Annotated in this window: 41 protein-coding genes and 1 pseudogene; 25 read left to right on the forward strand and 17 right to left on the reverse strand. The window is 64.3% G+C overall.

Annotation, left to right across the window (positions count from 1 at the left end; all coding sequences use genetic code 11):
• Positions 1–70: 70 nt before the first annotated feature.
• The 7 genes from GWG67_RS36165 to GWG67_RS36195 all read right to left on the reverse strand — a co-directional run bounded on the left by GWG67_RS36165 (position 71) and on the right by GWG67_RS36195 (position 5,363).
• On the reverse strand, positions 71–739 hold the full coding sequence (locus GWG67_RS36165; protein ID WP_275174459.1) for a hypothetical protein: 669 nt from the start codon (positions 737–739) through the stop codon (positions 71–73).
• Positions 740–817: 78 nt separating this feature from the next.
• Positions 818–1,072, reverse strand: coding sequence for a hypothetical protein (locus GWG67_RS36170; protein ID WP_275174460.1), 255 nt, complete (start codon positions 1,070–1,072; stop codon positions 818–820).
• Between the two features lie 176 nt (positions 1,073–1,248).
• Complete coding sequence (locus GWG67_RS36175; RefSeq protein ID WP_275174461.1) at positions 1,249–1,500, reverse strand: hypothetical protein; 252 nt, start codon at positions 1,498–1,500, stop codon at positions 1,249–1,251.
• A 64-nt stretch (positions 1,501–1,564) separates the two neighbouring features.
• Positions 1,565–3,673, reverse strand: coding sequence for an AAA family ATPase (locus GWG67_RS36180; RefSeq protein ID WP_275174462.1), 2,109 nt, complete (start codon positions 3,671–3,673; stop codon positions 1,565–1,567).
• Positions 3,670–4,275 carry a hypothetical protein gene (locus GWG67_RS36185; protein ID WP_275174463.1) on the reverse strand — a complete coding sequence of 202 codons (606 nt, stop codon included), beginning with the start codon at positions 4,273–4,275 and terminating at the stop codon, positions 3,670–3,672. Before GWG67_RS36185 ends, GWG67_RS36180 begins: the two co-directional genes overlap by 4 nt.
• Positions 4,276–4,278: 3 nt before the next feature.
• Positions 4,279–4,821, reverse strand: coding sequence for a hypothetical protein (locus GWG67_RS36190; RefSeq protein ID WP_275174464.1), 543 nt, complete (start codon positions 4,819–4,821; stop codon positions 4,279–4,281).
• 2 nt (positions 4,822–4,823) lie between these two features.
• On the reverse strand, positions 4,824–5,363 hold the full coding sequence (locus tag GWG67_RS36195) for a hypothetical protein (protein WP_275174465.1): 540 nt from the start codon (positions 5,361–5,363) through the stop codon (positions 4,824–4,826).
• 270 nt (positions 5,364–5,633) lie between these two features.
• On the opposite strand from GWG67_RS36195, the gene GWG67_RS36200 reads away from it, so the two are divergent.
• From GWG67_RS36200 to GWG67_RS36270, 15 genes are all read left to right on the forward strand, one after another.
• A complete protein-coding gene (locus tag GWG67_RS36200; RefSeq protein ID WP_275174466.1) occupies positions 5,634–5,834 on the forward strand; it encodes a hypothetical protein in 201 nt (66 codons plus the stop codon).
• A 296-nt stretch (positions 5,835–6,130) separates the two neighbouring features.
• Complete coding sequence (locus tag GWG67_RS36205) at positions 6,131–7,291, forward strand: DNA cytosine methyltransferase (RefSeq protein WP_275174467.1); 1,161 nt, start codon at positions 6,131–6,133, stop codon at positions 7,289–7,291.
• Positions 7,292–7,470: 179 nt separating this feature from the next.
• Complete coding sequence (locus GWG67_RS36210) at positions 7,471–11,475, forward strand: hypothetical protein (RefSeq protein WP_275174468.1); 4,005 nt, start codon at positions 7,471–7,473, stop codon at positions 11,473–11,475.
• Positions 11,427–12,341, forward strand: a complete 915-nt coding sequence (locus tag GWG67_RS36215) for a hypothetical protein (RefSeq protein ID WP_275174469.1) — start codon at positions 11,427–11,429, stop codon at positions 12,339–12,341. The genes GWG67_RS36210 and GWG67_RS36215 overlap by 49 nt, the downstream gene beginning before the upstream one ends.
• A complete protein-coding gene (locus GWG67_RS36220; RefSeq protein ID WP_275174470.1) occupies positions 12,338–17,947 on the forward strand; it encodes a DEAD/DEAH box helicase in 5,610 nt (1,869 codons plus the stop codon). The genes GWG67_RS36215 and GWG67_RS36220 overlap by 4 nt, the downstream gene beginning before the upstream one ends.
• Before the next feature lie 2 nt (positions 17,948–17,949).
• Positions 17,950–19,107: a PD-(D/E)XK nuclease family protein gene (locus GWG67_RS36225; protein ID WP_275174471.1), complete on the forward strand. Its 1,158-nt coding sequence runs from the start codon at positions 17,950–17,952 to the stop codon at positions 19,105–19,107.
• Positions 19,100–19,570 (forward strand): very short patch repair endonuclease, encoded by a 471-nt coding sequence (locus GWG67_RS36230; RefSeq protein ID WP_275174472.1) that lies wholly within the window; start codon positions 19,100–19,102, stop codon positions 19,568–19,570. The genes GWG67_RS36225 and GWG67_RS36230 overlap by 8 nt, the downstream gene beginning before the upstream one ends.
• A gap of 3 nt (positions 19,571–19,573) precedes the next feature.
• On the forward strand, positions 19,574–20,461 hold the full coding sequence (locus GWG67_RS36235) for a DUF5677 domain-containing protein (protein ID WP_275174473.1): 888 nt from the start codon (positions 19,574–19,576) through the stop codon (positions 20,459–20,461).
• 329 nt (positions 20,462–20,790) lie between these two features.
• Positions 20,791–21,150: a hypothetical protein gene (locus GWG67_RS36240; protein ID WP_275174474.1), complete on the forward strand. Its 360-nt coding sequence runs from the start codon at positions 20,791–20,793 to the stop codon at positions 21,148–21,150.
• Positions 21,151–21,159: 9 nt separating this feature from the next.
• Positions 21,160–21,609: a hypothetical protein gene (locus tag GWG67_RS36245; RefSeq protein ID WP_275174475.1), complete on the forward strand. Its 450-nt coding sequence runs from the start codon at positions 21,160–21,162 to the stop codon at positions 21,607–21,609.
• 13 nt (positions 21,610–21,622) lie between these two features.
• On the forward strand, positions 21,623–22,534 hold the full coding sequence (locus tag GWG67_RS36250) for a tetratricopeptide repeat protein (protein ID WP_275174476.1): 912 nt from the start codon (positions 21,623–21,625) through the stop codon (positions 22,532–22,534).
• A gap of 11 nt (positions 22,535–22,545) precedes the next feature.
• A complete protein-coding gene (locus GWG67_RS36255; RefSeq protein ID WP_275174477.1) occupies positions 22,546–23,265 on the forward strand; it encodes an SOS response-associated peptidase in 720 nt (239 codons plus the stop codon).
• Positions 23,266–23,341: 76 nt separating this feature from the next.
• Positions 23,342–23,641 (forward strand): hypothetical protein, encoded by a 300-nt coding sequence (locus tag GWG67_RS36260; RefSeq protein WP_275174478.1) that lies wholly within the window; start codon positions 23,342–23,344, stop codon positions 23,639–23,641.
• Between the two features lie 137 nt (positions 23,642–23,778).
• A complete protein-coding gene (locus GWG67_RS36265) occupies positions 23,779–24,039 on the forward strand; it encodes a hypothetical protein (RefSeq protein WP_275174479.1) in 261 nt (86 codons plus the stop codon).
• A 147-nt stretch (positions 24,040–24,186) separates the two neighbouring features.
• Positions 24,187–25,701 carry a helix-turn-helix domain-containing protein gene (locus GWG67_RS36270; protein WP_275174480.1) on the forward strand — a complete coding sequence of 505 codons (1,515 nt, stop codon included), beginning with the start codon at positions 24,187–24,189 and terminating at the stop codon, positions 25,699–25,701.
• A gap of 6 nt (positions 25,702–25,707) precedes the next feature.
• Here the strand turns inward: GWG67_RS36270 and GWG67_RS36275 are convergent, their stop codons facing one another.
• Positions 25,708–26,634: a Ku protein gene (locus GWG67_RS36275; RefSeq protein ID WP_275174481.1), complete on the reverse strand. Its 927-nt coding sequence runs from the start codon at positions 26,632–26,634 to the stop codon at positions 25,708–25,710.
• Positions 26,635–26,886: 252 nt separating this feature from the next.
• On the opposite strand from GWG67_RS36275, the gene GWG67_RS36280 reads away from it, so the two are divergent.
• The 3 genes from GWG67_RS36280 to GWG67_RS36290 all read left to right on the forward strand — a co-directional run bounded on the left by GWG67_RS36280 (position 26,887) and on the right by GWG67_RS36290 (position 29,269).
• Complete coding sequence (locus GWG67_RS36280) at positions 26,887–27,750, forward strand: 3'-5' exonuclease (protein ID WP_275174482.1); 864 nt, start codon at positions 26,887–26,889, stop codon at positions 27,748–27,750.
• A 196-nt stretch (positions 27,751–27,946) separates the two neighbouring features.
• Positions 27,947–28,675 carry a hypothetical protein gene (locus GWG67_RS36285; protein WP_275174483.1) on the forward strand — a complete coding sequence of 243 codons (729 nt, stop codon included), beginning with the start codon at positions 27,947–27,949 and terminating at the stop codon, positions 28,673–28,675.
• Positions 28,676–28,930: 255 nt separating this feature from the next.
• Positions 28,931–29,269, forward strand: coding sequence for a hypothetical protein (locus GWG67_RS36290; protein WP_275174484.1), 339 nt, complete (start codon positions 28,931–28,933; stop codon positions 29,267–29,269).
• A 1,056-nt stretch (positions 29,270–30,325) separates the two neighbouring features.
• On the opposite strand, the gene GWG67_RS36295 is transcribed toward GWG67_RS36290, so the two are convergent.
• The 3 genes from GWG67_RS36295 to GWG67_RS36305 all read right to left on the reverse strand — a co-directional run bounded on the left by GWG67_RS36295 (position 30,326) and on the right by GWG67_RS36305 (position 33,844).
• Complete coding sequence (locus GWG67_RS36295; RefSeq protein ID WP_275174485.1) at positions 30,326–31,204, reverse strand: abortive infection family protein; 879 nt, start codon at positions 31,202–31,204, stop codon at positions 30,326–30,328.
• A gap of 106 nt (positions 31,205–31,310) precedes the next feature.
• The gene (locus tag GWG67_RS36300) at positions 31,311–32,495 is read right to left on the reverse strand and encodes a DUF2235 domain-containing protein (RefSeq protein WP_275174486.1); all 1,185 of its coding nucleotides are present in this window, start codon (positions 32,493–32,495) and stop codon (positions 31,311–31,313) included.
• Between the two features lie 437 nt (positions 32,496–32,932).
• Positions 32,933–33,844: a LysR family transcriptional regulator gene (locus GWG67_RS36305; protein WP_275174487.1), complete on the reverse strand. Its 912-nt coding sequence runs from the start codon at positions 33,842–33,844 to the stop codon at positions 32,933–32,935.
• Between the two features lie 113 nt (positions 33,845–33,957).
• On the opposite strand from GWG67_RS36305, the gene GWG67_RS36310 reads away from it, so the two are divergent.
• The 3 genes from GWG67_RS36310 to GWG67_RS36320 all read left to right on the forward strand — a co-directional run bounded on the left by GWG67_RS36310 (position 33,958) and on the right by GWG67_RS36320 (position 37,801).
• Positions 33,958–35,598 carry an FAD-dependent oxidoreductase gene (locus tag GWG67_RS36310; protein WP_275174488.1) on the forward strand — a complete coding sequence of 547 codons (1,641 nt, stop codon included), beginning with the start codon at positions 33,958–33,960 and terminating at the stop codon, positions 35,596–35,598.
• A 109-nt stretch (positions 35,599–35,707) separates the two neighbouring features.
• Positions 35,708–36,688, forward strand: coding sequence for a tripartite tricarboxylate transporter substrate binding protein (locus GWG67_RS36315; protein WP_275174489.1), 981 nt, complete (start codon positions 35,708–35,710; stop codon positions 36,686–36,688).
• 252 nt (positions 36,689–36,940) lie between these two features.
• The gene (locus tag GWG67_RS36320) at positions 36,941–37,801 is read left to right on the forward strand and encodes a DMT family transporter (RefSeq protein ID WP_275174490.1); all 861 of its coding nucleotides are present in this window, start codon (positions 36,941–36,943) and stop codon (positions 37,799–37,801) included.
• Between the two features lie 18 nt (positions 37,802–37,819).
• Here GWG67_RS36320 and GWG67_RS36325 read toward each other — a convergent pair whose 3' ends face one another.
• Entirely contained in the window at positions 37,820–38,755 is a 936-nt protein-coding gene (locus tag GWG67_RS36325; RefSeq protein WP_275174491.1) for a LysR family transcriptional regulator, read from the reverse strand.
• 92 nt (positions 38,756–38,847) lie between these two features.
• Here GWG67_RS36325 and GWG67_RS36330 point away from each other — a divergent pair, with 92 nt between their 5' ends.
• Complete coding sequence (locus GWG67_RS36330) at positions 38,848–39,702, forward strand: NAD(P)H-dependent oxidoreductase (protein ID WP_275174492.1); 855 nt, start codon at positions 38,848–38,850, stop codon at positions 39,700–39,702.
• A 20-nt stretch (positions 39,703–39,722) separates the two neighbouring features.
• Here the strand turns inward: GWG67_RS36330 and GWG67_RS36335 are convergent, their stop codons facing one another.
• Entirely contained in the window at positions 39,723–40,931 is a 1,209-nt protein-coding gene (locus GWG67_RS36335; protein ID WP_275174493.1) for an EAL domain-containing protein, read from the reverse strand.
• 545 nt (positions 40,932–41,476) lie between these two features.
• Positions 41,477–42,640 (reverse strand): hypothetical protein, encoded by a 1,164-nt coding sequence (locus GWG67_RS36340; protein WP_275174494.1) that lies wholly within the window; start codon positions 42,638–42,640, stop codon positions 41,477–41,479.
• A gap of 340 nt (positions 42,641–42,980) precedes the next feature.
• Here GWG67_RS36340 and GWG67_RS36345 point away from each other — a divergent pair, with 340 nt between their 5' ends.
• Positions 42,981–43,607, forward strand: a complete 627-nt coding sequence (locus tag GWG67_RS36345) for a LuxR family transcriptional regulator (protein ID WP_275174495.1) — start codon at positions 42,981–42,983, stop codon at positions 43,605–43,607.
• Between the two features lie 38 nt (positions 43,608–43,645).
• Here the strand turns inward: GWG67_RS36345 and GWG67_RS36350 are convergent, their stop codons facing one another.
• From GWG67_RS36350 to GWG67_RS36360, 3 genes are all read right to left on the reverse strand, one after another.
• Positions 43,646–43,894: a hypothetical protein gene (locus GWG67_RS36350; RefSeq protein WP_275174496.1), complete on the reverse strand. Its 249-nt coding sequence runs from the start codon at positions 43,892–43,894 to the stop codon at positions 43,646–43,648.
• A gap of 161 nt (positions 43,895–44,055) precedes the next feature.
• Positions 44,056–44,433 carry an Hpt domain-containing protein gene (locus tag GWG67_RS36355; protein ID WP_275174497.1) on the reverse strand — a complete coding sequence of 126 codons (378 nt, stop codon included), beginning with the start codon at positions 44,431–44,433 and terminating at the stop codon, positions 44,056–44,058.
• 157 nt (positions 44,434–44,590) lie between these two features.
• On the reverse strand, positions 44,591–45,289 hold the full coding sequence (locus tag GWG67_RS36360; protein WP_275174499.1) for a Crp/Fnr family transcriptional regulator: 699 nt from the start codon (positions 45,287–45,289) through the stop codon (positions 44,591–44,593).
• Between the two features lie 634 nt (positions 45,290–45,923).
• Here GWG67_RS36360 and GWG67_RS36365 point away from each other — a divergent pair.
• Both GWG67_RS36365 and GWG67_RS36370 read left to right on the forward strand, forming a co-directional pair.
• Positions 45,924–46,345, forward strand: a pseudogene (locus tag GWG67_RS36365) (response regulator).
• 426 nt (positions 46,346–46,771) lie between these two features.
• Positions 46,772–47,370 (forward strand): Hpt domain-containing protein (locus GWG67_RS36370; protein ID WP_275174498.1); only part of this gene is annotated, 599 nt, incomplete at its 3' end.

Consider the following 47,370-nt stretch of genomic DNA (forward strand, 5'->3'; position numbering starts at 1 on the left):
CGTTCAGGCACATCTGGACCGTCTTGAGATCGGCATAGCGCGACGTCGCCGGCCGGCCGGACCGCAGTTCCTACTGCCGGGGAAGCCAGTCGCCCTTGAGATCGCCGATCTCCAGTTCGGCAAAGACCCGCTGGAAGACGCGCACCGCCTGGTCGTAGGTCTCGCGCGTCTTCTTCTTCCTGTTGGCGTCCTCCTTGCCGTCCGGCCGGGGGCCGAGATTCTCCAGCCGGTAGCTCTCCAGCAGATCCTTGCAGGAGAGTCCCTCGATGCGTTCGATCGGCCAGTGCGACATCCGGATGCGCCGGCCCGACCTGCGCGCGAGGAAGACGAGGGCCTCGAGCCGCGCAGCGTCGGGCTCCTTGGCTTCCAGCACGTAGACCCGCGGCGCCACCGCCACGCCGCCTCCGGCCTCGGGTCCGGCCATCTGCGGCGCCTTGACCGCGAGCACGTAGCGGTCCTGCTTCCGGTCCTTGCCGCCGGACTTCTTCGGCGCCGCCTCGAAGCGGACGTACCAGGTGCATCCGCGCGGCGCGCGTTCGAGGAAGCGGCCCGGATGGACCAGCGGGACCTCCTCCAGGTCCGCGACGGCGAACGTCCGCCTGAACAGTTCGCCCGACATCGCCCTCGCCTCGGCGAGCGTCAGGTCGAGGCCGTCCGGATTGGTCGAGGGCGCGATCCGCAGGAGGCGGGCGTCGTCCGTCGTCGGCATCGGCTCGTTCTCCTTTCCGCTTGCGGACATGCGTCCTCGGGGCGACGGACCGGCGCACTTCGCGCCCCCGCCAGAAACGACGTTCTAAATCCAAATGTCCGGTCGGCCTTAGCCGCCTCGGCCGCCCCTGCCGGGCAGCAGCGAGGCGAGATGGGCCTCCCAGTCCGCTTCCGAAGGAGGGCCGCCTTCCGGGGCGGAGATCCTTCGGCATTCCGACATCGCCGCGAGCGCGGCGCGGGTCGTGTAGATCCGGCCGGCGATCCGGGCGTGGCCGAGATCGCCGTTCGCGATCGCGGTCCGCAGGCTCGACAGCGTCAGCGGCCCGCGCGGCCACAGCAGCGCCACGGCCTCGTGCAGGCCCATCAGCTCGTGCTCGTCCCACCGGGCCGGATCGGGCCGCCGCGCCACGCGTTCGGGCGCGGCGCGGCGGCCCCCGCCAATTTCTCCATTTTTCCTGCGGGTACAAGGGGGTGAGCGGGCGTCCGCGGCCCGCCCCCCGCCGGCGCCGGCGCCGCCGTTCCGCCGGTCGCGGCGCCCGCTCACGCCCGCTGCCGCGCCGGCCGGCGCGCCGATTCCGCCATCTGCCGCAGCGCGCGCTTGCAGGTCATCAACTTCCGCGCGAGCAGGACGGTCTCGAGCAGACCGGCCCGGTAGGCGGTGCGCAGCGTGCTCGCCGTGAGCGGGCCGTGCGGCCACAGCAGCGCGGCCGCCTCCGCGAAGGTCAGCAGTTCCTCGTCCGCCCAATCCTTGGGATCGGGGCGGGCCGCGATGCGTCGGGGCAGCGGTGCCATGCAGATTGCTCCATCCGTCTGTTCAAGGATTCGCGCCTGGTCGCGCGCTCGGCGGTCCGCGGGCTCACCGCTTCGCCCGCCCGTGCCCGACGGTCCGGCGGCCGGGCCGGCCGGCCGGTCCGGCGTGCGTCGCGCGCGCCGCTCCGCGGTCCGGGGCGAGCAGGCCGCGCGCGATCGCGGCGACCTCGTCCCCGGACAGAAAACGCCTGTCGGCGAGCCGCCGGGCCACGGCGAGGACGGCGGCCCGGTTGGCCTCGACCAGCCTCTCGGCCCGTCCCTCGAGCTCGCGCATGTGGCGCGCGACACGGCCGCGCAGGTCCGCATTGAACGCGATGTCGCGCAGCAGGTCGTCGCCGGCGCCGAGATAGACCAGGTCCTCGCCCATGCCGAAGCTGCCGTGGACGGAGGCGATCATCGCGGTCGAGGCGCCGATGTCGCTGGACCGCGCCCCGCCGCTCGACGTCGAGATCGCGCCGCAGAAGATCCGCTCCGCGGCGCGGGCGGCGAGCCCGACCACGACGCGGTCCTCGATCCCGCGCCGGGTCGACAGCGGGTCGTCGCCGTAGTCGACGACGGTCCGCCCACCCGACTCGCCGCTCGTCCGCAGCACGACGTGCCGCACGGTGCCGACCGGGATGGCCAGCGCCGCGATGGCGTGCGCAGCTTCGTGGACGCTCATCCTGAACAGGCGCCCGGCCGGGATCTCCTGCACCGGCAGCACCGCACGCCTGAGGTCGTCGACCGAAAGCGGGCGGCCGGCGTTCCTCGCCGTGCGGCGCGCAGCCCGCACCGCATACATGACCTCGGCCCCGGTGGAGCCTTCGAGCAGCACGCCGAGTTCGCTCAGATCGTCCTCGCGCAAATCGCTCTCGAGATGGAATCGCAGAATGTTGAGCGCGCCGGCGGCGTCCGGGCGGGGGATCTCGATGATCTTCTCGAGCCGCCCGGGCCGCAGCAACGCGGGGTCGACGCGGTCGATCATGTTGGTGCTGCCGATCACCACCACCCGGGCCCTGCCCGCCAGAGCGGAATCCAGCAGCAGAAGCGCCTCGGAGACCAAGACATTCCACCACTCGCGCGAGCGGTCTGACATCGTTTCGCGGTTGGGCAGCGCGTCGACCTCGTCGAGGTGAAGGATCGCGCAAGGACTCGCCAATGCCGCAGCGCGCTGGAACGCGCTTCTCATGGATCCCAAGACGGCGTCGAGATACCCTGATCCTCCGAACCATCCGCCCACCGAGGTCGACACCAGCGGGATGCCGCCGCAGGCCGCCGCGAGCATCGACGGGAAGATCGACTTCCCCATGCCGGGCGGCGAGTGCAGGCAGATCCCGCGGTCGATGTCGCGCCAGGAAATCGGGTTACCCGAAGCCTCTTTTCCCGCGCCTTCCTGCGCCCGGTACGCGGCGACATCCAGAGCGAGATCCAATCCCCAACGGCGCGCAGGTCCGTACTCGACTGCGGTCTCGAGCACCGGCACGCGGGCCGCCGTTCCGCGCCCGGCGTCGGCCGCCGCCTGAAGCCGCCGGACGATGTCGCGCGCTCCCGTGCCGGGCCTGAAGGCGGCAACGATGTCGTGGAGATCGAGGCCGGCGGCGAGTCCGTCCGGCAGCTCCCCGGGCGAGCGCCGCGCGAAGCGGCCGATCGCGCGCTTCAGCACGGCGGCGTCCGGCGCGGCGATGCGGATCGTCACGTCGGCGCCGGCGCTCAGGGCGGTCGGAAGCAGCGCCGCGTCGGCGGCGACGCCCATGACGCACATCCCGCGGGACAGGTCGCGGGCCACGTCGTCGGAGCCCACGGCCGCGTTGCGCCTGCGGTCCGCCCCCTCGCGCGTATGCACGCACCAGCGCGAGCCGAGCACGGACCTGGCGTGGGCGGCGACCGGCACGACCCAGGCCAGGGTCGGGACGACGATCACCGCCGCCAGCGCCTGGTTGTGCCGCAGCCGGCGACGGAGATCGGAAGGCACCGCCGCTTCGAAGGCGGCACCGACCACCGCCGTCACGGCGCTCACCCGCCGACGGGCCGGACGCGGCTGCGGCTCGTCCTCCTTCTCGATGTCGAAGTCGGCGTCGGCATCCTCCGCCGCGTCCTGCCCGTGCAGGTCGGAGAGCTTCTTCCGCACCATGCGGAAGGTGATCCTGGGCGACTTCTTTTTTCCGGTCTTCTTCACGTGCGGCACCTCACGGTCGTGGCCGGCCCGATGCGGGCCGAGGCCAGGTCGATTTCGAGCTGGTCGTCGCAGGCGAGCGACAGCACCGCCGCCGCCGGATCGCGGTCGGAGCGGACCGACTGCAGCAGACGGCCGAGCGGGAGCGGCCCGTCCTCGGCGAGGATCTGGAGGATGCCAAGCCGCAGACCGATCGCGACGGGTTGGCCGCGGTGCGACCAGACGAAGTCGACGTTGGAGCGGCGGGGCTCGGCGGCGAGATGCTCCGAGGTGACCACCAGCGAGCCGACCCCGAGCCCGCGCAGCGCGATGCCGCGCAGGATCTCCTCGTCGAAAGACCGTGGGAGACGGGCCGGCACCACGTCGAGCACGAAGGACCCGTCGTCCCTCGCGACCACGACCGCGTCGACCTCGACCGGCGCGGCCCCGACGGGCGCGGACGCGACGTGGTGGATCGCACGCACGGCCGGATCGAGCGACGACTGCACCAGCGCCGTCCTGAGCGCGGGATGCCGCGCCGGGATCGGGCCTGACGTCGTCTTGGCCGACACGAAGAGGTCCGGGCGTCCCCGGTGGGCCGTAGGGCCGAAGTCGGGCGGGTGCATCGTCTACTCCGAGGGTCGGCGGCGGGGGCGACCGAGCTCCACGAACCGGTCGTCGGAGCGGTCGTAGAAGCGGAAACGCGAGCGCCAGCGGCCGCCGACGAGCCGGCGCTCGACCTGGAGATTCTCGAATCCTTCCTCGAACTCGATCGCGGGGCGCCCCTCGGCATGCGCGGCGCAGCGCGTCGCCAGCCAGCCGCCGCCGCGAAGCACCCCGAACGCGCCGCAGACATCGCAGGTCGTCGCGCTGCGGGCCTCGGCGAGGTCGACGGCCTCTTCGAGCCGCGCGGCAACGTCCGGGGACGGCGCACCGCGCCAATCGATACGCAGGGTGCCGTACTTCTCCTGGACGGAAACGATCCGCACCGTGCCGCCGTCCGCCTCGACCGCGGCCCGGATCCGCACGCAGGCCCGCTCCAGCACGTCGCGCCAGCCGTCGCCGCAGCACGGCCAGCCCGCGGCGGCCGGCGGATCGCCGACGGGACCGAACAGGTCGGGGTAGGATTCGACGAGCGATCCGCGCCAGTCGGGACGGGTGGACGACGCCATCGTCAGGCCTCCCCGCGCCCGAGGTCGTCGAGGTCGTCGATCTCGACGAAGGCGTCGCTCTCGAAGACGTAGCGGGCGCCGACCACGACCCGCAGCCGGCCCTTCACCGTCAGCTGGACGAGATGGACGTGCTCCATCCCGGGACTGCGGGCCGGGATGCCCTTGGCGTGCCCGGGGCAGCGGGTCGCGAGAACCCCGTCGGCCCGGTACAGCCGGCCCCGGGCGCCGCAGAGTTCGCAGACGCACAGGGAGCGGGCCTCGGCCAGGTCGACGGCGGCGCGGACCGCCGCCTCGCTCGCCGCCGAAAGCCGGCCGGCCCACCGGATCCGGAGCGCGCCCTGGCTCTGCCCGATAGTCTCGAAGCGGAAAGACTCGCGAGGCTCGAGCGCGGCGGCGATCCGGACGCAGCAGCGGTCGACGACGCCGGCCCAGCCCGGGCCGCACTCCGGGACGCACGGTTCGCGGCCCGGCCTGGCGAAGAAGTCCGGAAGGATCGACGCCAGATCGGCCCGCCAATCGTCACGCTGCAGCACGCCCGCCATACCAACACCTCACGCCTACACAACAAATGTTCTTGCTTTGTTCTATGGCCGAGGCTGCCGTATCGAGTCAATAGATTCTATTGAGGTGATAGACCTATTTCAAATAGGTCTATGAGGATCGCGATCTTTCGGGACTTTCCGGGGCGTTTCAGGTTATCGAGGTCGTCGATCGATGTGGAAATCGGCCGCGCGGAGGCCCGGGGGCTTGCCGCCTTCCGACTGCCGTGGAATTTTCGCCCCCGATCCAACAGCATATGGGCGACGGGACCGATGGCGGAAAAGAAGAAGGCCGGGAGACCGGGACGGAAGCCGCCGGCCGGCGGCCCCAAGAAGCAGCTTCTCACCTCGCTGGATCCCGAGATCATCAAGAGGATCAAGTCGGCGGCCGCGCTGCGGGACACGACGGCGTCGCTGGTGATGGAGGAGGCCGCCAGCGAATGGCTCGAGCGGCACCAAGACGGGAAGAAGTGACGAACTTGCCCAAAGCCGCGCGATTGACAGGCTCGGTCGTGCGTCCGAGCTGTCGCCGTCCCATTCTGGCGGGATAACAGATCCGTGGATCTGTCGTTCGTGCTGTTGACTGACCGCATTCGGTCTGCGCGGGATGGACCATCTGCTCGGGTTGGACCATCGAGAGCGCTCTTTTGTGGGGCGGCAGCAGACGAACGAAGCAGTTCAGAGCGCGATCGCCTCGTTGACACTTACTAGCTTACGCCTGACCTTCGCGGTACGCAGCGAATCCACGGCACGAGCCGAAACGAGGACATATGCCGACTGCCGTCTCATTGTTCAGTGGTGCGGGCGGATTCTGCGAAGGTGTGCGCCTCGCAGGTTTCAAACTCGCATGCGCTGTTGAGATGGATCCATATGCCGTGCGAACCCACGGCGCCAACTTTCCAAAAGTGCCCATGTTCAGCGGCGACGTTTCGCGCTTCTTGGTCGAGTCCCAGCCTGGTGTCCCGTCCAAGCGGGACCTTATCGACAGCGAAGTCGACCTCGTTTTCGGCGGTCCGCCTTGCCAGGGGTTCAGCCAGATCGGACCGAGGGACCTGAAGGATCCCCGAAACCTCCTTTATCTGGAGTTCGCCAGAGTGCTTAGGGCGCTCAAGCCGAAGCTCTTCGTGATGGAGAACGTACCGAACATGGTCGCGATGAAAAACGGCCATTTCCGCGATCTCATCTTCTCCGCGCTCAGGTCTGCGGGCTACCGGAACACGATTCTGATTCCGCTGACCGCTTCGCAATTCGGCGTGCCGCAGCACCGTAGGCGCGTCTTCTTCGTCGGTAGTAGGGACGATCTGTCGGCGCCGGATGATCTTGCAGTTCAATTCGGCCGCTATCTAAACGCCCATCGCAGCGAGCGAGAGGTCACGGTAGACGAAGCCATATCTGATCTGCCGCGCTCCGTCTCGCCGGATGATGGGCCGCTGGCTTACCCGAAACTGCGCCTCAAGAAACTCTCCGACTTCCAGCGAGCCATGAGACTGGACATGGATAGTCCGCTTGTCCCGAAGTCATGGAAAACGTCGAACCTCAAGGGAGAGCGATCGCTCTTCAATCATCACACCAAAGGAATCGAAAAGCGAAGACAGCGAATCGTCAAGGCTCTCAAACCCGGCGCCGCCGGCGACTCTCTTCCAAAATCTCTCTGGGACGGATCGCGACCATACAAGTGGCGCCGGCTTCATCCGGACGAGCCTTCATATACGATACTCGCTCAAATGCAGCGCGACCTGTCCGAATGGATACATCCGAAGCACGATAGATGGATCACAGTGCGAGAGGCCGCAAGACTGCAGTCTTTCCACGACGGCTTCGTCTTCGTGGGAAGCGAGCGCCAGCAGCTCAAGCAGGTGGGAAACGCCGTGCCTCCGCTGCTGGGCTATGCTGTCGCCGCCGCGGCCAGAAAGCTGCTGAAGACGATCTAAGTATCGGAAGCGCTGTCAAGGATTCGCTGCCGCCGTCGCCTCTTGCCACCAAAGTTTCGAACTAAATCGCAGAAATCGGTTGTCGCTATTTTGCGCGTGTGCCTAAACTAGGATTCAACTCGGAAGAACGCGGTCAGGGGCAGGATTCATTCTATGGAACGGCGCGGTGCAATCTGGCCATGATCACGCTCGACCATGTCCAGTCCTTGGCGCTGCGCAGGTCTGCGTCCGCATCGGTGGATGTCGGAGGGCGCAGCGGCACCGGCAAATCGACTCTCGCGAACGCAATCGCGGCCGAAGCGGCCCGAAACGGGAAGACATGCCTTCTCGTCGGGGACAGTGCAGTCCTCGGTTTCCCGCTCGGTTACTCGGTCGTCGGCGACATCCATGGAGTTCTGGCCGAGCGGGCGCAGCTGACGCATCCGTCCTCCGCGCCACAGGAGGAGCCGCGGCATCGCGATCTCCTGGCCGGCCCCGTCGCCGCGCGGGCAAGGTCGAATCCGGCGGCGGCGCGCGCGGCGCTTCTCATGCTCCAGAAAGCGCAGCAGATCCTCACATCTCACGGGCTCACGCCAGGGGAAGTGGAAGCAAGCGTCGCTTTGAGCCGCGAACTCTCGGAGTCGGCGATCAACTCTCTTTCGCTGGCGACTCAGGATGCATCCCGCATTGCTGACATGCTCTGGGCGGGAAATGCGCGCACCGGCCGAAGCATCAAAGACGTCGACGACGCCGTCGCAGGCCGCCCAGCCGACGTTCCGGTCAACGAAGAGGCCCTGAGCCTGATTCTGGCCAGCGATCAGGACTACGAACGGGATATCGCCAGGCTTGTTTCGGGCCGCCATGAGGTAAGAGAAGAAAGCCGGGCTTCCGCGTCGGTAGCGAGCCTGCTGCGGCCGCGCTCGTCGCACAAGACGTTGTCCGAGTATCACAGGTACGCGTCGTTCATGGCGAGGACGATCGGCGCGGCCGTCGCGCTGATCAAGAGGCACGGAAATCTCAAGGCGGCCCTCGGCGCCGCCGGCGAGGACGAGGCCGCCAAAGCCATCGGTTACTTCATGCGCATGCGTCCGGACCAGGGAGCGCCTGCGGCCGTGAGGACGTTCGAAGCCGCGCTGCAGGATTATCGCCACGACAGCGCCGTCCTCGAGCCTCTGGTCCAGGAGTTTGGAAGCCGTACGATCGAAAGCTTCAAGTCGGCGGCTCACTCGCCAGACGGTCTGCCATCTCAGGACATCGGCTCGCTTGTCCAGAAACTCCGCGAAGCCCGCTACGCCGCGCGGCATCTGCCGGCCCATCTCGCAACGTTGAGGGCGGCTCTTTCAAGATCTCTTTACGAGCGTGTGCGAAGCGGTCCGATCGAAGATGCAAGGACCGCCGTTACGGCCGGCTCCACGGATCATCGCTCGAAGGCTGCCACCGAGCTGAGGCAGCTGCGCGAGCTCTTCGCCAGCACGGGCTTCGGCGACATATTCGAAGCTCCGCCCGATTTTGCCGCTCTGGTCGAAAACGCTTCGCCGGCGATCATCGAGACGGACGAGCCGGCCCAATCCTACGGCGCCGGCGTCCTCGACCTGCTGCTCGAGCTAACGACCGCCGACGAGAGCCGCGCCGCCCCGGCCTGGCCGGCCTCGGTGGTCAGGGCTCGGAGCGCTCAAGAGGCCGTCGAGGCGTATAGGCGGCATGGCCGCTTCGATGTCGTCGTCATCGACGATATCCTGAACATCGCGGAAGACCCCAGACGCGAAATCGAACGGGCAGGGGCTCTAACGCACCGGATCGGCCTAGATTCCGACGATTCCATAGCCCTTGAAATTCCGCATCGCCAGTCGGACGCAGCCGTTGCCGCCGCCGCTTCAGGGCAGTCGAACCGCTGGCTCGGCTCGCCGACGGGGATCGGGATCGTGGTAAGCTCGGATCCGACGCTCGGCCCCGAGAAACTGCCCGCGGCGGCCGCCGGTCTTGCTGCGAAGCTCCGCCAAGCGGGATTCAGAGCTCTTGTTTCGCCCGCGAGTGAAGATGCTGACATCGTCGTCGCATTCGCCGACACGGCACGCAATACCGATCTGCGAGAAGCAGCCGCGAACGCTCGGGAAGGCATCGTCGTGTTTTGCCGGACGAGCGAATTGGGCGAGCCGGTACCCGCAGATCCGAGGATCACGGCGGACATCAAGTCCGCGCAGGCGTTGGGCTGGAAGATCATCCGGACCACCTTCGAAGGAACGGTCCTGGAGAAGGACGGGCGGCTGGCGCTCTTCGTTTACGAAGCGACGGCGCTCTCGCCGCGCGACGAGACCGTCGCCAACATTTCCCGGCGGCTGGAAGGATTGGGCTGGCGCCCGATCGTATCGTGGAACGGCGCGGAGCGGAGCGTCGCCGAACTCGAACATCTGCTTGCAGTCCAATCGATAGCGGCAACGCCGGCTTCAGCCCTCAAAATCATCGGTGAGTTCGATCCGCACGAACCCCCGCCCACAGAAGGCCCGCCCGAAGACGGCCCTCGTCCCAACGCGAACTCGCCGCCGGAGACGGCGGCACCGCAGGCGGTTTCCCCTCCCAGTGAGCCCGGTCCGAACGAAGGAGCGAGCGGCCAAGTCGGAGCGGATATTGATGGAACGGGCAGCCTTCGAGTCGCCCAAGCGCATGCCGCTGAAGCGTCTGAGAACCTCGACACGCCGCTCGACTACAGCAGCCCCGCCGCAATCGACGAGGCCGAAGCGGAGGGAGAGTCAAGCCCGGTCCTTATCGATCAAAGGGAGGATTCGGGACCCGAGGAGGATCTTGACGATTCTCGCTCTGCAGACGACGCCGTAGCGGCGGCCATAGAACCCGATGACGTGCCCAAGCGAGCGAAGACCGAAGCGGAGTTCGCTTTTTCCGGCTCTTCCACGATCTTCAAGGACAGGCGGGGATCCCGGCGGGCCGCGCCGGCGCGCGACTCCGCCGATCCCCGCCAAGAGCGCCGGGGCACGGCGCGCGTCAGACAAACCGAAGCCAAGCTCCGCCTCGTCATCGATCGCCGGCGGAAGAACGTGCAGCTCGCAGGGGTTCTATCGAGGTCCGACGGGTTTCCCGCGGAAATCGAAATTGCTGGCGATTCGGTTCTCGCACTGAACGAGTCGCGCTACAGCGACATTGAGATGGACTGGACACCGGACCTGCTGCGCGGAGAATTTCGCCGATCGGACGAAGTCAGGCGCCTCGAGTGGATGCGCAGCGCCCGCCGGATTCACCTATTTGCCGCCCTCGCGGGCGAAGCCGAACTGATTTCGGTATCCGCCGCGGAGACGGGTATTGAGTACGCGATCGTATGCTGCGACACCGACGCGGCTGCCATCGAGCACGCGGCGGAGGCGGCCGGCTCCGCTTCCCTTCGCCGTCTCGCCGGCTTTGAGGGCGTCCCGGCAGGCTGGACGATCTTAGAGAGCTACATCCCCAAGCGTGCTGCCCCCGGCCTGGCCGAATGGCTGAAACCGCTCGACCCGGGCGCCGCCACCCGCATCGTTTTCAGCGGCGGGATGAGCATCCGGGCCTCCGCGTACGCCGACATCGAGCCGCCGCGAATCCTTCTCGAAGGGCTGCCCTCCAACTGCGAGGTCTTCATCGGCGGAGTGCCCGCCGCGAAAGAGGACGACGGAAGCTGGACGGCACCGGGATGGGCCGAGGCCGGCAAACATCTGATCGACGTCGTGCCTGGACCTTCGCAAAGCTACGAAATAATCGCGGACCCCGCCTGGGGATTAGGCTGGGAGCCGTGGGGCGCTCACGACAGCCTTGCTGCACCGCTCGCCGGATTGGCCTGTGTATGCGGAGCGATGGTCTTCTCGCAAGGCGGGCGCACCGTGCTCGCTACTGAATCGGCCACCAGCGTGACGGCGCTCGGCGCACGGCACGAGATGCAAGGGCTCGCGCTCCGTAGGGATGTCCCGGCGTCCATCGCGGCTCTTCCGTTCGAACCGCTCTTCGTGATCCTCTCGTCGAGCGGCCGACGGAACAGCAAGATTCTCGTCCTCAACTATCTCGCCGGCACGAGCGCGGGTAAGCCCGCCAAGCTCGATAGCCGCTGGATAGCGAAGGTGCGAGATGTCGCGGCACGGCGCGTGCCGGTCCGGCCCCAGACTCAGGCGGCGCAAGCCGCTTGGCGCTCGGCGACGCGCGAAGCCAGGCGCTGGAGGCGCACGCGATGACGGAGCGCCTTCTTGAATGGCTTTCCTATCGGGGAAACGGCCGGCCCAGCGATCTTCCCTCAGAACTCCTTTCTGACGGGAGCGCGGGACACGTGCTGGCCGACCTCTCGATACTCGGCCACCTTGAGCGAGAAGAGGACAGGTGGCGCATCGCTCCGCCGGTTCTCGCTGTGCTCGGCGACGGATCCGAAGAAGCCGCTGCGGCCATACTATGCGGCGCGAGGACACGCGGACTGGTCGCACGCTTGAAGACTGCATGCGAAAGCCGCGGCGCCGATCTGAAAACCATCGTTCAGCCGGGACGTCCGGATTGCATCCTTGTGACGGCCGCGACGACCCTTGATCTGTGTTCTATCGCTTCCGACGCCTCGCTCAATTGGCAGCGAGATGCGGCTTTCACTCTGCTTGCCAGCCTGCCTCGCATCTCGGAATGGCCGCGCGAGCCGATCCCGATGGTCGCCGGCCGAACACAAAGCGTACGGCGGTTTTCCCGTTCCAGGCTGCGATGGATCGACACCACGCTGGACGAAGCTCAAGCAGCCGCGCAGGGTCTCTTTGAAATCAAGCGCGACTGGGACACGGTCATCGTCCTGAAGGAAGGCGCGAACTCGCAGTCGCGGATTGAAAAGGCCGCAGGCCGTCTCATTGTTGCAGCGAAGACGAAGAAGCTCCATATCGATCTCAACTCGAGCTCCCTGTTTCTTCCTGCGTCGCTGAGACCCCCGACGCTCGTGACGCGCGCCCTTGTGCTGTGCTCCGGCAGGCTTCCAGAATTCGTGCAGAATACGCGTCAGATCGTCTTTCGCGGCGTCGCCGGACGGGCAGCCCGCCTCGCGGCCGCGATACTGGGATTGAGGTTGGCATGACGGACGCGATGGCGGTCTTCAACGGGCTGAAGCAGACTTATCTCCGCTATTTCGACAGCCCGTTTGATCTGAGGTTCGACGAGCTCGTCAACGAAAGGCGCCGCCTGCTCGATCGCGACGGGGTACTCTATCGCGACCCTCTCATCGAGCCGCAGCCGCCCTACGCCAGCAGCAACATGGACATCGTGGAAGCCGCACGTGACGTTCTCAGCGGCGCTCCCGGCTGGACCGCGCAAACAATAGCTGATTTCGGAGAATTCGCGGCGAGCGGACTGTTTCTCCCGCGCGGAGCGGATCCGATCCGGCTGCACAGCCATCAAAAGGAGATGCTGGAGCTATCCACCGTTCGCGGGCGTGACGCCGTCATTCTGACCGGCACAGGCTCAGGCAAGACAGAGTCCATTTATCTTCCCGTGTTCGCCGCCCTCATCAAGGAGTCGGCTGCCTGGGCCGCTGCCGGCGGCCGGCCCCGAAACGACTGGTGGAACATGATGCCGCCGCCCGGATCCGGACGAACGACTCATCATCCGCGCATCAGCCAGCGAGGATTCGAACAAGGATCCAGGCTGCCCGGTTTGCGCGCGCTGGTCATGTATCCGCTCAATGCGCTTGCCGAAGATCAGATGACGCGGCTCCGGCTATCGCTCGACAGCGACCGTATCCGAAATTGGCTTGCAGCACGGAGACCGGGGCACCGTTTCTGGTTCGGCCGCTACATCGGGACCACGCCGCTGGCGGGGCGGTCGTCTAGCATGAACAAGGAGTCCGAGCTACGCAACGAGTTGAAACGACTCGACAATACTGCGGCTGCCGTCCGAGGACGCGAAGCCGAGCGCTTCTTCCCGCGTCTTGACGGCGGAGAGATGTGGAGCCGCTGGGACATTCAGGAAGCACCGCCAGATATCCTCGTCACGAATTACAGCATGCTCAACATCATGCTGATGCGCGATGTTGAGGCTCCGATCTTCGAAGCCACAAAGACCTGGCTCGAGGCGAGCCCGGAGCATGTCTTCCATCTCGTCGTGGACGAACTCCACGCCTATCGCGGAACTCCGGGCACGGAGGTGGCCTACATCCTTCGCGTACTGCTGGACCGCCTCGGCCTCGATCCGGAGCATCCTCAACTCCGCATCCTAGCGTCGAGCGCGTCGCTGGGGTCGGACCCCGCGAAAGCGCAAGACTATCTTCGCCAGTTTTTTGGAAGATCGCGTCCGTTCGAACTGGTTCGGGGAGGTTCGGTCCCCATCGCGCAGGGAGTTCGCCAGCGGATTGCCGGCCTGGGTGCCGCTTTCGCCGCCCTCGGCGCCGCCATCGAGACGGGCAGCGACGCCTCCACCAATGCAGCGATCGATCGTCTGGCTCAGGAGGCCTCGATTGCGGCTCCTGATGCCGCTCTTTCGGCGGAACAAAGACTTGGTAGCGCGCTCGGAGAGCTTTCGCTAGGCGAAGCCGTCCGTTCGGCGTGCAACAGCAATACTGATGACGAGCCGGTCATCCGGCCGCTGACTCCGGCGCAAATCGGCGACTGCCTGTTTCCGGGAAGCAGCGCGCAAGACGCCGAAGCCCGCGGGCGCGGCGTCGTCGCCTCTCTCGCTCGATCTGTGTTGCAGGACGGGTCGCCCATCCTGCCGATCCGCACGCACTTGTTCTTCCGCAACATCCAAGGGATCTGGGCTTGCACAAACCCCGCGTGCACGGAGGTGGCCCGAACCGACGCGGATATCCTGATCGGACAGATCTACGACAGGCCGATAACGACCTGCCCGTGCGGCTCCCGCGTTCTGGAGATGCTTTACTGCGAGCCATGCGGGGAGGTCTTCCTGGGTGGCTACCGCAAGGAAATTCGCCCGAACGTGTGGTCGCTCGTTCCGGACGATCCCAACATCGAGAAGGCGCCCGACCACTCTGCGAACGACCGCGAATACACCAATTATGCCGTGTACTGGCCAGCCAGGACTGCGCGCGGCCTTCAGAATCCTCAGCGAGAGAATTGGACGCAGGACAATCTGCAGCGCAGGTGGATGAAGGCGCACTACCAGTGCCAGACGGGTGAGATCGCGGCTGCAAGAACGGCTCAGTCGGCCAACGGCTGGCTCTATTACGTGCCCGGCCACCACGCGGCGAATCCTCCGGCCGCGCTGGCGACGCCCTCGGCCCGCAACGACCGGCCGTCGGTCTGCCCGCGGTGCGACAGCAACTGGAGCAAGCTGGCAAGCGCCGCGCCGATACGTACGCAGCGTACAGGTTTCCAGAAGACGGCGCAGGTTCTCTCCGATGCGCTGCTGCGCGAGATCGCGCCTGTCGACCCGGCGCAGCCGGAAGATTCGCGCCGCAAGCTCGTTCTCTTCTCCGACAGCCGCCAAGACGCTGCCAAACTTGCCGTCGGTGTGGCGAAGTCGCATTGGCTCGACGCCATGCGCCAAGTGATCGTGGAAGGGCTCGACGGCCAGGCCCAAGGGATACTCGCGTTCGAGCGGCGCGTTTCGGGCGCACCGCTGACGCAGGAAGAGACCGACTTGGCGAACCAGTTCGCCGCGGCGAACCCGCACGTCGCTTCGGCGCTATCGATGGTAGCACTCGGCCTCGGATCGTCGCAGTCGGCGGTCGGAAACCTGACGCAACAACAGCTGGCCGATCGAGAGCTCGCTCAGGCGCGCGATGGCACCTTGCCTATCCAGAATCTGCAGGCCGAAGCGAGGCGACGGCTGCTCCGAGCCGGCATGAACCCGGGCGGTGTCGATCGAAGCGTTACCTGGTCGGACCTCCACCGACAGCAAGGGGATTGGGCGCTTCTGTTCGACTGGCAGCTGAACCCGCCCGGCTTCAAAGGCAATCTGGCTCCAGCCCAAAATTCTCACCGCCAAAGGATCGAAGAAGCCGAGCGCGGAGCGATCGCGGAATCGATCTTTTCCGGGGGCCGCCGGGATTTCGAATCGCTGAAGCTAGGCGTGGTGACGTTCGATCCGCTCTTCCGTCCACAGGCCGACGATACGCTCTATCAGGCAGCAGAAAGCTGCATACGGATGCTCGGCAAGCGCCGCCGGATCACGACCCACCGCGCTACGGACAACGACGGCAGAATTCCGAGATACGTTTCCGACTATCTCGACGAGGTCGCGAGGCTGAACGGACGGGATCCGGGCTCTTTTCAGGCGGACGCCGTAGGCCTGCTAACGAGGTCGGGCGTCCTCAACCAAGGGATTCTGGAATACGACAGACTTTTCGTGAGGCGCCGCAACGAAAATTTCCACCAGTGCGGCCGATGCTCCCGAATCCATCTGCACTTCAGCGGCGGCATCTGCAGCAACTGCCAGGCGGAGCTCGGCGCGCCAGAGCCTCTCACCGATAGCCCGGACGCCCTCGACTATTACAGCTGGCTCGCCACGCAGGCCGGTCCGATCTTTCGCCTGAATTGCGCCGAGATGACCGGTCAGACGGACAAGGCCGTGGCGAAGAACCGCCAGCGGCTGTTCCAGAACGTCGCCATCGACGGAGAGCACAATCTCACGGACTTTCTCGACCTGCTCAGCGTTACGACGACCATGGAAGCCGGCGTCGACATCGGCTCCCTGCTCGCCGCCATGATGGCGAACATGCCGCCCATGCGGTTCAACTACCAGCAGCGTGTCGGCCGGGCGGGCCGGCGCGGGGCGGCCGTTTCCATTGCGCTAACGCTGTGCCGCGGCCGAAGCCATGACGACTACTACTTCCAGAGGCCGGACCGGATCACGGCAGACCCGCCCCCGCCGCCTTATGTCGACACAAACAGGCCGCAGATCTTGCGGCGCGTCCTGAACAAGGAGGTCCTGCGTCTGGCGTTCAGCGATCTTTCGCTTTTCGCCGACAACGCAGGCGACAGCGTCCACGGCGAGTTCGGACGCGCGGACGCTTGGGAGCAAACGCCGGCGGTCGCGCCCGCCGGGTATGCTGGAGCGACCGTTGCGGATATCGTTCAGGAATGGATCGACCGTCATCCCGCCGATGTCGAGCATGCCTGCGATCTGCTTCTCGCCAACACTGTGCTGGCCGGCGATCCAGGAGCGCGCGCGGCCGAGCTAAACTACATCCGCACCGCGCTCGTCGCCGCCGTGACCGACGCAAGCCGTGATCCAGGTCTCATCCAGGAAGGTCTGAGCGAACGCCTTTCGAACCGCGGCCTCCTCCCGATGTTCGGTTTCCCGACCCGGTCTAGAAATCTCTATCATAGCGAGCCGCACCGATGGCCGCCGCACGACGTCATCGACCGCGACCTCGAGCTCGCGGTCAGCATGTTCGCGCCGGGAGCCGAAACCGTAAAAGAGAGGGCGATCCACACCGCGGTCGGCGTCGTTCGGTACTTTCCGCAAGGGCAGACGGTCGCGGAGGATCCCGATCCCCTAGGGCCGGCCGTTCACGTCGGGCTGTGTGGAAACTGCCAGAACGTCCAAACCACAAACCCGAACGTTGGCGCCTGTCCGACATGCGGGGCGGTGGCCGGAAACGAAGAGCGCGAGTACCGGGTCCTCGATCTCCGGCAGCCGAAAGGCTTCATGAGCTACTATTCGAAGGCGCGGGACTACGACGGGGTCTTCGACTTCGTGCCACGCGCGGCCAGGCCGAAGGTCGGGCGTCCCACCTTCCCGATAGGGCCCCATCTGAACTTCGATGTCGGCGCAGGTGTCGACTATCTCTATGTGATCAACGACAACGGTGGGGATCTGTACCACTTTTCCCAATATAAAACAGGCTCCGCAGCACGCGTCGACATAGGCATAGCGCACGCTACCGAGGCCAAGATAGCCGGCCGGCGTATCGCGACGCCGCAGATCAACCCGATCGGAGCGCCGATCGATTGTGCGCTCGCCGCGATCAGCCAGACGGACATGATGCTGATGGGCATCAGGGACTACGGGCCCGGATGTGCCGCCGATCCATCGACACCAAAAGGACGAGCCGCGCTCTATTCGCTCGCGTTCATGCTGCGCCGAGCGGCTGCGGTGCACCTCGACATTCAAGATTACGAACTCAAGTGCGGAATCCGCAGCAACGAAGACGTCGCCGGCGGGCTCACCGGGCAGGTCTTCCTGGTGGATACACTGGAAAACGGGGCGGGCTACGCCACGCACATTGGGGAACCTCAGCAGACCGAGCATCTGCTTCGGATGATCTGCGAGCCGACGCAGCATCATTTCTTCGAAACCCTGACGGCCAGCCGCCATGCGGATCACTGCGATGCCTCTTGTCCGGACTGCCTGCGCAGCTACAGCAATCTCCAGTATCACAATCTTCTCGACTGGCGCCTCGGGGTCGACATGGCTTCGCTGGCGTTGAACCCTGCCGCCCTGATTACGATCACGTCGCCATTATGGAGCCGCGTCGCGAACATCGCCCGCCTCACGCTCGCGAACGCGCGTCCCGGAAGTCAGCAGACTTCGTTCGCCGGACTTCCGGCCATAACCTACGGCAGGAACGTTGTTATCCTCACGCATCCCCTTTGGCTTACAAACCGCAACAATGTCGGCCCCCAGTTGGCGCAGGCATGGGACGAAGCTGAAGCGGCCGGTTTTCGCATTCACCCCACCGAAACGTTCGTCTCCGTGTTCGAGGCGCTGCGGCAGCCGTTCTAGCCATGGCGCCGACGCTGGCCATTACCCCTCTCGCAAATACCAGCCCGACGACCGCTGCCGAAATGTCGCTCTGCAGGCTGAGAGCAGGGCTGTCGATGTGCGCGGCGGCCGATGACTGGGTCATTCATGATCCGCGTCTATGGCTAGGCAAGGCCTATCACTCTCTGCTGGAACGCGTCCGCATCGAGCCTGCGGAGACGGATCCTGAGCGCGTTTGGGACAGCGAAATATCCGCAGCCGTTCGGCTCGCTTCCGGGCACCAGTTCGACCGGCGGTATGGCGACCCTGTTCGCTGGCCTTCCTACTTCCTCATCCGCCAGCGGGCTCTCAGCGCTGCCGCCAGCCTCCGCTTAAAGGCCCTCCCATCGGACCGGCGGCTTCCGAACGGCGCCGCCGGACCGATCCGGTCCGGAACCGAGAAAAAGCTGGTTGCGAGGGCGGGTAAACTAATTGGCCGGCCAGACCGGTTCGACCGCACCTCGGTGACCGACTACAAGTCGAACCTTCCGGATGCAACGACACCATTGGGATCGGAAATCCTCGAACGATACCGGCGCCAGATCCGCATCTACGCGGCGATCATCGCCGAGGTGCTTGGATTCTGGCCGAAGAAGGGGATCATCGCCGGTCCTTCGGATACCAGCATCAAGTTCGACCTCGATCCGTCCGAATGCAACGCGGAGGCTGACCGTGCAGTCAAAGACCTCGACGATTGGAACGGCGCACTCTCATCGGCCCGAGACGCCCTCCACTTCGCGAACCCGTCTGCGCCTTCGTGCCAGAATTGCCGGTTTCAACTCGTCTGCCCGGCCTTCTGGGCTTGGCTTGGCACGATGCCGGGCCTGGTTCGGACTCCGGGTGCCACGGCAGCGGCCGCTGGACGCCTGAAAGCGGTTCAACTGGGAAACGACGGCGACCTGCAGACGGTCACACTATCGAACGCAATCTCGACCCTACCCGGCGCATGCGAGTTCAGCATGGTCACGCGCCAATCCATTCACGGAGATGCTTTCGCGAGTCCGCCCGGCACGGACTACAGGATAGTGGGGGCCGGCTTTCGGCGCGACGGGCGCCTGTCGGCGGAGGTCGCAACGGTGTTAGTGCCGACACAGCAGATTCCAGAGGTTTCGCTCTGGACCGGCGGAGCCGCGCATGACTAGCTCCGGCAATCGAGTGTCTACGTCTAAGCTTGGCAAGCTGCTTCCGCGGAGCCAGCGCAGTCCGCTGAGCAAGGGCGAGGCGATGGCAAGGATTCGGTCGAAAGACACAAAGCCGGAGCGCGTCGTCCGAACGCTCCTGGCCAGCTCTGGCGTAAAATACCGAATGAACGTGCGCGATCTTCCAGGCAAGCCGGATTTCGCGAACAAGAGTCGCAGGTTCGCGATCTTCGTCCACGGTTGCTTCTGGCATTCGCATGCAGACTGCAAACTGGCTTCTGATCCGAAATCGAACCGAAACTACTGGCAACCGAAGCTCGACAGGACGAAAGCGAGGGATGCCGAGCACGTTCGGAATCTCGAGCGGCGGGGATATAGGGTCCTCACCGTCTGGGAGTGCGATACGCGCCGTCCCGGCGCGGCGGCGCAACGCATTGCGGATTTCTTCGGGCGACAGGAAGTCTAGCCGATGCATTTATTTGAAGGCGACGATATGCTCTCGGACTTCGCGGCCAGGCATGGGCTCAGCTTGGGAGAAGTCGTCGAACGGGAAAAGCTTGCGATACATGCAACGATCACGGCAAATGCGTCCGTCACCGCCGCCTACTCGAAGCTTGCCGATGCCGAATTGGGCGATCCTGCCGTAGGCCTCCTCCTCAATATGCTCCACCGAAACTCCGAACTTGCGGAGGCGGCGATCGTTGCGTTCGTGACGGGCTCGGGATCGGCTTCGGAGGTCGTGTCGCGCGCCAGCGTGGAATCTTCGGCGAATATCGCGTTCATCCTGGCCGGCGATACGACGGGGCGCCTCCTTGCCTACTTCGACCACTACTTTCGGAGCGTCGACCGCCAGGTGAAGGCCTGGCGGAAGGAAAGTTCGAGCTTGTCCGGGGCCGACGCCCAGATTCACAATGCTTCCGCCGACAGAAGACAGGAAGCCAACGAGATTCTTCGAGATTTCGTCAAGCAGGCGTTCGGGGCTCAGCACCTCGAACAGTGGCCGTCCAATATCGAGAAGCGCTTCAGCGAGCTAGGTAGGGGGTTGTCGTACCGTACCTTCTATGCGCGAATGAGTTCGGAAGCGCACGGCGATGCGGAAGAAACGATCCGCTATTTCGTCGGACGCCTGCAATCGCAGGAAGTATTCGAAGCGATGGCGCTCGAGACGGTCTGGAATAGCCGGCTCTTTCTCTACCACGCAGTCGCAAACTTTCTGGACGCCTCGCTTTCCTACTGTCGCCGCTACGGTCTTTCGGAAGCCGGCGTCGGCATCGCCCGGCTTCGTGCAGACGTGGAGCGGGAGCTCGAGAATATCGCAAAACACACCGGTTCCGGAGTCGAAGAGCTTGGGCGGTGAGGAGCGCTTAAGCCGTCAAACCTCCTTTCGGTGAGAACGCGCGCTGGCTCCTTCGCCGCAGCCTCCTTCCGGCTTCTCCGAACATCCCCTTCAGCAACAGGATCTTCTTCGGGCCGGCGATCCCCATCCAGGGCTCCTTCATCGCTTGGGCTCTACGTCTCCGCACCAGGGCTCCGCGCAACGCCTCTGACAGGTCGACGAGGTAGTCGCCCTTCGGCTCACCCCGGCCAGTCTTTTTCGCCACCGGACTCGACTCTTAAGTTCATGTTATGTTCTACTTGGCTATGACTGACCGCCCCGCCAGCTGGCGCATGCCGACTAGGAAGCAGATGGAGAAGATGGCCGCTGCCGTCGGCAAGAGCGCGCGGCCCTCGCCGGGACTGGCGCCGGATGATGACCTTCCCCCGGAATACTGGCAGGCGCTCCTCGACGACGCCGGTGCCGACGGCGGCAATTCGGGCCCTACTGCGTCCGGACGGCTGCTGCGGCTCGGCCAGATTCGTGAGCATTTACTGAGGGTGGGCTGCCGGCGCTGCGGGCGGACCGTCGAAATCCAGAAGGTGGATGCTCTCAGGCTGTATGGTCCGGAGGCGACGTGGGGGGCGGTAGGCCAACGGCTGCTGGACAACACGTGCACGCAGCGGACGGGGCGTCATGAGGAAGACGGCTGCTGGCCGCAATTTGAGTAGGTGCCGGCGATGGCGCCGAAGCACCACCCGACCCCTCTCTCCGGAGGCGACCGCAAGGCGCTCGCCAAGGAACTCGGCAAGTCTCGGGCGATGACCTCGATCCTGGCCGCCCAGTCGGCCGACGCCCGGGCGAAGGGGGAAGCCCTGATCCGGACGGCGGACAAGCTCCTTGCGGAAAGCTGGAACGAACGGATGTGGGCGGACGGCGGGCCGATCGACCCGTCTCCCACGATCGACCAGGCGGTGGGCGGCGGCTACCCGTGGCTCGAGATCGAGTGCTCCCGCTGCAGGACCAAGCGGGACGTCGATTTGGCCGCGCTGCGCCATCCGCCGACCACCTTCGTCCACGACTTGGCAAGCAGGCTCCGCTGCAGCAAGTGCGCCAAGGCCAATCGCCGGCCGCCGGCGACGCTGCTACAGTTGGCGCAGCGCCCCCGCCAGGCCGCTCCGGAGACCTGAAGGAGAGAGCAAAATGTTCATGCGCTGCCTGCTCTTAATCACGAGTGTCCTGCTCACGGTTTCGCAAGCCAACGCAAAATCACAAATCGACGATCTGGTGGATCGAGCAAAAAAGGGCGACCCGGAAGCTCAGTTTGAGTTGGGTAGCCGTTACGCGCCGAATACGCCTGGTGGATATCAGACCTTACCCAAAGGAGATGAGTCCATGTCCGATGGAAGCCGGGTCGAGACAAATTTCCAGTCGGCCGTCGACTGGTTGCGTAGAGCCGCGGATCGCGATTACGCGCCAGCCCAGTTCGCGCTAGGTCTGATTTTATATCAAGGAGACGGATCTTTTGAAAATCGTACAGACGAAATCGAATCAGCGCGGTGGCTGAGAAAATACCTGGAAAACACTCGCGCGGATAAGGCGGATGCGGCGAAGGCTCAATTCATGATTGGGATGGAATACCAATTCTTCAACAAGTGCGACCCCTATTGGACGCGCAGCCGTCCTGGAGATCCCATATCATTCGATGGCCTGTACTGCGGAGATGCGCGCGAAGGCAAACATTTGACGGAAGACTATCCGGCTTCAGCACGATATTTGCGATTGGCTGCTGAAGCCGGCTATCAGGCCGCTCAGTATCAACTGGCCAGATTGTACCAAAGCGGAAAAGGCGTTCCACAGGATTACCAAGAAGCGGCGAAATTGTATCTGTCGGCCATCGGTTCGGGTTTCTCTCGCGCACGCGGGCCGCTGGGTAAGCTGTACGTCGAAATGGGGGATTTGGTATCGGCACACATGTGGTTCAACTTAGCTGCCGTAACTGACGATCGATGGGCCGCCGAGGAACGAGATAATATCTCTCAGAAAATGACGCCCGCTCAGATTGCCGAAGCACAAAAACTGGCAAGAGAGTGGACCAAGACGAATGCGAGGTAGGGGCAATCACGATGTGCAACCTCTACAGCATCACCACTAACCAAGCCGCCATCAGCGCGCTCTTCCGCGTGGTCAACCGGTACGTCGGCAACCTGGCGCCGATGCCCGGCGTCTTTCCGGACTACAAGGCCCCGATCGTCCGGACCGGCGCCGAGGGCCGCGAGCTCGCGACCGCACGTTGGGGCATGCCGTCGTCCTCGAAGGCGCTGATGGACGCCACCAAGAAGCGCGCCGAGAGGCTACAGGCCAAAGGCAAGACCGTCGATTTCAAAGAATTGCTCCGGATGGAGCCGGACGGCGGCACCACCAACATCCGCAAGGTGAAGTCCAAGCACTGGACGCGATGGCTGGGTCCGGAGCACCGCTGCGTCGTCCCGTTCAACTCGTTCAGCGAATTCAACAAGGCCGAGGGCGGGGACATCTGGTTCGCGCTCGACGAGACCCGACCGCTCGCGTGCTTCGCCGGCATCTGGACCAACTGGACGTCGGTCCGAAAGGTGAAGGAGGGCGAGACCACCAGCGACCTCTACGCCTTCCTGACGACAGAACCTAACGCCGAGGTGGGCGCCATCCACCCGAAGGCGATGCCGGTGATCCTGACGACGCCTGAGGAGGTCGAGACCTGGATGACCGCGTCTCCGGATGAAGCCCTGAAGCTGCAGCGGCCCCTACCGGACGGCGCGCTCCGGATCGTCGCCCGCGGCGTGAAGGAAGATGCGAGGGGCGCATGACGTTGAATGGTCTACCGAGCCCGGCTCAAGGTTGCATCGTAGAGCCGGCGTCCACAATGTTTGAGCTAGGGACGGGATGAAGATGGGGAAGCCGGAAGAGCCTTACATTCGCATCATCGTGGAGACCTACCGGGAAAGCGGGGGAGGTTTGCACGGCGACTTGCATGTGCGTCCAGTCGCCGGTCAGGGCATACCCCAAAATCTCCGCGTCAGATTTCCCAAGACCCTGCGCCGGGCCCACGATTTAGGTACGCATTTCCTAGTCTACGCCAAGGTTACCGACAGAGAGGGCGGAAACGAATTCGTTCACACCAATCATGCCTGGGACGTCGAAGTGCTCGGTAAGCCGGGCACTTACACGATGAAAAAGCTGTGACGGCCGGCCCCAGGCGCGACGGCGACACGGAACACGTGCACACGCCCGTGCCTCTGCATTTCGGAATCCCTGACCTGTGCTAACCGCCCGGAACAAGCCGGCGGTCGCAAGGATTCGTCTCGGCAGGAGCTATCTCGATGCTGATGACAAAGGAAAGGCCGAAGGCGATCCGCACCATGCGTGGCTGGGCAATCCACGTGCTGCAGGAGTCCGGTGCCATCCACGAATGCGAGGAACACGGCTGGGCGAAGGACCGCGCCGACCCGCACGCGCGAGAGCGAGCGTTGCACTTGGCCAGGCAGGAGCCGCCTGACGGCCTATCTCCGGACGAGGCCGTCGCCGAACTCCAGGACGTGCTGGAATCCATCGGCGACACCTGCCCGGAGTGTCTCCCCTAAAGCGCGGAGGCGGCCGCTCCCCCCGCGATCTTCGCCCCTTGGCATGTCCGGCATCCTGCGATAGCACCGACGGCCGATCGCAATTTGCGAGAATCATCTGCAAGGCTGCAGCGGCGGCATGGCGGTCGGTGCGTCCGGGGGTGCGATATGGCCAAGCAGCGGAATCTATCCGATGCCGAAATCGGCATCGTGAAGGCGATGCTCCGGAAAAGCTGGCGAAACGATGTCATCCACTTCTACTTCAACAAGCCGGACCGGCTGATCAGTTCGGGGCGCATCACCCAGATCAAGAAGGGTAAGTACGGGGCGTCCGTAGAGGAGGCGCCGCCGGAAGATCTCGAGGCGTTCCTCTCGGCCTGGCAGAATCCGGAGGCGAAGGTGCCCCCGACGCCTTCGCCGGTCGACTTGCGCATTCTCCGCTCGATGTTCGTCCGCGAAGCCGGCACGTGGCGTCTGGCCGGTGGCGAGACCGATCGCACCGAATGCAAGGCGGGGTTTCGGCTCCAGCCGGAGGATCGCTTCTCGAAGGCGCTGCGCGCGATCGCCGGGCTGGCAAATAACAAGGGAGGCTACCTGTTGTTCGGGGTCACGGACGCGACGTTCCAGGCCGACGGGCTCGCGGACGATGTCTTCACGAAGTCGGACATCTCGCTCCTCAACAGAATCCTGGTGGGAGCCCTCGATCCCGTCCCCCACGTGACAAAGGGGCTCATCGAGCTGGGCGGCAAGCAGATTGGTGTCCTGTACGTGGAGAAGCACGACCACGGCCCCGTCATCGCCATCAAGAACGTCGGTCAAGACGTAAAGGAAGGAGGCATCTACTTCCGCTACGTCGGGGAGACCCGCCTGATCAAGGCGGGCGAGCTCAGGCAAATCATCGCCGCGCGCGAGCAGCGGGCCGTCGCCGAGTTCAGCGCCCGCATGAACCGGGTCGCGATAGGTAAGGAAGCGACGATCGATCTTGACTCCGGCGAGGTCGCGGGCACCAGCGGCAAATTCCTCATAGACAAATCCCTGCTTCCGAGCATCCAGTTCGTGCGCGAAGGCGAATTCGACGAGAAGAAGGGCGCGCCGGCGCTCAGGCTGATCGGCGACGTCGAGCCGGTTTCGGAGGTCGAGAGGGAGCGGACGAAAGTCATTCGCGAGAACGTCACGCCCGACGCCGTCGTTCGCAACTTTCTACGGAATGAAAAGGTCGCCGAGCCGGTGCAGTACATCCACTTCCAGGCCCACGCCCAACGGAAGTGGTTTCCCGTGTGGTTCTACATCGACCAGGTCGGATGGACGGCCGCCGAGGTCGCCGAGGATCTTCGCAAACAGGTCGCCACCTACCCGTCGTCGCGCAACGCGCTGGTCGACCGGCTATCGGGGAAGGATTCGGCATTCCGCCAGTCGACCGGAAAAGCCGAGGCCCTGCGCGTGAAACTAGCGCGGGGCGAGATCAAGGCGCCGGCCGACATCGATGAGGACGTCGCTTTTGCAGCGGCGGTGCAGGCTCTACCAACGACTGTGAAGCCGAAGGACCTGGAAAGCATCCGGAAGATCCTTTTGGAGTGTCTGGACCGCGCTCAGGACCCCGACCCGCGAAGCAGCAATCGTCGCGGTGCTATCTACCGGGCCGCATGCTGGCTAGACGAACTGATCTACTCCAAGAAGAAATAGCGAAAATCACGCCGACTTCCGCCGCGCCCCCGCGGCCGGTTTCTTCGCAGCGGCCTCCTTGGCCGGCTTCTTGCCCGCGATCGGCATCAGCATTTCCTTCTGGCCTGCCGACGCCTTTTTCGGCTTCTTGGCGGACTTTGACGCCTTGGCCGGCGCGGCCTCCTGACCGACGCTCCGCCGCAGCGCCTCCATCAGGTTGACCACGTTGGTCGCCACCGGCTTTTCCTTCGGCGTGATCGCCTTGCCGGCGCGCTTCTGGTTGATGAGCTCGATCAGCGCGGACTCGTAGTGGTCCTCGAACTTTTCCGGCTCGAATTTGCCGGCCTTCTGGCTGACGATGTGCCTGGCGAGATCCAACATGTCTTTCGTCACCTTCACATCGTGGATCTCGTCGAAATACTCCTGCTCGCTCCGCACTTCGTACGGGTAGCGCAGCAGCGTGCCGACGAGACCCTTGTCCATCGGCTCGAGGGCGATGATGTGTTCGCGGTTGGTCAGCACCACCCGCCCGATAGCGACCTTGTTCATCTCGCGGATGGTCTCGCGGATCACCGCGAAGGCGTCGTGGCCGACTTTTCCGTCCGGACGGATGTAGTAGGGGCGGATTAGGTAGCGCGGATCGATGTCGGCCTTGTCGACGAACTCGTCGATCTCGATGGTGCGCGTGGATTCCAGCGCGATCTCCTCGAGCTCCTCCTTGGTCACCTCGATGAACTGATCCTTCTCGAGCTGGTAGCCCTTGACGATGTCCTCGTTGGGCACCTCGTCGCCGGTATCGGCATCGACCTTCAGGTACTTGATCCGATGACCGGTCTGACGGTTGAGCTGGTTGAAGGAAATCTTCTCGCTCTCCGACGTGGCCGGGTAGAGCGCCACGGGACATGTGACCAGCGAAAGACGCAGAAAGCCTTTCCAGTTCGCGCGGGGGGCCATGGTACGCAACGCTCCAGGTGCGGGGACTTGGATTCAAGACGAACGGGGCGGCGCGGTTCCGACATGCGCGGAGCCGGTCAACAGGAAAATCGGCCAGCCGCCCGCAGCGCGCGCGAATCCGGCTGAAAACGCCGTGAATCGCTTGTTTTCGAAGTATCTCGTGGAGGTTTCGGCCGGTATTGTGGACCAATGGACGCGCTGACCCGACTCCACAGAGACGAGCATTTTCCGGACCCGGCGGGCTTGGCCGCGATGGCCGAGGCGCTCGCGCGGTCGGGGGATTACCGGGTTCTGCGCCGCCTAATCCCGCGCATCCCGTCTTCCCCGGCAGCCGGACAGACCAAGGTCGGCATCCTGCTGGACACGGAGACCACCGGTCTCGATCACGCGAGGGACGAGATCATAGAGCTCGGGATGGTCAAATTCGACTACACGCCCGACGGCCGCATCGCCGGCGTCCGGGACACGTTTTCCGCCTTCAACGAGCCCTCCGCCCCGATCCCGCCCGAGGTGACGGCGCTCACCGGCATTACCGACGGAATGGTGGCCGGCCATAGAATTGACGAGGCCGCCGTAAACGCCTTCGTGGACGGCGCGGTGATCTCCATCGCGCACAATGCGGGCTTCGATCGCAAATTCGCGGAGCGGTACTGGCCGGTCTTCGAGCGCATGCCCTGGGCATGCTCGGTGACGGAGGTCGATTGGCGCACACACGGATTTGCGGGCGCACAACTCGGCTACTTGTTGAATGGCGCCGGCTTCTTCCACCAGGCTCATCGCGCGGTCGACGATTGTCACGCGCTGCTGGAGATCCTGGACTTCGTCCTGCCGACAACCGGCGCGCCGGCGCTGGCGCTGCTGCTCGAGAACGCCCGCAAGCCAACGATGCGGGTCTGGGCCGAGCAATCGCCGTTCGAGCTCAAGGACTCGCTGAAGAAGCGCGGCTACCGATGGAACGACGGCAGCGATGGGAGACCCAAGTCGTGGTTCATCGATGTCGACGAGACCGCAGCCAAAGACGAGATCGCTTTCCTGCGCACCGAGATCTACATGAGCGACGTCGAGCCCGGCTTGCAGAGGCTGACCGCGTTCACGCGGTTTTCAGCGAGAATTTAGCGCGCCGCATACCGATACCGCGCTCGTGCATTGCAACTAAACAGATTGAGTCTCAATTGGGCACGAAGCTCGACAGCTGGACACCGCTCAGGTGTGAGGAAGTATCGCGGTGGGTCCGGCCGAACCTTGGCTGTGCAGCCTCGCCCAATCGCGTTCAAGTTGGTAGCTTGTCGAGCCCAGTAACCGGGAGGCCCTCATGGACTCCGACCGTCAGTATGCCGTGGCGAGGCTACTGTTCGATTACGTGAAAAGTCCGTCGCTGCGGCATCTGCGCGATCCCCACAGCGTGCACAAGCTTGCGCGAGACATCGTGACCACGGTCGATCGGGCGGGCTCCGTCTGGAGCAAGTGGGATGCGCAGCGAGAAGAGGTGGCAAAGGCTGCCGCGCCGTGCTGGATTCCGACAGAAGATCTTCTCGCCTCCCTTAACAATCTGCCTGGGCCGCAGCTGACCAAGACCGATGTGGAGCAGCGGCTTCGCGCGATCTGGGAGGAGCCCTACACGAGCTATCCCAACGAAGACCTCAAGGAGGGCTGCCGGGCGTTGTATCTTGCCGAGAAGGCGCTGGGTACTGAGATGCGCGCCATCATCGGCATGCTGCAGGAGCATCTGGAGCGGGAAGACGAGAGGCTGCGGCGAGAGCAGGAGGATCGATACCGTAAGCTGAAAGAGGAAGAGCGCTTGCGGCTCGAGGAGCGCTTTCTCTCCGGATCCGATTGTGGCTGGACGCCCGTCGGCGGATCCGGGGCTCTCTACTGTCGTCGCAACGGCAGGACGTTCCGTATCGTGCAAGACAAAGATAAGCGCTGGACCCTCTATCGAATAAAAGCGATCGACGACAAAGGAGACTTGCTCGGAGTCTATCAAGGTCGGGGTGATGCGAGTACGGCGCTGAAGACGATCGCCTACGCTAAAGAGAGCTAGGTTCGGCGGGGGCCCCTTTTCGCGGCTCGAGGCGTCGTCTTCGATGCGAACAAGCCGCCGCCGCAGAAAACGATGTGCTCTGGTGCTTTGAGGGTGCATCGGTGCAAGACCACGCGGGACTTTCGCGCTGCCCATCCCACCAATGACCTTCGTTCGGAAGCAAACGAAAAATTCTAATCCGGTAGGCGCAAACGTTCCCACATGGCTGCGGAAAGCCTATGTTTCATCGCCGAACCCAATGGAGCGGAACCAGTGATGGCAACACGGATAGACCCGGTCGATCCTCAATCGATGCTCGACATTTTCCAGCAAACCAACGGCAACCTGCTTGCGCGCATGACCCAGGTCGTTGCCCTCGCGCAGCGGGACGGTATCACCATGGATGGCTACCTCGCCAGGCAACTCAGGCTGCAAGCGTTCTCCTCCCTCCTTACCGACCATCCAAGGCTCAAGGAGACCTACTCCGAGAAGGCTTTGATCTCCGCGTGTGCGACTTGCATTCTGGTGCAACCACCGATCAACCCAGTGGGCGGAGACGAGACGACGTTCGAATTAGCGGAGTTCGAACGCGTCGCGGCCAGAGCTGAACTCTAAAACCGACGGATCACCTGCGGCATTCGCCGAAGGTGCGATAGAAGATCCCTTTCGATGACCGGCTTTAACCACTGCGCGGACTGCGCCTGCTGGTGCTTGAACTATGGCCGGAGGTGCCCCCCCGACCGGCGCATGCAGCCGCGCAGGCTCGCCTTCCCACTCGACCGGCGCCGCTCCAAGGGATTTTATTGCGGTGGCGATCTGAGCGCTTCGTACGGCCTGACGCGGGTGTGGCAAGCCATGTGCTTTGACTAAATACGGTTTCCTTTAACCGGAAAACCCTCGGTCAGCCGACTTGACGAGAGCTTCGGGCCTCCAGAGATCGCCCCCCGCACCGCCTTTTTCCGCTCACCGTAAGTGTTGATAGGTGCTCGTTTCTTCTTCGAACTCTTGCGCATAATCTTTTTCACAGCGGGCCTCCCCTGCGGAGACTATCGCTAAGCATTATGCAATCCAAGGGGGCGCCGTCACGAGGATACTCGCATGGGGGTTTGCTTTTGCCACCAAGCGAACCAAGACAAGAAGCATCCCCGCTGGGATCTCGTCCAGCAAAAGTCTTGGGTGGGTTGTCGACAAGACCACAAAGTCGAAGCTGCGTTGTTGAAATTGTTGGGCTCTCATAGAGGCGTTGCCGACTACATCCGGGGTCTCGAGAGCAAGATCAACGAACGGCAAAAGCGATGATTATACGACGAGAGGGCGCGAGGCTGCCATGACGGTTCACGAGCAAATCGAAGATCTCGTCGGCCGTCGCCCGGGATTAACAGAAGCTGAGATCGCTTCAGTTCTGTTCGGGGCCGAGGGCTACCAGCAGAGGGTGAATTCGGACTGCAGATGGCTCGTTGGACAGGGACGGATTGCCCGCCGCGGGGAAGGTGGTCCTGCAGATCCTTTTCGCTACCATCTAAAGTAATCGAACGCCGGGCCCGGAATAGTCGCCGACGGCTGAAAACTCCCCATCCTCTGCGACTCCAGGCATAGTGGACGCAGATCTCCGCCCACGGTTCGTCGAGCTCGAAAGGAGTCGATCGAGCGCAGCAGGCCAGGCTGTCGCCGCTAGTGCGACTTGAGCTGCCTCGCTGGAAACTTCTTCTGCCAGGTCTCGACCAAAAACAGCGAGACGGTACTGGCGGAATGGATGGCCAAACGCGCGATACGCGGATCGATCCTACGGAAGCCCCGCTCGCGCCCGTGCGCGTCGCCGGCGTGGGTCCGGAGCGAGCCCACTCCATTCACGACCGAATTCAAGCCACCGAGAATGGTACGGACGTCATTCGCGATGTCGTCGGCCACTCCCGGCTTGTCCGGCGTCAGTCCAAGAGGCTCGCGCACCGCCTGGTAGAGACCCTGGATATCCTTCTTCGATGGCAGCGGCTCGCCCAATTCGACAAGGACCGAGCGGCAGACGCTTTCCACCACCGAGCAGGCCGATGTGACAGCGTCCTCGGGGTCATTTTCCGCGCTCGCGAGGGCGCGGTCGAGATCCCGGTTCACGGTGTCGAAGTCGATAACCGCGACCGCGCCGGCGAGCGCGTCGACCACGCTGGCGGACCGGCCGGGGGTGCCTAGGCGGACCTGAGGGCCGGCCCGCTGGAGCTCGAGTCCGTCGTACGAAAGGCGCGCGTTGAGGTAGGCGATCACAGCGTCCAGCCGGCCCGGATCCGAAAGGAAGTCCCGTGGATCGGCCGCCCGTTCGATGATGTTCCTCAGGATCGTCTGGTCGCCGGTACGATTGGCCCGCTCGAGAGCCTCGACGAGGGCCGGCAAGCGCGACGACCCGCCGACAGACATCGCGACGTTGCAACTGCGCATGAAGGATTCGAGTCTGGAAGCCGATCTGTAGATGCCAACCGGAGGCGTCTGATCGTTGCCTCCGCCGCCCGATATGACCATGGCGAGGGCCTCGATCGACTGCGGAGCGAGACGAATATGCATCGTTCAAACTGCTCAAGTAACCGACAAAAACACCACCACTTTACCGCAAAGGGGAATGCACGCGCTTGGATGGTTCGCGGTATGCTGCCCTCCAACGACTTCAAGCTTAGTCGCTCGGCACAGGCGAGAGATCGTCTGCACGCAACGATCCGGAAAGCCTGGCCAGGTCCGCCTTCTTCCGTTCGGCCCACTGCGCAAGATTCTGAGGCCTGTACGATTCGTCGCTCTGCCATCGCTCGAGGACCGAACTGTCGATTGTCTCGTTGATGGAACTTTCGACGGCGGTACTCGAATCGATCGGATCAGCCCCGATCGGCCGCTGATATTCTCTTTGGAGATACCGGTAGAAACCCCCGAGAAAGCTTCCGTAGGAATCGATGACGGGCGACCGGATCTTGGGAGAGAATTGTTCGACATCACTGCGAAACGAAAGCCCCTGGGCGGCGGCCCGCTTCATCATCCAGGCGAACGGCCTCTGTGACAACAGATCGTTGGAATAGCCGCCGCCCACATTGGCGTGCGCGCCAACGAACCAGCGCTGCTCCGCCTCCGCAAGCGATCGGGGAGGCCTCGGTTGATCCGCTTTCAAATCCTTAGGAACACTTCTGGTCCATAGTGTAGGCGCGAAATCGGGGCGGTGCTCGTCGATCGCCAGCGCATGCGCCGCTGCGATATTCGGGGTGCGAAGGCTGGTGTTGAGAAACGAGTGGCTTTTCTTGAAGCGGCTGATGCCCATGGGAACGCCGAGGGATCCCACGGTGTCGAACACCCCCAGGAATTTGATGTTCACGAAACGCGAGTACCGGACCAGCCATTCCTCCTCCAAGGTGGGATTCTTCGGAGGGTGGTTCAGAAGGCGCTCGATCGAGGGCACCGTCAAACCAAGGCGATAGCGATCGTAAAGCTGCTTGATCGACAATGGCCCGCCTGGCTTCAGCACGCCGCAGCGGGAGACGAAGCCCGACAGACTGCGGGCCGTGTAGGATCCCCGGGAAAAACCGAAGATGAATATGTCGTCGCCGTCGTTGTAATTCTCGACCAGCCATTGATAGGTTTCGAGGAGTATGTCGTCGATCCCGACGCCGAACATTCCGCCGCGCACTTTGCTGCCGACCTGTGTTCCAAGGCCGGCGTTGTAGTAGATCGACTGTCGGACCTGATCCGCCCCAACGGGAGCGGCAAGTGCGCGGAGCCGCCAGACGTTCGTGTTGTCGTTGGTCGTATTCCAGGTGCCGTCGAGGAAGAGTGCTATCCGCTTCTTAGGCTGTTCGCCTGCCAATTCGCCGGTCATTCTCAATCCTTTTGGTGAGTAATGGCGGAGATGTTACTTGTAGTTGTGAGGATTGGCGAGCGCAGTGCACTCCCGGCGCTGGCTCCTCAACAGAAAGAACCGGAGCTACCGACCTTGCCCGTCCCGGACTTCATGCCCCTCATCTAGCGGCAAGCTTCCTGTGTCGGCCGAGCCGGGTCTCCCGTCGTCGCGGCCGGCCAGACCCCTCGGAGGGATGCGCCGGCGACGGCCCTGAGACGCCTCCAAATCGATTGACTTCGACGGCCGGGGAGGCCAGTCCGGTGGTACACAGCGGTGGTCGCAAACCTTCGCCGGCCTCTTTCGGGAACGCCTGTTTCAGTGGGTTTTCGGGGTGTCGGCGGGCTTCGGTCGGGAATCCCTCCCTCTCCGCCAATATCATCCGCCACAATAAAACGGCTTCCAGAAAGCTCGGCAGATCAGTCTGATCTTGCCGGCTCTCGCTCCGCCAGCGCCGTCCGCGCCGTCGCCACAAACGCCTGCGCGGCTGGCGACAACGTCCGCCCCTGGCGCTGCAGCAGCGACACCGGGCGGGTGATGGCAGGACGTATCAGCGGCTTTGCGATCAGAGTCGGAAATTGATCCGCCGGCAGCATCGTCGCAGGAAGGATCGCGAGGCCGAGACCCTGCGCCGTCATGGCGAGTGCGGTGTTGATCAGCGTCACTTCATAGGTTGGGTTGAGGTGCTTGCCCTGGGTGCCCAGCGCCTGATCGATCTGCATGCGAATCCGCGTCTCGCCCCGCATCGCGATCGTGGGCATCTGAGCCAACTCGTCCCATGTCAGCGAGCGGCGTGCCGCGAAGTCGGCGGTGCGCCGGCCGATGGCGCTCAGGCGGCCGCGGGTCAGCGTCTCGACCGTCAGCTCCGCGAATTCTCCCTCGACGCTGCCGATCGCGAACTCCGCATCCGTCGCGATCAGACGCGGAACGAGATCGTCGGCGGCGACATCGCGCATGTCGATTTCGATATCGGGATAGCCTGCCCGGAATTTTGCGAGCACCGAGGGCAGCAGCGCCGATGCGGTACCGGCTGAGGCGAGAAACGCGACCCGGCCGGCGCGCGCCTGCGCCAGGTCGCGCATGCGCCGCGACAGGCCCAGCGCATCGCCCAGCATGCGTTCGGCGGCATGAACTGCCTCGTCAGCGGCCAGCGTCGGCTGCACCGAACGAGTGGAGCGATCGAACAGTTTGACGCCAAGCTGCGCTTCGAGCTGCTGGATCAACAGGCTCGCCGCCGATTGCGTGATCCCCAGCTCGCGCGCGGCCCGCGTGATGCTGCGCGTGCGGTACACGCCGGTGAAGGCCTGCAATTGCCGCAAGGTGACGTTCATAGGTAAAGCTCATGAATTGATGAGTTCTTTCCGGCTTATCACATAAGCGAGCATGCAATAAAATGCATGTCGTGGACGGTGAAGCCACGATCGCCAAGGGATCGGAAACGAACATGAGGACACAGGTGCTGGTGGTGGGCGCCGGGCCCGTCGGATTGACCGCGGCGATGGATCTGGCTTCCCGTGGGATCGACGTCGTGGTCGCGGAGATCCGCCATGCCGGCGATCCGCCCAGCGTCAAATGCAATCACGTCTCGGCGCGTTCGATGGAGATCTTCCGCCGGCTCGGCGTCGCCGCAAAGCTGCGCGACGCAGGCCTGCCCGCAGATTTCCCGAACGACTGCTCCTACCGGACCACGGCGACCGGCATCGAGCTGTGCCGCATCGACATTCCCTCGCGCGCACGCCGCTACAGCGCCACTGGTGGCCCCGATACCTGGTGGCCGACGCCGGAGCCGCCCCACCGGATCAACCAAGTCTATCTCGAGCCGATCCTGTTCAGCCATGCCGCCGCTCAGTCGCGCATCACCATTCTGGCGCGCACGGAAATCACGGACATCGAGCAGAATGACGATCATGTGGTTGCACTGGCGCGCGACCTCGACAGCGGAAGCTCGCTCCGCATCGAGGCTTCCTTTGTGATCGGTTGCGATGGCAGCCGTTCCCTGGTTCGCAAATCGATCGGTGCCAGCCTGTCCGGCACGCCGGTGATCCAGCGCGTGCAATCGACCTTCATCGAAGCGCCGCAGCTCAAGGAGCTGATGGGCGCGCACAAGCCGGCCTGGATGGTGCTCTCGCTCAACCCGCGACGCTCAGGCACGACGGTGGCGATCGACGGTCGTGACCGCTGGCTGATCCACAATCACCTGAAGCCAGACGAGCCCGAATTTGATTCGGTCGATCGGGACTGGGCGATCCGCGCCATTCTCGGCGTCGACGAGCGTTTCGAATACCGCGTCCTCAGCAGGGAGGACTGGGTCGGCCGCCGGCTTGTCGCCGATCGCTTCCGCGACCGCAGGGTCTTCATCTGCGGCGACGCCGCGCATCTGTGGATGCCGTATGCGGGCTACGGCATGAATGCGGGCATTGCGGACGCCATAGACCTGTGCTGGCAGGTGGCGGCGCATCTGAACGGGTGGGCGCCGGCTTCGATCCTCGATGCCTACGAGGCGGAGCGTCAGCCCATCACCGAACAGGTGTCGCGCTTTGCCATGGACCATGCGATGAAGATGATGGCGCAGCGTGGCGGAGTCTCCGCGGAGATCGAGCACGACACGCCGCGCGGCCACGCGGCGCGCGCAGCGCTGGCCAGGGCGGCCTACGATCTCAACGTTCAGCAATATTGCTGTGCCGGATTGAACTTCGGCTACTATTACGATGCCTCGCCGATCATCGCCTATGACGGCGAGACGCCGCCGGCCTACGCGATGGGCAGCTTCACGCCCTCCACCGTGCCCGGCGCTCGCGCGCCGCACCTGTTTCTGCGGGACGGGCGATCGCTCTACGATGCCTTCGGGGCCGGCTACACTTTGCTGCGGTTCGATCCGGCGATCGATGTGGCGCCATTGAAGTCTGCCGCAGAGCAGCGCGGCATTCCGCTCGCGCTGCTCGACATCGCGCCGGACGAAGCGAACGGCGCGTATGCCGAGAAGCTGGTGCTGGCGCGGCCCGATCAGCACATCGCCTGGCGCGGGCAGGCCGCGCCGGCGGACCCACAAGGCTTGCTGACGCGCATTACTGGCGCTTCGGCGTAAGGCGATTTGAAGCGGACGGTCTCGCGGCGAAGTCCGTCAGGACGTGGTTTACAAAGTCGTAGTTCACAAAGGCGTGGTTCACAAACAAGAACGCACCGGGGAGGGAAACGTGTTTCACGTTGTAAGCCGCCGCATTTTGGCCGTGCTGACGGCCGCGAGTTTCGCCGTGTTGCCGCTGGAGGCGGGCCGAGCGGCCTATCCCGAGCAATTGATCAAGATCATCGTGACCTTTCCGCCCGGCGGCAGCGCCGATACCGTCATCCGCGCGCTCGAACCGCTGGTCATTGCCGAGCTCAAACAGGGTCTCGTGATCGAGAACCGCGCGGGTGCTGGAGGCAACATCGGCATGGCCGCGGTCGCGCAGGCCAAGCCTGATGGCTATACGCTCGGCGTCGCGCCGGCAGGCAGCCTGACGGTGAATCCGCATCTCAATTCGTCGATGCCGTTCGATCCGAAGGATCTTGCGCCGATCACCCTGCTCGCGGAAATTCCCTTCGTGCTGGTTGCGTCAGCGAACGTGCCGGCGCATACGGTCGCGGAAACGATCGCGCTCGCCAAGGCCAAGCCGGGCGCGTTGTCGATCGGACATGGCGGCAATTCGACAGCCATGCACTTGACCGCAGCACTGTTCACGCAGAAGACCGCGATCGCCATGGAGCTGGTCCCCTATCGCGGGACCGCGCCGGCGACGGTCGACGTTCTCGCAGGCCATGTCCCCTTCGCGGTACTGGATATCCCCGCATCGAGGCAACTGATCCTCGAAGGCAAGCTCAACGCCATCGGTGTGTCGTCTGCGCAGCGTCTGTCGTCCTTGCCCGATGTGCCGACACTAGCCGAGAGCGGGATTGCGGGTTTCGAATCCGTTGGCTGGTTCGGGCTGGTTGCTCCGGCCGGCACGCCAGCCGATATCGTCGGCCGGTTGAACGAAGCCTTCGGAAAAGCCCTGAAGGACCCGTCGGTGGTCGAGAAGATCCGGACGCTTGGCGCAGAGCCTGCACCGACCTCGCCCGAGCAGTTCAGCCGCTTCATCCAAAGCGAAAGCTCGAAATGGGGCAAGCTGATCAGTGAAGCGGGCATCAAGGCGAATTAAGTATCGTCTGCGTAGCCCCGTTGCTCGTCGACGGTCATCCCCGGCTCGCCCTCAGCGCCCGCCGCATCATGACCGCCGCCCAGTCAGACGATCCGCCCCCGCGTAAGTCATTGATCTTGCAGCCCCCGTCTACTGTGCATGGGGTTGTTTTCGCGCTTTTTGTTGTTGGGCCTTGGAAAGCTTACAGGTAATCGTCACGTCACCCCGGCTGGCCTCTGCAGTCGGGATCACCACCCACAAGGCGAGACGGGCATGCAATCTTCCGGCAGTGGCTGGGGCAACGGGCTTCTTGGCGTCATCATCTTCAGCGGCTCGCTGCCGGCGACGCGCGTGGCGGTCGGCGGGTTCTCCGCGCTGTTCCTGACCTCGGTGCGCGCGGTCATCGCGGCGCTGATCGGCGTGGCCGTGCTCGGCCTGCTCCGTCAGGCGCGGCCGCAGCGCAAGGATCTCGTCTCGCTCGCCATCGTCGCCATCGGCGTCGTGGTCGGCTTTCCCTTGCTGACGGCGCTTGCGCTGCAGCACATCACCTCGGCGCATTCGATCGTCTTCATCGGGCTCTTGCCGCTGTCGACCGCGATCTTCGGCGTGCTGCGCGGCGGCGAGCGGCCGCAGCCAATGTTCTGGCTGTTCGCTGTTCTGGGCAGCGCCACGGTCGCGGGCTTTGCCCTGTCCAACGACGGCACCGCATCGCTCACCGGCGATCTGCTGATGGTCGCGGCCATCGTGCTGTGCGGGCTCGGCTATGCCGAAGGCGCCGCGTTGTCGCGCCGGCTCGGCGGCTGGCAGGTGATCTCCTGGGCGCTGCTGCTGGCGCTGCCGCTGATGCTGCCGGTCGCGATTCTAACCTGGCCGCCGACATGGAGCGGCATCAGCGTGCCCGCCTGGATCGGGCTCGCCTATGTCTCGGTCTTCAGCATGTTCGTCGGTTTCATCTTCTGGTATCGCGGGCTCGCGGTCGGCGGCATCGCCCGCGTCGGCCAGTTGCAGCAGCTCCAGCCGTTCTTCGGGCTCGCGCTTGCAGGCTGGCTTCTGCACGAACCCGTGGCCTGGAGCATGATCGTGGCGACCGCGCTGGTGGTCGCCTGCGTGTTCTTTGCGCGGCGGTTTGCCTGAGGCCGAATTGATGTGGCCTTAGTTCTTGCCCGGTTGCGGCTTTTCGATCCCCGGCAGCCGCGCGATCCTCTCGGCGAGAAAATCGATCAGCAGCCGTACCCGCGCGATGCCGGATCGCTCCGGGACAATCAGCATGTTGAGCGGAACGGAAGGCGGCGCGTAGTCTTGAAGCACGTGCTCGAGTTGGCCTGAGGCAAGCAGGTCGTCGACGAGCCAAAGATGGGCCGGCGCAATGCCACGACCGGCCGCGAGCGCCTCGCGTGCGGCAAGCCCGTGATCCACCCGCAGCCGCCCTGCGAACGGGACCACATGGCGGCCGCCGCGCCGCCCGTGCAGCACGAGCACGTCGCTGCCGGCGATGTTCGACATCCTGACACCCTCATGGCTGGCGAGATCTTGCGGGCGCGTGGGCCTGCCGCGCGAAGCCAGATAGTCGGGTGCGGCCACGAGCACCCGCCGCGACTGACCAAGCAGCCTGAGCTTCATCGAACTGTCGGGGAGCGGCCCCAGACGGAGGGCGATATCGACGCCTTCCCGCACCAGGTCAATCCGCTCGTCGGTCAGGCTGAGATCCACCGCCACGTCCGGATAGCGGTCCTGAAACGCGAACACGAAACGACTGACATGGAGCACACCGAAGGCCGCGGTGCAGGAGACGCGCACCGTTCCGGCCGGCGCGCCGCGCGTGCTGCGCACCTCGTCGACCGCCAGTTCGACCAGGCGCAGGATCTGCACGCAGTCGGCGTAGTAGCGGCGCCCCTCCTCCGTCATCGTCACGCTGCGCGTGGTCCGCGTGAGCAGCGACACGCCGACGGCCTGCTCCAGTTCCCGAAGATGCCGCGTCACTGTCGACTGGCCGAGACCAAGCTCGCGCGCGACCGCGGACAGGCTTCCGCGCTCGGCGACCCGCACGAAGCTGCGCATGCGTTCGAGCGTAACGTCCGATCTATCCATATTTCGGCATGATCCTATCCATCGGCGACAACTACCGGATTGCAGCCGTGCACGCTACCTGCTGCTCGCAATCGTCAACCAAGGTGCTGATCATGAAAGTGTTGATCGTCTTCGCTCATCCCGAGCCGCGCTCCCTCAATGGCTCGCTTCGCGATGTCGCCGTCAGAGAACTCGAGGCTGAGGGACACGAGGTACGGGTGTCAGACCTTTACGCCCAGGGCTGGACATCCGAAATCGGTCGCGCCGACTTTCCGCTGCTGCCGCCGGACGCGCGGCTGGCGCCGGCCGCCGCCTCCAAGCAGGCGTTCGAGTCGGGCACACTCACCGCGGACGTCAACGCCGAGATCGAGAAGCTGCTGTGGGCGGACGTCCTGATCCTGCAATTCCCGCTGTGGTGGTTCAGCATGCCGGCCATCCTCAAGGGCTGGGTCGACCGCGTGTTCGCCTACGGTTTCGCCTATGGCGTCGGCGAGCACAGCGACAAGCGGTGGGGCGACCGTTACGGCGAAGGCAGGCTAGCGGGCAAACGCGCGATGCTGATCGTGACCGCCGGCGGCTGGCAGGAGCATTATTCGGCGCGCGGGATCAACGGACCGATCGACGACCTGCTGTTCCCCATCAATCACGGCATCCTCTATTATCCGGGATATGACGTGCTTCCGCCGTTCGTTGTCTACAAGGCTGACAAACTGGACGAAGCCGGTTTCCAGGGGACGGCCGAACGTTTGCGCGAGAGGATGCGAACGCTTGCGACGACAGCGCCGATTCCTTATCGGCGCCAGAATGGCGGCGATTACCTGATTCCGAGCATGCAGCTCCGCGCGGGACTCGAGCATTCCGGCGCGAGCGGCTTCGCGCTTCACGTCGAGCAGGCCGCGGCACGCAGCCCCAATGGTGAGCCGAGCTCCATGCGCTCGGCGACGGAGGATTGCGCGGCAACGGCGTAATCCGCCGTCCGCGCACGACATCACCCCATCACCGTCCGCGTCAGCGTGCTCCGCGCAAATTTCTTCAGCGGCATCGGCTTGCCGAACAGAAAACCCTGCACCAGGTCGAAGCCGAGTTCGTTGGCGGCGACGAGGTCGGCGCGGCTCTCGACGCCCTCGGCGACGGCGCGCACGCCATAGCCATGTGAGAGCTCGACGATGTGGCGGCACACCGTGCGCTTGAGGCGATCAGTGCCGCTGCCGGTGACGAAGTGCCGGTCGGCCTTCAGCTTGATGAAGGGAATTTTTCCGAGGTCCATCAGCGACGGCCAGTTGGCGCCGAGATTGTCGATCGACAGGCCGATATTGTGCAGACGCAGTTCGCGGGCGACCTCGACCAGGAGATCGAGGTCGCGGATCGCCTCCTCGCTGTCGATCTCGATCGTCAGCCCGCCGAACGCCGGATGCGTCGGCATGCGGCGGCAGAGATCGCGCACGGCCTGCGGCTCCTTCAGATAGGACGACGGCAGGTTGATCGCGAGATCGACCGGGCTCTGCTGCTCCAGCAGATAGTGCCAGTCCTGCATGGCGCGCTCGATCACGAATTCGGAGAGGTCGCGCAGATTCGGGTCGTGCTCTTCGGGGATGAAATAGGCCGGCGGCACCACGCCCCAGGTCGGATGCCGCATCCGCACCAGCGCCTCGGCGCTACTGCGGATCAGCGTGCGCGCGTCGATCTTGGGCTGGTACCACAGCTCGAGCCAGCCGGCATGCAAGGCCTCGCCGACATGCACGGCTGGGCTCGGCGCCGGCTCCTCGGGCAACAGCATCGCGACGCGCTCGCGCAGCGTCTCCGCGGCAAACGGCGTGGTCAGCGGCGGCAGCATCTTGAGGCCGTATTCCTCGCCGACCTGCTGCACGGCCCTGACGATGATCGACTCGCGGGCGCCGACAGTCAGAACCCTGCCGTCGAAGGCCTCGCGCACCAGCGTCTCGAGAAATTTGCCGGGCTCGATGCCATCGGCGGCGATGCCGAGCAGGATCAGGTCGGGCAATTCGCTCGTCAGCACGCTCTGCAGCTCCTCGGCGCTGGCGCATTCGGTGGTGACGAAGCCGAGATCCTCCAGCACCTCTGCGAGAAACGCGCGCAGATGGCGCTTGCCGTCGGCCACGCATGCGCGCGGCTTCACCTTTCGCCGTCCGAAGGTCTTCGGCCTTCGTTCGGCGAGTTCTACAATTTCGTCGTTCATCGCAAGCACTCCCGTTCCGTGCCGGTGTGTTAGCGACGTGAGCAGTTTCAAATATGGAAGGCTTCAGTCGATTGTCGAATTATCTGGGTAACGTTAAAGCACCCATCATGTCTAAAATTGTCCGGGTCTCGTTCGGGATGTTTTTACGTCTGCTCGCGCATCGGGCGCGGGGTTGCGGCAATCACTGGAAATTTCGCGACGTGCAGCGCGGCTGCATGCGCAGGCACTGTCCTGCAATTGGACCAAGCCTCGCGTGCCTCGCCAAATTCAATAACGGAGCGCCTCAATTGCCCGCGGTGCGCGCATTTTTCCCGGCTCGCTCGTGACGGTTCTGCGACAATGCGTCGGTGCGCGCTGGCGCCCGTGTGAAGCACATCACAAGCGAATTGCTGCACTTGCGCTATTGCTTCGGGCAGCCGGTGGTGGGCTGTCGAGGATCGCAGCAATGACGTCGCGGCGAATAATGTATTGGTGGTTCAGGTTCGTGCTGTCAGGGCGATTTCTCGATCGCTTCCTGTGCCTGCCGCGCGCGCATTAGCGCGGGATCAGGTTTGGCCGATCAGCTTGCGCAACGCGGCCGCGCCGTCCTCGATCACATCGCGTCCCTTCCAGGCCAGATAGGACAGCTTTCCGCCGAGCGTATCGTGGCTGCGCAGCCGGCGCGAGCCGAGAATGTGGCCGACATTGGAGGGAAAGCGGCTCACCTCGGCGGACACCAGCGCCGCGATCGCGTCCATCAATTGCTGCAGCCGAATGCCCCACTCACACTGCTCGATGCCGTCGATCCGCACTTTGAGCGCATATTCGGTGTCGTAGATCTCGGTGAGCAGGTCGCGCGCAATCAGCACCCGGTTGTGCCGGAGCGCGATGCGCAAGGCGAGGCGCCTGTCGTCGAGTTGGTCGAGCACCATATGAACGACGCAGGCATAGGGCGTGGCGGCGACATCTGTGGCGCTCTTGCTCGCGGCGGCCTTGGTGGCAAGGCGCACCAATTGCCAGAACGTCTTCAGCCGCCTCGCCACCAGCGTCAGCGCAAACGGCAGCGCCTCGGGATGAGCCTTCTTGAAGGCGTCCAATCGTGCGGTGATCTGATCAACCTGGCCGTCGTCGAATTTCGCGATCTTCTCGGGCAGCTTTTCGTTGAACTTCGGCAGCGCGGCGCCGGCGCGCAGCACATGTTGCATCTTCTTCACGTCGTCGAAGGCGGTGCGCGATGCCGTGTATTGCGCGAGCTTGCCGCGCGCGAACTCGGTGCTCTCTGCCGATGCGAGGGTGCTCTCGAGAACCTTGACGACCTTGGTCTGGAAGGTCGATGCGATCTTCAGCACTTCCTTCTGGTTGTTGGCGGCGACCTGGTCGTTGATCGCCTTGATGTAGTCGCGCGCCATGGTCGGCAGCAGGTCGCGGCAAATCCACTCCCAGATCGGGGTGAGGGTGTTGCGCGAGATCCGCCCCATATTGGCATGCTCGGGCGCGCCGTCGATCAGAAGCAGCTCGAGCGGCGCAAAGAAATGGCGCGAGGGACTGGTGGCGCGCGCCTGGCTCGATCCGTCCTTGCGAAATTCGGCGCGCAGCCGCGATTGGAGCTCGGATGAGCCCGGCATGTCGATGCCGCACAGCTCCAGCCGTTCGAGCTCGCTGAGCAGGCAGCTGCGCGACAGCGGCGTCAGCTTCTGCAAGAAGTCCGATAGCTGGTCGATCTCGTTCATGGCACGCAATCTTCCGCAACGATTCCAGCAGGCCTATCGGCCGCATGCATGGAGGCATTTGCGCGCTCTCAATTGCGACATAGAGAAGCAAGCCGCCGTTAATATATCCGTAAAATCCGGGGCGGCGGGTCATCGGCGCGGATCGGGTCGTTAAGAAGGCTTCGGGTGACCCGCCTACCATTTGAGCAGGTTCAGCAACCTAAGAATGCCGAGGGATGTTGGCCCACTAGCATAAAGTGTGCCTGTGCCGGAGTTTCAGCACAAAGCTGCCAAATTCACCGTAGTCTTACGGAGCAAAAAGTTAACCACAGACCGCGTTGGGTTCCGCTAAACGAGTGACATGGGGTCACAGAATGATACGGCCACTGATTCGCGGCCGTCGGAATGGTACGAAAGCAACGCCGCTCCAACTGAAGAGCCCGATGTCGTCCGCTTGAACGCCGCCCGCGCCAGGGCGGCCGACGAAATGGCCGCCGCCGCCATCGCCCGCGAGCTCAACGGTCCGCTCACGGCGCTCCTGCTCTACATGGGCGAGATCAAGCATCACAGCGATCAGCTCGCGCCGGTGACGGGCGACCGTGCCTATTTGCAGCGGGTCGTGGAGAATGCGCTGGTGCAGACCGAGCGGGTTTGCGGCCTCGTCAAACAGCTTGCCGGTTCTCACACGGGTGGCTTGCCGATCGCGTCCAGGGCCGAGGACGCCGAATTGAAGCTCGCGCGCGCGCCACAGCCAAAGCGCGAGCCGAGCGCCGAAGTGCTCGGCCTGTCGGGCCAGAAGCGGCTGACCAAGCGCGAGCGCGAGGTGCTGAGGCTGATCAGCGAGGGTTATTCGAACAAGCAGGGTGCGCTTCGGATGCAGATCAGCCCGCGCACCTTCGAGAGCCATCGCGCCGAGGCGATGCGGAAGCTCGGTGCGCGCAACACCGCGGACCTCGTCCGTGCGGCGCTGCTGCATTCGATCGACTGAAGGTTCTTGCGTCGGGCCGCCCGCCAGCTCGATCGCGCTCAGAAATAATCTTCGGCGAAAGGACGCGCGCGCGATGAGGGCCGCAGCGGCTTGAGCTCTTCCTTCGGCGCGTTGGGAATGATCGTGATGGTCCAGCGGGGCGGCATGCTCGATTCCTGCTCCAGCACCGAACGCACGAAGCCCGTCACCGTCTCCTCGCCAGCGGCCACCGTCGCCATCCGGCCGTTGAACTGTGCGATGCGGAAGCGGCGAACTTCTTTCTGGTCCGCGGTCTCGTAGGTGAACATGGAAACCCTCCTGGTTTCCGGCGACTATCGCTGCCTATGATTAGCCATCTGTGAAAATCCCAAGCCGTAGAAGTACGGCGGGGATGCACGCGTGAGTGGCTAGAGCATTTTCGCCTGAAGTGGATACCGGTTCGCGTGAAGAAAACGCGTCAAATAGGAATCTAGCCCGACGGCTCCTGCGCGCGCGCGGCGGCATAGGCCGCGTCCATCAAGTCCAGGAGGTCGCGAAAGCCGGCGTCGCCGAGCCTCGCCGCGGTCGTCTCCAGCCGCAGCGCCAGCATCGCGAGTCTGACATAGCCGAACGTTCCGGCCGCGCTCTTCAGCGAATGCGCTTCGCGCGCGATCCTGCCATGGTGCTGCGCGAGCGAGAGCGTGCGGAACGATTGCAGACGCGCGCAGGTCTCGCTCCAGAACACGTCGCGCACTTCGCAAGCACCGTCCTCGCCGATCTCGCGCACCAGCGCCTGGTACGCGCCCGGCTCGCGCGCGGGCTCGGCATCAAGCGCTGTCTGCGCAGGCGCGACGGTGACTTCGAACATGGTTTGGCCTGCCTTGATCACGGATCGTTTGCCGCCGGCCCATACAGGCGCGGGCGGCACGTCCGTGTCTACGGCATCTGGATTTCAGTTCCGGTAGCAGGACATTCCGTGTTTGCGGGCCGGAATTAGCCGCCGGTTTACCACGCCACAGCACCAGTCAGCGCGGGCCGAGCAGCCGGTCATACTGCGCCTTCACGGTGGCATAGCATTCGCACGCCGTCTGGCGCAGGCCGTCCAGGTTGAGGATCTGGATGTGTCCGCGGCTGTAGTTGATGAAATTCGCCTGCTGCAAGGTATTGGCGACCAGCGACACGCTGTTCCGCCGAGCGCCGATCATCTGCGCCATCGCTTCCTGGGTCAGCAGCAGCCGGTAGTCGCCGGAGAGGTCATGGGTGTGCAGCAGGCAGCGCGACAGCCGCGACTCCACCGGATGGGCGGCGTTGCAGCCCGCGGTCTGCTGCACCTGCGCGTAGACCGCCAGTCCGTGACGCGTGAGCAGCGTCCGCAGGGTACCGCTCTGGTCGGCCGCGATGCGCAGCCGGTCGAGGTCCATCATCGAGGCGGAGCCGGGAACCAGCACGATGGCCGTGTTCAGCGCGCAGGCATCGCCCATGGTCGAGAGCGTTCCGAGCAGGCTGTCGCGGCCGATCATGGCGACTTGCACGTGCTCGCCCCTGGCGAGTTCCACCACCAGCGAGATGACGCCGCGATGGGGAAAGTAGGCGCGCTTGAGCGTTTCGCCGGTCTCGACCAGCACCGCGTCATGCGGCAGATCGCACGTACGCAGGTGCGGGCGGATCAACTCATAATCGTCTGCCGACAGCGCGGACAGGAAACCGTTGGAGGAACGCACGATCGTTTCCAAAGTCGCCTCCCGTCTCCCGGACCAGCGGGCCGCAGCACCCGAAACTGCTTGCCGTCCGGGTAAGTTCCATCATGTTCCCCTCGGGATATATTGGCAATTGAGACAAGTTGTCCGATCGCAGTCAGCGCCGCGGCACGTCGCTTCGCCAAGACAGATTCCCTGACCATTTCCAAGGTACCGAGCTGGTGTCCCAGCAGATCCAGATCGGTCGACTGGCATCGGCTCGGAGGGCGGTCGCGGTCATGGTTGATCCGCTGGGTTCCGAAGTGATCCGCGCCGCGTCCGATCGGTCATCCGGTTGTGCGGCAGCAAACTTCATTATAAAGGTTGTGTCGCCCGGCGTATACCCGTTGGGGCGCAGACAAGCTCGGCCATTTGCGGCGGAAATGAGAATGGCACGCTGATTGGCTCATGAGCCGGCGCGCCAGCCCTGCGAGCTTGTGCAGGTAAAAGCGGCAAGCGGGCCTTCATGACCGGAAGCACTGCATTCGCGCCGCGTCAGTCGCCTTCCCTGCTCCGCCAAGGACGTTCTCAATAGTCCACTTCTCGAGCAAAGGAGCATGGCGTGCGCCACGGTTCAATTATTGAATCGCCGATTCTGGAAGCTCAAGCTGGGACAGAAGGTCTGCGCCATATCCTCGTCGTCGACGACGACCCGATGGTCTGCATGGCCATCGAGATCTATCTCCAGCGCAACATTTTCGGGTGACGATCGCCGAAGGAGGGGAAGCCGGACTTCGCGCGCTCGAACACCAACAGTTCGACCTGATGATCATCGATATCTTCATGCCGCACATGCGCGGGTTCGAATCGGTCCGGATCTTCCACGAGCGGGCCCCGGCCGTTCCGCTGATCGCGATGTCCGGCTACGCGTTCGCAAATCTGAATTCGCCAGCTCCCGATTTCCTCCGGATGGCGCTGGAGCTCGGTGCGGCGCGCTGTCTGCGCAAGCCGTTCACGCCGCACGCGCTGCTCGCCGCGATCAACGATTGCCTCGCGGAGCACAGTTCCCACCGCGACCTTGCCTCGGCCGCGCGCCTGGGTTAGCGCCGGCACCGGCCGCAGTGGACGCGGGTAACCGTTCGTTTACCGCGAATGCGGGTCTTGCGTATCTCGGCAAAGCACCAAGCGAAAGTGGCGAGACCGCTCCGGATTGCAGGCGGCTCCATACAATTCCGCGAAGACCGCGCATATCGTTCTTTACAAGCAGGGCTTTCCCGCGCGCCTGGTCCCGCTGTTATCGGCACGTTCACCTAACGCGTCTCGCCGTTGCGGCGTGGTGCTGGTTTTGCCGAAAAACGCTGTCGCATGCGGTCGAACGGCAAACTTGTCTTCAATATCCGTATTAGCACGGAGGATGAAATTAACGGGACCGTGAAAGGGGATGTCTAACGATCCAAGGCGGGGACTTCCGTTCATGCCAAGCGCGGCTCGGGCGTCGAGGTTCAGATCCAGGTCAGTAAGGCGTAGCTCATGGATGATCTGTTGCGGGAGTTTTTGACGGAAACCAGCGAGAGCCTGGACACCGTGGACAACCAGCTGGTGAAGTTCGAGCAGGAGCCGAACAACGCCAAGATCCTGGATAACATCTTCCGTCTGGTCCACACCATCAAGGGCACGTGCGGCTTCCTCGGATTGCCGCGGCTGGAAGCGCTGGCGCATGCCGGCGAGACGCTGATGGGCAAATTCCGTGACGGCATGCCGGTGACCGGGCAGGCGGTGACGGTGATCCTGTCGTCGATCGACCGCATCAAGGAAATTCTGGCCGGGCTGGAGGCGACCGAGGCCGAGCCCGAGGGCACCGACCGCGATCTCATCGACAAGCTGGAAGCGATGGTCGAGCAGGGCATGGCCGCAATGGCCGCAGGTGCGGCCGCTGCTCCCGTGGCTGAAGCGCCGCCGCTGGTGCCGGACGCGCCTGTCGCCGTTGAAGCCGCGCCGACCCCCGGCGTGCTGGCCGACCAGAGCCTGGAGCGTCCGCTGCGTCCGGGCGAAGTCTCGCTCGACGAGCTCGAGCGCGCCTTCCGCGAGACCGCGATCGAAGTCCCGGCCCCGGTTGCCAAAGCTGAAGT

The sequence above is a fragment of the Bradyrhizobium sp. CSS354 genome (assembly GCF_029051725.1).
Taxonomy (GTDB): domain Bacteria; phylum Pseudomonadota; class Alphaproteobacteria; order Rhizobiales; family Xanthobacteraceae; genus Bradyrhizobium.

Excerpts from the sequence above, each read along its gene's own strand:
- GWG67_RS36165 (WP_275174459.1), bottom strand. The coding sequence starts at position 739 with ATGTCCGCAAGCGGAAAGGAGAACGAGCCGATGCCGACGACGGACGAC.
- GWG67_RS36170 (WP_275174460.1), bottom strand. The coding sequence starts at position 1,072 with ATGGGCCTGCACGAGGCCGTGGCGCTGCTGTGGCCGCGCGGGCCGCTG.
- GWG67_RS36175 (WP_275174461.1), bottom strand. The coding sequence starts at position 1,500 with ATGGCACCGCTGCCCCGACGCATCGCGGCCCGCCCCGATCCCAAGGAT.
- GWG67_RS36185 (WP_275174463.1), bottom strand. The coding sequence starts at position 4,275 with ATGCACCCGCCCGACTTCGGCCCTACGGCCCACCGGGGACGCCCGGAC.
- GWG67_RS36190 (WP_275174464.1), bottom strand. The coding sequence starts at position 4,821 with ATGGCGTCGTCCACCCGTCCCGACTGGCGCGGATCGCTCGTCGAATCC.
- GWG67_RS36195 (WP_275174465.1), bottom strand. The coding sequence starts at position 5,363 with ATGGCGGGCGTGCTGCAGCGTGACGATTGGCGGGCCGATCTGGCGTCG.
- GWG67_RS36200 (WP_275174466.1), top strand. The coding sequence starts at position 5,634 with ATGGCGGAAAAGAAGAAGGCCGGGAGACCGGGACGGAAGCCGCCGGCC.
- GWG67_RS36205 (WP_275174467.1), top strand. The coding sequence starts at position 6,131 with ATGCCGACTGCCGTCTCATTGTTCAGTGGTGCGGGCGGATTCTGCGAA.
- GWG67_RS36210 (WP_275174468.1), top strand. The coding sequence starts at position 7,471 with ATGATCACGCTCGACCATGTCCAGTCCTTGGCGCTGCGCAGGTCTGCG.
- GWG67_RS36220 (WP_275174470.1), top strand. The coding sequence starts at position 12,338 with ATGACGGACGCGATGGCGGTCTTCAACGGGCTGAAGCAGACTTATCTC.
- GWG67_RS36225 (WP_275174471.1), top strand. The coding sequence starts at position 17,950 with ATGGCGCCGACGCTGGCCATTACCCCTCTCGCAAATACCAGCCCGACG.
- GWG67_RS36230 (WP_275174472.1), top strand. The coding sequence starts at position 19,100 with ATGACTAGCTCCGGCAATCGAGTGTCTACGTCTAAGCTTGGCAAGCTG.
- GWG67_RS36235 (WP_275174473.1), top strand. The coding sequence starts at position 19,574 with ATGCATTTATTTGAAGGCGACGATATGCTCTCGGACTTCGCGGCCAGG.
- GWG67_RS36240 (WP_275174474.1), top strand. The coding sequence starts at position 20,791 with ATGGAGAAGATGGCCGCTGCCGTCGGCAAGAGCGCGCGGCCCTCGCCG.
- GWG67_RS36245 (WP_275174475.1), top strand. The coding sequence starts at position 21,160 with ATGGCGCCGAAGCACCACCCGACCCCTCTCTCCGGAGGCGACCGCAAG.
- GWG67_RS36250 (WP_275174476.1), top strand. The coding sequence starts at position 21,623 with ATGTTCATGCGCTGCCTGCTCTTAATCACGAGTGTCCTGCTCACGGTT.
- GWG67_RS36255 (WP_275174477.1), top strand. The coding sequence starts at position 22,546 with ATGTGCAACCTCTACAGCATCACCACTAACCAAGCCGCCATCAGCGCG.
- GWG67_RS36260 (WP_275174478.1), top strand. The coding sequence starts at position 23,342 with ATGAAGATGGGGAAGCCGGAAGAGCCTTACATTCGCATCATCGTGGAG.
- GWG67_RS36265 (WP_275174479.1), top strand. The coding sequence starts at position 23,779 with ATGCTGATGACAAAGGAAAGGCCGAAGGCGATCCGCACCATGCGTGGC.
- GWG67_RS36270 (WP_275174480.1), top strand. The coding sequence starts at position 24,187 with ATGGCCAAGCAGCGGAATCTATCCGATGCCGAAATCGGCATCGTGAAG.
- GWG67_RS36275 (WP_275174481.1), bottom strand. The coding sequence starts at position 26,634 with ATGGCCCCCCGCGCGAACTGGAAAGGCTTTCTGCGTCTTTCGCTGGTC.
- GWG67_RS36280 (WP_275174482.1), top strand. The coding sequence starts at position 26,887 with ATGGCCGAGGCGCTCGCGCGGTCGGGGGATTACCGGGTTCTGCGCCGC.
- GWG67_RS36285 (WP_275174483.1), top strand. The coding sequence starts at position 27,947 with ATGGACTCCGACCGTCAGTATGCCGTGGCGAGGCTACTGTTCGATTAC.
- GWG67_RS36290 (WP_275174484.1), top strand. The coding sequence starts at position 28,931 with ATGGCAACACGGATAGACCCGGTCGATCCTCAATCGATGCTCGACATT.
- GWG67_RS36295 (WP_275174485.1), bottom strand. The coding sequence starts at position 31,204 with ATGCATATTCGTCTCGCTCCGCAGTCGATCGAGGCCCTCGCCATGGTC.
- GWG67_RS36300 (WP_275174486.1), bottom strand. The coding sequence starts at position 32,495 with ATGACCGGCGAATTGGCAGGCGAACAGCCTAAGAAGCGGATAGCACTC.
- GWG67_RS36305 (WP_275174487.1), bottom strand. The coding sequence starts at position 33,844 with ATGAACGTCACCTTGCGGCAATTGCAGGCCTTCACCGGCGTGTACCGC.
- GWG67_RS36310 (WP_275174488.1), top strand. The coding sequence starts at position 33,958 with ATGAGGACACAGGTGCTGGTGGTGGGCGCCGGGCCCGTCGGATTGACC.
- GWG67_RS36320 (WP_275174490.1), top strand. The coding sequence starts at position 36,941 with ATGCAATCTTCCGGCAGTGGCTGGGGCAACGGGCTTCTTGGCGTCATC.
- GWG67_RS36325 (WP_275174491.1), bottom strand. The coding sequence starts at position 38,755 with ATGGATAGATCGGACGTTACGCTCGAACGCATGCGCAGCTTCGTGCGG.
- GWG67_RS36330 (WP_275174492.1), top strand. The coding sequence starts at position 38,848 with ATGAAAGTGTTGATCGTCTTCGCTCATCCCGAGCCGCGCTCCCTCAAT.
- GWG67_RS36335 (WP_275174493.1), bottom strand. The coding sequence starts at position 40,931 with ATGAACGACGAAATTGTAGAACTCGCCGAACGAAGGCCGAAGACCTTC.
- GWG67_RS36340 (WP_275174494.1), bottom strand. The coding sequence starts at position 42,640 with ATGAACGAGATCGACCAGCTATCGGACTTCTTGCAGAAGCTGACGCCG.
- GWG67_RS36345 (WP_275174495.1), top strand. The coding sequence starts at position 42,981 with ATGGGGTCACAGAATGATACGGCCACTGATTCGCGGCCGTCGGAATGG.
- GWG67_RS36350 (WP_275174496.1), bottom strand. The coding sequence starts at position 43,894 with ATGTTCACCTACGAGACCGCGGACCAGAAAGAAGTTCGCCGCTTCCGC.
- GWG67_RS36355 (WP_275174497.1), bottom strand. The coding sequence starts at position 44,433 with ATGTTCGAAGTCACCGTCGCGCCTGCGCAGACAGCGCTTGATGCCGAG.